The following is a 57671-nucleotide window of genomic DNA, read 5'->3' as shown; positions in this document are numbered from 1 at the left end:
TGGATGAGACTCCTGTTGAGGTGAGGGGATCCGGCAGGACGGACGCCGGTGTCCACGCCCTGGCACAGGTTGCTGATTTCCGGCTGAACCGGGAAATGGCGCCCAGGGATGTGATGGAATATCTGAACCGGTATCTTCCCGAGGATATCGGGGTATGGAAAATAGAAAAAGCTCCAGAGCGGTTCCACAGCCGTCTGAACGCGGTGAGAAAGACCTACCGGTATCAGATTGAGATGGGGCCGAAAAAGGATGTGTTCCAGAGGGGATATTATTATGGACTGGGCCTGGAACTGGATGTGAAGGCCATGGAGCAGGCAGCTGACCTTCTCACAGGAACCCGGGATTTTAAAAGTTTTTGCGGCAATAAGAAAATGAAAAAATCCACGGTGCGCACATTGGAGTCTGTTCAATTTGAGCGCATTGGAGATACAAAGCTTCATATATCATTTACCGGAAATGGTTTTCTCCAGCAGATGGTGAGGATCCTGACCGGCACATTGATCGAAGTGGGGCTTGGAAAGCGGCAGCCCGGTGATATGAGCCGGATTCTGGAGGCAAAGGACCGGCAGGAGGCCGGATTCACGGCACCCTCCCAGGGGCTGTTTCTTGAAAAGGTAGAATACGGAGAATTGAGATGACAGATTTTTTAGTAAAACATTTTGTGAAAAATTATGACCAGGTGGACGAGATCCAGGTGCGGACACAGTACGGCACGCTGGCCAGCATGGTGGGAATCGGCTGTAATATGCTATTGTTTGCAGCCAAGCTGTTCATCGGAGTGCTGGTGAACAGTATCTCTGTTATGGCGGATGCATTTAACAACCTGTCTGATGCGGCTTCCTCCATCATTGGTTTTATTGGGGTGAAAATGGCGGAAAAGCCTGCAGATGACGATCACCCCTTCGGACACGGAAGGATTGAGTATATCGCGGCATTTATTGTGGCCTTCCTGGTTATCCAGGTGGGATTTTCGCTGTTTAAGACATCCATCGGCAAAGTATTCCATCCGGAGCTTATGTCCTTTAGATGGATATCCATCATTATCCTGCTTCTTTCTATCGGCGTAAAGCTGTGGCTTTCCCTGTTTAATAAAAGGCTGGGGAAGAGGATCAATTCCAAGGTCATGCTGGCAACTGCGGCGGACGCCATGGGGGATGTGGCAACCACTGCGTCCACCATATGTTCCATTGGCATCTATGGGGCCTTTGGCCTTAATGTGGATGGCATTGTGGGCCTGATTGTTTCCGTGGTGGTCATGGTCGCGGGAGTGAATATTGCAAAGGATACCCTTGCTCCTTTGATCGGGGAGGGAATCGACCCTGAGGTCTACGAGGAGATCAGCAATTTTGTGGAGGGATTTGACGGTATTGTGGGAACCCATGATCTGATCGTACATAATTATGGGCCCAGCAGAAGCATGGCTTCCATCCATGCAGAGGTCCCCAATGACTGTGATGTGGAATACAGTCATGAAATTATCGACCGGATCGAACGCGAGGCCATGCGGCGTTTCCATATGCTGCTGGTCATCCATATGGACCCTGTGGAGACACATGATGAGAGGGTCATGGAATTTAAGGATATGGTGGCGGAGGTTCTGGAAAATATTGACAGCCGCCTGGCGTTCCACGATTTCAGGATGGTAGACGGGCAGGAGAGGATCAACCTGATCTTTGATTTAGTGGTTCCCTGGGAATATAAACAGGCTGTCCAGGGTAAACTGAAGGCAAGGATTAGCGATGAAGTAAAACAGCGGGACAGGCGGTGCGAGTGCGTCATTACCGTGGAAAACAGCTTTATGTCGGGTAACAGGGAGTAACGGTACCAGGCTAATCCCCGGAAGGGGGACGGGTAGATGTCACAGGAAGAAATGATAAAGGCCATGGGTGAAGGGGATCGGGAGGCTTTCAGGGAATTTTACCAGGAAACAGTGCGTCCGGTCTACAGCTTTATCCTATCACTGACCAAAAGCCCTTATGAGGCCGAGGACCTGGTGCAGGAAACCTATTTGAGCGTATGGACCAAGGCGGACTCCTATGTTCCCCAGGGAAAGCCTTTAGCCTGGGTATTTACCATTGCCAGGAATCTGTGCTATATGAGATTTAGGCAGCAGAAAATGATGTCGGACATGGCCCTTGATGACCTGGAGGGAAAGGAAGAGGGAGTATACTGCGAACCCCTTGAACAGGCGGCTGACCGAAAGGTGCTTCTGGACGCCCTGGGAAGGATCAGCAGGGAGGAACGTCAGATCGTGCTTCTCCACGCAGCGGCCGGCATGAAGCACCGGGAGGTGGCGGAAGCGCTGGAGCTGCCGCTGGCAACCGTGCTGTCCAAATACAACCGGTCCATGAAAAAACTTCAGCATATCCTGAAATATCCCAGCTGACATCCTGCTGACATTCCGGCTGTATGATGTCCGAGATATATTGTCCGAACTATATTTTGGATAAATTTTCAAAATATACTTGACGAAATCAAATCTGTAGTATATAATAACTTTCGTTGTGTTGATGGGCTATCGCCAAATGGTAAGGCAACGGACTCTGACTCCGTCATTTCAAGGTTCGAATCCTTGTAGCCCAGCTCGCGTTTATCATCCCGTAAGAGAACCTTCTTGCGGGATTTTTTGCTATATTCCCGGTATTGTCCGGGGTGACCGGGAAAAGGGGAAGCCTATGTCCAAGAGAAAGAAGAATATGATCAATGGGGCATTTTTGCTGATCGTATTTCTGCTGACCATTTACAGCGTGTTTAAAGGGGAAGATTTAAGCGATATCGCAGAAACCATTACCGAGGCCAAGACGTTTTATTTGATAATGGGAGTTGCATGTGTGGTATTTTTTATATGGGCTGAATCCGCGATTCTTCACTATCTGTTCGGCACCCTGCATATAAAAACAAAGAGAAGGACCTGCTTTATGTATTCTTCAGTGGGGTTCTTTTTCAGCTGCATCACTCCTTCCGCAGGAGGAGGCCAGCCGGCCCAGGTGTATTACATGCGAAGGAACATGATCCCGGTGCCTGTGGCTACCGTGGTGCTGATGGTGGTCACCATTACATATAAATTAGTGCTGGTTATAACGGGATGTCTTCTGGTCCTGTTTGGCAGAGGATTGCTGAACCGCTATGTCTGCGAGGCCATGCCCGTATTCTATCTGGGACTCACATTGAATGTTGTATTCTGTCTGGCCATGCTGATCCTGGCCTTCCATACTTCCCTTGCCAAGAATATTGTGATGAAGCTGCTGGGATTTCTTGTCAGGCTGCACATTCTGAAGGATAAAACTTCAAGGACAGAGCGGCTGAACATGACCATGGATCATTACAATGATACGTCCGCCTATCTGCGGCAGCACAAGGAGGTTTTGATCCGTGTGATGTTTCTCACCTTTTGCCAAAGGACGGCCTTATTTTCTGTTACATATTTTGTGTATAAGGCATTTGGACTCACAGGAACACATATGGCTGCCCTGATCCTGCTTCAGTCAGCCATATCCATATCCGCAGATATGCTGCCCCTGCCCGGGGGCATGGGGATCAGCGAGCATTTATTCCTGACCATCTTCGATCCCATCTTTTATGGGGACCTGCTCCTTCCTGCCATGGTCCTGTCCAGGGGGATCGCCTATTATGTGCAGCTGGTTTTCAGTGCAGCCGTGACACTGATCGCCCATATCCTGATTGATAAAAGGCAGAGAAGAGCCTAAAAAATTTTTAGGTATCATGAAAATATTTGTGAATATTGCTGAAAATCAAGAGAGAAGTTGGTCAGTATGCCAATTGTGGAGGGGATTTGAACGTGCTATGATAAATATATAAATAATTTTTGGCCATGCCAAAAAAATTAGAGGTGCGGGCACGTGAAAAATTCAGATATGTTAAAACGTTATGGAATGTTTATCGCAGGAGTTATATTCAGTGCATTGGGAATTAGCCTTATTACAAAAGCAGGGCTTGGGACATCGCCGATTACCAGCCTTGCTTTTGTATTGACCTTTATTTTCCCCCACAGTCTGGGGGTGTTTACCATGATGGTAAATTCCGTCATGTTCATCATACAGGTGGTCCTTTTGGGAAAATCCTTCCAGAAGATCCAGCTGCTCCAGCTTCCGGCCGCTCTGCTTTTTTCCGTCTGTATTGATGGCTGGCTGCGTCTGCTTTCCTATTGGCAGACCGGCGGATATGTGGGAGAAATACTGATGCTGCTTCTGGGCTGTGTTTTTTTGGGACTGGGGATTGCCCTTGAGGTTATACCAAATGTCCTGATCCTTCCGGGAGAGGGCCTTGTGCGCGTGATCGCAGGTCTTACAGGCTGGAGATTCGGCCATGTAAAGACAGGTTTTGATATGAGTATTGTGGCCAGCGCAGTTGTGGTGTCAGTCCTGGTCAAGGGTCAGGTGCTGGGAATCCGTGAAGGCACCGTGATCGCCGCCCTGATTGTGGGAAATATTTCCCATTTCTTTATTGAAAAGGTTTCGGCTGCTTTGGCAGGCTGGATTCCGGATTATTCCGAGGCCACGGACGCAATGACCTCATAAGGATCCGATAAGGATCCGGGCTGTTGTAAAGGGAACAGAGGACAAAACAGGGATTATTGAAAAAGGATTGAAACAGGGTATTAAAAAAATATCAGAAAAATTAAAAAAGTGCTTGACTAAATGGCACAATATGGGTATAATAAATTCCGCAGCTGACAGTTAGGCGCCAGGCAGTAAGCTGGTCCCGGAGACTGGAAGGTGCGGGGAATTTATAATGGGCTATCGCCAAATGGTAAGGCAACGGACTCTGACTCCGTCATTTCAAGGTTCGAATCCTTGTAGCCCAGTTCAGGTAAAGTCTTTAAATATAAGGGAGGATCCTTGTATTTAAAGGCTTTTTTGATGATTGTTTTTGACACCATCCAGAAACTGGTATATAATTTTTTTAACCATACATTGTTTGTACAACCAGGGGGAAGGTGGGATTCACATGAAGATTCTTGTTATCAACAGCGGAAGTTCCTCACTGAAGTTTCAGGTCATTGATTCGGAGACTGAGAGGGTACTGGCAAAGGGGCTATGCGAGCGGATTGGTATTGACGGCCGGTTTACCTACAGGACGGATACCGGCATTTCCCTAAAGGAACAGACGGCCATGGAAAACCATACCCAGGCTGTGCACATCATACTGGACACCTTAACAGACCCTGAACAGGGAGTGATCAGTAAGTTCGGGGAGATCGATGTGGTTGGGCACCGCCTGGTCCATGGGGGGGAGAAGTTTACCGGTTCCGTGGTCATTACCCAGGAGGTCATCCAGGCCATGACAGAGTGCAATGACCTGGCGCCGCTGCACAATCCGGCCAATCTGGTGGGGGTGGAGGCCTGCCGCACTTTGATGCCGGATACCCTGATGGTAGGGGTGTTCGACACGGCATTTAACCAAACCATGGAACCCAAGGCGTTCCTGTACGGACTGCCTTACCAGTATTATGAGAAGCATAAGATACGCAGGTATGGATTCCACGGCATCAGCCACCGATATGTGTCCCGCAGGGCGGCCCAGTTCATGGGGCAGGATCCCGGCAGGGTAAAGACCATTGTCTGCCATCTGGGCAATGGAGCCAGCATCTGCGCTGTAAAGTACGGGCAGGTGGTGGACAATTCCATGGGCTTTACGCCCCTGGAGGGCCTGGTGATGGGAACGCGGTGCGGGGATGTGGACCCGGGTGCCCTGGAATTCCTCTCCAAGAAGGAAGGGCTGGATTTCCAGCAGATCATGACCATTCTCAATCAGGAGTCCGGCGTGCTGGGCATTTCCAAGAATTGTTCCAGCGATTTCAGGGAACTGAAGGACGCGGAGATCAAATACCATGAAAAGGCTGCCCTGGCAAGGGAGATATTTGCGTATAAGGTGGCCAAATATGTGGGCAGCTATGCGGCTGCCATGAACGGGGTAGACAACATTGTCTTCACAGCGGGGATCGGGGAAAATGACTCCGATATCCGTGAGGAGATCTGCAGCTATCTGGAGTATCTGGGCATTGCTATTGACGAGTTAAAGAACCGGGAGGAGGGGGAGGCTGTGAGGATCTCCGATGCCTCCTCAAAGGTGAATGTGCTTGTGATCAAGACCAATGAGGAACTGGAGATCGCCAGGGAAGCGGCAACCGTGGCAAAGGGACTGAAAAAAAGGCCTGAAAAGGTTGGAAAAGGTTCCTGAAACCCGCTTGTATTAAAGGCCATATGTATGATACAATGGCCAGAGGAATGATTCCGGTGTCAGACCGGTTTGGACAACGAGGTAACTATGTATACATTTAACAGCAGGGTCCGTTACAGTGAGACGGACGAATACGGACAGCTTTCCCTTGTGGGAATCATTAATTACATGCAGGACTGCAGTACCTTCCAGTCGGAGGACGCCCGGGTGGGGGTGGAGTATCTGGACAGCAACCACAAAGCGTGGCTTTTGTCTTCCTGGCAGATCATGATCGACCGTTATCCGCGGCTGGGAGAAAAACTGGTGGTGGGCACGTGGCACTGCTCCTTCAAAGGCATTTACGGGTACCGTAATTTTGTCCTTCTGGACGGGGAGGGCAGACATCTTGTGAGGGCCGGGTCTGTGTGGTTCCTTTATGACACAGAAAAGAATACGCCCATCCGGGTGCATCCCGAGGATACGGCCCCCTACGGAAAAGCGGAGGCGCCCCTGATTCTGAGCCCTGCGCCCAGGAAAATACCGGTGCCTGATCACTATGGTGAGGGAAAGCCCATTGTGGTGGCAAGGCACCATATCGATACAAACCACCATGTAAACAATGCCCAGTATGTGGACATGGCCAGGGAATCCATACCGGAAGGGCTTAGAATCAGGGAAATACGGGCAGACTATAAGAAAGCGGCAGTTTTGGGGAATGTGATCATCCCCCGTGTAAGCCAGGGGAGCGCTCATGAGTGGACGGTATCCCTGGACGACAGTGCAACACAGGATACTTATGCAGTCGTATGGCTGCAGACGGAGCCGCAGATGCAGGAAAAACTGCGTTAGACGAAAGACCAGAGGGAGAAAAAGATGATTGAATTAGGCAAAGTACAGGAGTTGGAGATACTCAGGACAAAGGATTTTGGCGTATATGTGGGAGAGCAGGCTGAGGACGAGCCCGCAGTGCTTCTTCCAAAGAAGCAGGTGCCGGAGGGCGCTAAGATCGGGGACAAGGTGAAGGTGTTCATCTATAAGGATTCCTCAGACCGCCTTATTGCCACCACGGGCATGCCCAAGCTGCAGGTGGGAGAGACCGCCATGCTGGAGGTGAAGGACGTGGCAAAGATGGGGGCGTTCCTGGACATGGGACTGGAGAAGGATCTGCTGCTTCCCTTTAAGGAGCAGACACACCCCGTGCGCAAGGGGGAGCGCTGTCTCGTGACCCTCTATGTGGACAAGAGCAAGCGTCTGGCAGCCACCATGCGGGTGTATTCCCACATGAGCAACCAGTCTCCTTACAAGGAGGAGGACTGGGTTACCGGTACAATCTATGAGATCAATGATACTATTGGGGCTTTTGTGGCAGTGGATAACAAATATTACGGCCTGATCCCAAAAAAAGAACTTTTTGGAAAATTCAGGGAAGGGGATACGGTGCAGGCCAGGGTGACCAAGGTCCGGGAGGACGGCAAACTGGATCTGTGTGCCCGCGAGAGGGCGTACGTGCAGATGGGAACGGATGCGGAAGCCGTACTTAAGGTTATGGATGAGTTTGACGGGGTCCTGCCTTTTAACGACAGGGCAAACCCGGATGTCATCATGCGGGAGTTCCACATGAGCAAGAACGCGTTTAAGCGCGCGGTGGGGCGTCTGCTAAAAGAGGGAAAAATACGGATCACGGAAAAGACCATTGAGCGTATATAGAAAAGCGCGTATATAGAAGATATCCGGCAGTCCCCTTTTTATGGTGGCTGCCTTATGTTTGACTGAAATGGAAAGGAAGTTGGGGTTATGAACAGGAGAAGTGTGGCTGGGGATTATGGCCTGATCGTGGTGGGGACGTTTCTTATTGGATTTGCTATTAAAAGTATTTATGATCCGGTCAGTATGGTAACAGGAGGTGTGTCCGGCCTGGCCATCATTGCCAAGGAACTGTGGTCCGTACCGCTATGGCTGACCAATACCCTTCTCAATATCCCGCTGTTTGCAGCGGGGCTGTATGTCATGGGCTGGAAGTTCATCAAACGCACCCTGTTTTCAACCGTGATGCTGTCCGTATCCCTTTATGTGCTGCCTGAGGCTTCCTATATGGGCAATGACATCCTTTTGTCAGCCCTCTTTGGCGGTATCATAAGCGGCGTGGGGACAGGCATGGTATTTCTGGCCAGTTGTACCACCGGGGGCACGGATATGCTGGCAGCATTGATGCAGAAGCGGATGAAGCATTATACACTGGCGCAGATCATGCAGGTGCTGGACGGGATCATTGTGCTGGCGGGTGCAACGGTGTTTGGCATTCCCACAGCTCTCTATGCCCTGATCGCCATTTTCTGTGTGTCCAAGGTGACGGACGGCCTGATCGAAGGCCTTAAGTTCTCCAAACAGGCATATATCATCTCCGACAGCTACAGGGAAATCGCGGACGCGATCCTGGAGCGGATGGGGAGAGGGGTTACAAGCCTGGAGGCAAGGGGGATGTACTCCAATGAGGAGAAAAAGATGCTGTTCTGCGTGGTTTCCAAGAAGGAGATCGTAAAAATAAGAGAGATCGTGTCTGAATTTGACGCAAGAGCATTTGTCATTGTGAGTGATGCAAGGGAGGTTTTTGGAGAAGGTTTTATTGAATATTGACACTGATTAACATAATAAACAAATTTTTAACGGGAATTATTGGAATACTTTGTGATTTACAGCACTTTTTTTTTTTCGTATACAAATTAGCTAAATCCCAAAATTGTATTTTGTTGATTTACAATATGGATTCCTCAGAGGGTTTCATGTATGATATTAACAGTTACAAATGATGCTTCTGCACCGGGAAAACCCAGCGGAAACAGGCATTTTACCACGTTTTTTTACATGCAAGCAAAGCGAATTTTAGGAGGAAAGAACAGAATGGCTAGTTTATTGCTGAAGAATGTAACCAAGAAATATCCCAACGGTTTTGTTGCAGTTAAGGATTTTAACCTGACGATCGAAGACAAGGAATTTATCATTTTCGTTGGCCCTTCAGGATGTGGTAAGTCCACCACCCTGCGTATGATCGCTGGTCTGGAGGACATCTCTTCCGGTGAACTGTATATCGATGATAAGTTGGTAAATGATGTTGAGCCAAAGGACAGAGACATTGCAATGGTATTCCAGAACTACGCCCTGTATCCACATATGTCCGTATACGATAACATGGCGTTTGGACTGAAACTGAGAAAGACACCAAAGGCTGAGATCGATGAAAAGGTACACAACGCAGCCAGGATCCTTGATCTGGAGCATCTGTTAGACCGTAAGCCGAAGGCTCTTTCCGGCGGCCAGAGACAGCGTGTGGCCATGGGACGTGCCATTGTCCGCAGCCCCAAAGTATTCCTGATGGACGAGCCGCTGTCCAACCTGGACGCAAAGCTGAGAGGCCAGATGCGCGTAGAGATTTCCAAACTGCACCAGAGACTGGAAACCACCATTATTTACGTAACACATGACCAGACAGAGGCCATGACACTGGGAACACGGATCGTTGTTATGAAGGACGGTGTTGTTCAGCAGGTAGACAGCCCACAGAACCTGTATGATAAGCCATGCAACAAGTTCGTGGCAGGATTTATCGGAGCTCCTCAGATGAATATGATCGAGGCAGTGGTTGGAAAGTCCGGTTCCGATATTACATTGACATTTGGAGCGCACACCGTGGCACTTCCGGAAGGAAAGGCAAAGAAGCTGGAGGGAGCGGGATATGTAGGAAAGACAGTTGTCCTGGGAATCCGTCCTGAGGATCTTCATGATGAGGAATCCTTCCTGGCCATGTCACCAAAGAGCGTGTTTGACGCAACCGTACGTGTATACGAGATGTTAGGCTCCGAGGTACTGCTGTATTTTGATATTGAAGATGCTGACTTTACTGCAAAAGTAAATCCGCGTACCACCGCAAGACCTGGGGATACAATCCAGCTGGCCATGGATTTAGAGAAGATCCATGTGTTTGACAAAGATACTGAACTCGTGATTCTTAACTAGTTTTTATAAAACGTAAATGAAAATTAAGGTAAAAAGGGGCAGGAGAGTGTACAACTCTCTTGCTTTTTTTGTAATTTTGCATTAAAATATGAAAATAGGGATATTAGTTACTCCGAATACGTTTGAAAAGGAGAGTATAGAATGATTTCAAATCAGATACTTCAGACCACATTAGATGGATTAAAAGCAATTACAAGAATTGATTTGGGTATATGCGATACAGAGGGAAAGGTGCTTGCATCCACATTTACGGATGCGGAAGATTCCGAGAGCTCCATCCTGGTATTTGTGGACTCCCCAGCAGACAGCCAGGTAATTCAGGGATACCAGTTTTTTAAGGTGTTTGACGAGCACCAGCTGGAATACATCCTCCTTGCCAAGGGCGCAAGTGATGATGTGTATATGGTAGGGAAGCTGGCCGCATTCCAGATCCAGAACCTTTTGGTTGCATACAAGGAGCGTTTTGATAAGGACAACTTTATCAAGAACCTGCTGCTTGACAACCTGCTTTTAGTGGACATCTACAACAGGGCCAAGAAGCTGCACATTGACACGGATGTTAAGCGTGTGGTATTCATTATTGAGACCCACAACGAGAAGGATGTAAATGCACTGGAGACAGTGAGAAGCCTGTTTGCATCCAAGACAAAGGATTTCATCACCGCCGTGGATGAGAAGAACATCATCCTTGTAAAGGAAGTGCGCCAGGGAGAGTCCTACGGCGAACTGGATAAAACAGCCAATACCATTCTGGACATGCTGAACACAGAGGCCATGACCAAGGTGCGTGTTGCTTATGGAACCACGATCAATGATATAAAGGAAGTTTCACGTTCCTATAAGGAGGCCAAGATGGCTCTGGACGTAGGAAAGATTTTCTATGCCAGCAAGAACGTGATCGCTTATAATAATCTGGGGATCGGCCGTCTGATCTACCAGCTACCCATTCCGCTGTGTAAGATGTTCATCCGCGAAGTGTTTGACGGCAAGTCGCCGGATGACTTTGACGAGGAGACACTTGCAACCATTAACAAATTCTTCGAGAACAGCCTGAACGTGTCTGAGACTTCCAGACAGCTGTATATCCACCGCAACACCCTGGTATACCGTCTGGACAAGCTTCAGAAGAGCACCGGGCTGGATCTGCGTATCTTTGAAGATGCCATAACATTCAAGATTGCACTTATGGTTGCAAAGTATATGAAGTATATGGAGAGCCTGGATTATTAAACCGGAGTGACAGATGATAGAGTTAAGTCGCGTAAGCAAGACCTACGAGACCGGCAGCAAGGCGGTGAAGGACATTTCGCTGACCATTGAGGACGGGGAATTTGTTTTTATCGTGGGCAGAAGCGGTTCCGGCAAGAGCACTCTTATGAAGCTGCTCCTTAAGGAACTGGAACCTACAAAGGGACGTATCGTGGTCAACGATATGGACCTGGGAAAGATGCCGAGAAGGTATATTCCCAAATACCGCAGAAGATTAGGCGTGGTCTTTCAGGATTTCAGACTCCTGAAGGACCGCACTGTGTTTGAGAATGTGGCATTTGCCCAGAGGGTAATCGGAGTGCCCACCCGGGTGATCAAAGAGACCGTGCCTGAGATGCTCAGGCTGGTGGGGCTGTCTTCCAAGTACAAGGCATATCCCAGACAGCTTTCCGGCGGGGAGCAGCAGAGGGTGGCCATTGCCAGGGCACTGATCAACAACCCGGAGGTACTCCTGGCAGATGAGCCCACAGGCAATCTGGACAGCTTTAATACCCACGGGATTATGAAGCTTCTGGAGGAGATCAACCAGAGGGGGACAACGGTGATCGTGGTCACCCACAGTCAGGAGATGGTGGATGAGATGAATAAGCGTGTCATTACCATGGAACGGGGGGCGGTTATCAGTGATGAGGGCGGATATTACAGCGAGTATTAGGGCCTGCTTGAAACAGGTCCTGGTCTGCTGGTGCCGGGGCAGGTAAGCCTGTACCGCAGAGCGCGGATCCGCCGGAAAGGCAAATGAACAGGAATGAGAATCAGTACATTTTGGTATTGCCTGAAACAGGGCATCATAAATATATGCAGAAATATTTTGTTTTCGCTGGCTTCCATAGCGACTATTTCTGCGTGTATTTTTTTATTCTGCCTTTTTTTTGCCCTGGTGGCAAATGTGCAGAATGTGGCAAAGACTGCCCAGACAACGGTGGGGATCACCGTGTTTTTTGATGAGCAGATGCCGGAGGAGCAGATCCTGGCAGCGGGGGACACCATACGCAGCTGGGGCGAGGTGCGGGAGGTAAATTACGTATCCGCTGCCCAGGCATGGGAAAATTTTAAAACGCAGTATTTTGAGGGCATGGAGGAGTTGGCGGAAGGGTTTGCAGATGACAATCCTTTGTCCGGTTCCGCGTCTTATGAGATATTTTTAAATGAACTGGATGATCAGGATGAGGTTGTAAAAAGGCTGGATGCCATGGACGGTGTGCGCAAGGTGCGCTATTCCAGCGCGGCGGTTGCCGGTTTTACAAGCGTGGGCAGGATCATCGGCGCCCTTTCGGTTGTGATCATCGGAGTGCTGCTGGCAGTTGCCGTTTTCCTGATCAGCAACACCATTTCCGTGGCAGCCTCCTTTAGAAGGCGTGAGAATGAGATCATGCGTTATATCGGGGCTACCAACTATATGATACGCGCCCCCTTTGTGGTGGAAGGGGTGCTGTTAGGCGCATTGGGCGCGGCAGTGCCTTTGGCCGGTATGTATTTCCTGTATCAGAGGGCGGTGGTTTATGTGAATGAGCGGTACCAGATGATCACCGGACTTTTTCAGCCCATTGCCCTGGAAGAGATTTTTCCTTATATGGCAGGCGCGGCCGGAGTGCTGGGGATCGGGATCGGTTTTTTTGTCAGCTTTATTACCATCCACAGGCATTTAAAGGTTTAATATTACACACCGGAAAGGGAGAGGACCATGAAAGGAAATGGTTTCATAAAACCGGCGGCAGTTGCCATTGGCCTGGCGCTTGGCGGAATGGCTGCATTTTCCTCCTACGCTACCAGTGTGGAGATCGACAATGCGAAAAAGCAGGTTTCCGCCCTGGAAGAAGAGAAGAAAAAGGTGGAGAGCGCCCTGAATCAGCTGGAGGCCCTGAAGGCCGATACGGCAGCCTATGTAAAGCAGCTGGATAACAATTTGGCCACATTGACAGATGAACTTTCCCAACTGGAAGACCGGATCGGCGACAAGGAGGCTGAGATCGAAACCGCCAGGGCAGAGCTGGAGGAAGCAAAGGATGTGGAGGAGCACCAGTACAGCACCATGAAGCTGCGTATCAAGTATATGTATGAGAACGGAGAGAGCAGTTTTGTGGATATGGTCATGGAATCAGGCAGCATATCGGAATTGCTGAACCGGTCGGAATACGTGAGCCAGATAGCGGAGTATGACAGGAAGATGCTGCGGCAGTACGCCGAGGCCAAGGATGACGTGGCTGCCAGGGAGAAAAACCTGGAGCAGGAGCGGCAGGGTCTGGTGGAACTCCAGGAGACCACCCAGGCAAAGCAGTCTTCCGTGCAGAAGCTGATGGATTCAAAAAAAGCGGAACTGGACTCCTATAATGCCAAGATCGCATCGGCCCAGACAGAGATAGACCAGTACAATGCGGATATCAAGGCCCAGGAAGACCAGATGAAGCGCATTGAGGCGGAGATGAAGCGCCGGGAAGAAGAAGCCAGGAAAAAAGCAGAGGCGGCCGGCAAAACGTATACAGTACAGAATTTGGGGAATATTAGTTTTAAGTGGCCCTGTCCGTCCAGCAGCCGGATTACATCGAACTTTGGAGACAGGGAGTCGCCTACAGAGGGCGCTTCCAGCAACCATAAAGGGATAGATATCGGCGCGTCTACCGGCGCGGATATCATTGCGGCAGCGGACGGCGAGGTGGTGATCTCTACATACAGCTATTCAGCTGGCAATTATATCATGCTTGACCATGGAGGGGGAGTGAGTACGGTTTACATGCACTGCTCCAAGCTGCTGGTAGGAGTGGGGGAAAAAGTAAAACAGGGCCAGGTGATCGCCAAAGTGGGGTCCACCGGGTATTCCACCGGTTCCCATCTGCACTTTGGGATCCGCTCAGGCGGAACGTATGTGAATCCCCGAAGTTATGTCAGCCCATGATGTATCATAAGTATAGAATAAGACGTGTTTTAAATTCATAGAGCCCGGTACACTGTGCTGGAACGGACAGATAGGAGATTTTAAATTGGATAATCGTGAGTTTGATCAACAGAAAAACATGAATGACCCGGACCGTCAGATGCAGGGGCCGGCTGGTGGAAACAGCGGCTGGCAGCCGGATAACGCAGGTCCGGACTGGCAGTCGGAGGGACCGGATAACAGCCGCCAGGGAAATGGGAAGAACCGTTTCTGGACCGGTGTGCTGGCCGGAGCGCTGGTCACTGCATTTGTGGGATTGATCGTGGTGGGAATGTCTGCGGGCATTTACATTTTCGGAAAAAAGGTGATGAGCCGTCAGCCCGGAACACAGACCGAAGGGCGGGCGCCTGCTATCTCTGACAGCAGCAAGGATAAGGAAGGCGTGGATTTTTCTAAGGTCACGGCTAAGATGGATCTGATCCAGCAGATCATAGGGGAATATTTCCTCTATGAGGAGGATGCACAGAACGTGGAAGATTTTATCTACCGCGGTATGCTGGCCGGTTTGGATGACCCGTATTCCGTGTATTATACGGAGTCTGATTACAAATCCCTGCAGGACAGCACCAAGGGGACTTATTCCGGTATCGGAGCCATGATCAGCCAGAACAGGACCACGGGGCTGTGTACCATTGTTAGGGTGTTTGAGGGTTCGCCGGCCCTGGAGGCAGGAATGCAGCCGGGGGACATCATCTATAAGGTGGAGGATACTCTGGTTGCCTCAGAGAGCCTGGATGTGCTTGTGAATAACTACATCAAGGGCGAGGAGGGCACACCTGTCAATATTACGGTTTACCGTGCGGATAAAGATGAATATGCGGAGCTTACCATGAAACGGCGCAAGATCGAGGTGCCTACGGTGGAGCACCGGATGATGGAGGACAACATTGGATACATTGCGGTCACGGAGTTTGATGTGATAACAGTGGAGCAGTTTAAGGCAGCTGTGGATGAACTTGAAAAGGATGGAATGAAGGGGCTGATCATTGACCTGAGGAGCAATCCGGGCGGTATTCTGGACGGAGCTGTGAAGATGGCCGATTATCTGCTGCCGGATGATATTTCCAGATATGATAAGGGAGATGGAAAAACCCTGATCGTGTACACGGCCGATAAGAATGAGAAGGGGGATGTGTTCACTGCATCCGACAAACATGAGGTGGATCTCCCGCTGGTGATTCTGGTGAACGGCGATTCAGCAAGTGCGTCTGAAGTCTTTACCGGAGCCATGAAGGACTATAACAGGGCCACCGTGGTTGGGACCACCAGCTACGGCAAGGGAATCGTGCAGAACCTGATTCCTCTGGGGGACGGCTCTGCCATTAAAATCACCACTGCACATTATTATACCCCAAGCGGCTTTGATCTTCACGGAAAAGGAATAGAGCCGGATGTGGAAGTGGAACTGGATGAGAAGCTGAAGACCCAGGCAGTGGTGAAGCCGGAGGAGGATAATCAGATCCAGAAGGCGGTCCAGGTGCTGAAGGATAAAATACAGTAATCATATATAGATAAAGACCATGACCGAAACAAAGGAGCAGACTCCCAAGGGCCTAAACAGCCCCCGGGAGTTTTGTTCGTTTTTTCCGTTTACGATTTTTAAATCCCCGCAAAACGAACAAATCAGGCCAAACCGTTGACTATGGAGGGGTCAGCCATTAGAATGTGGCTATAAACATTGAACAGGGCCCATGGAGTTTATAAGAGGAGAAGAAAAGGATTTTGTCTGAGGAGGTTTTACAATGATAAACACAGTTATAATTGCGGACGATCTGACCGGAGCCAATGACACAGGCGCCATTCTGTCGCAGAATGGATTTAAGGTAGCCACCATACTGAAGACAGGCCATATGGAACAGTTTGAGGATTATGATGTGCTGTGCATCAGTACCAACAGCAGGGGTATCAGCAGGGATGAGGCTTATGACAGGGTACAAAAAACAGCCGCCCTTTTCCCAAAAAGTGATTCCATTCTTTACAGCAAGCGGATTGATTCCACTTTAAGGGGAAATGTGGGAGCGGAGATCGACAGTATCCTGGATTATCTGGGGGAGGATTACAGGGCTGTGGTGGTGGCCTCCTTTCCCGGGTCAGGGCGGACCAGTATTGGTGATATCCTGCTGGTCAACGGAGTTCCTCTTCAGATGACCGAGGCGGCAAATGATCCCACTTCTCCGGTACATACATCCAGGATTACAGAGATCGTAAAGCAGCAGTCCCAATATCCGGTGGGATATATCGGACTGGAACAGGTGGTGGAGAGCTCCGGAAAGCTGCTGGAAGAATTGTTAAAGCAGGCGGAGGAACACAGGATCATTGTGGTGGATGCCCGGACTGCCCGGGATATTGATGCCATTGCAGCCTGCTGCGCGGCCAGCGGATTAAAGATCGCGGCCATTGATCCCGGCTCTTTCACAGCGGCCCTGGCCGGCAATTTGTTCAAACGCAAAAAAGAGGCAATTCAGAAAAAGCTGTTGTGCGGTATTGGCAGCGCCAGCGATCTGACCAGACAGCAGCTGCAGTATCTGAAGAAAAATGCCGACCCACTGGTGGTGAGAATACGGGCAACAGAGTTTTTTGACGAAGACAGGCGCAGGGCGGAAATGGAACGTGTGATGGAGGAAGTGCGGGCAGCAGAGGAATCGCACGGCATTGTGGTCATAACCACCACAGAATCAAAGGACGATGTGGTGGATCTGTCCAAGATAGATGGAGCAAAACATAGTTCCATGAAAGAATGTGCCGGTGTGATCACAGACACCATTGCCCAGGTCCTCTATGACCTGATTGGGGAGATGGACGGCAGGATCGGCGGCGTTTATGCTTCAGGAGGGGATGTGGCAGCGGCATTTTGTGAGAAGCTGGGAATTTCCGGATTCCATGTGAAAGGGGAAGTGATCCCCTTGGCCATTTACTCCAATACCATTGGCGGCAGCCACCAGGGACTGCCCATGATCACAAAAGGCGGTCTGGTGGGAAGGGAGGATACTTTGATGCAGTGTATGGAATATTTTGAGACAGTGGTCTGAGGTTGTGGTAGAATGAAAGTTAATTATGGCAAGCTGTCCTGAACAGCTGCGAATATAGTATATAAAACAGATGGAGGATAAAAGATGAAACCAATCATTGCAATACCAATGGGAGACCCGGCAGGCATCGGTCCGGAGATAGTGGCAAAGGCATTGGCAAGGGAAGAAACATTTCAGTGCGCCAGGTGCGTGGTAGTGGGTGACAAAAAGGTGATGGAACAGGCAATCAGGATCGTGGACCTTCCCATGGCCATCCATGTGGTCAAGGAACCGAAGGAGGGAAGATTTGAGGAACATGTGATCAATCTCATGGACCTTGACAATGTGGATATGGGGCGGCTTAAGCTGGGGGAGATCAGCAGCATGTGCGGTCAGGCCGCGTATGAATATATTGCGGAAAGCATTTCCCTGGCAAATGAGGGAAAGGTGGCGGCCGTGTCCACCACGCCAATCAACAAGGAGTCCCTTAGGGCTGCGGGAGTGCCCTTTATCGGTCATACGGAAATATTCGGGGCGCTTACGGACACGCCGGATCCTCTGACCATGTTTGAGGTGAGGAATATGAGGGTATTTTTCCTCACAAGGCATGTGTCCCTGAGAAAGGCATGCGACATGATCACAAAAGAGCGGGTCATGGACTATGTAAAGCGCTGCACCCAGGCACTGCGCCAGCTGGGAGTGGAGGATGGAACCATGGCGATCGCGGGGCTGAATCCCCACAGCGGGGAGCACGGCCTGTTCGGAGATGAGGAGATGGACGCCATCTATCCGGCGGTTGAAGCCTTGCAGGCAGAGGGATATAAGGTGGTGGGACCTGTGGGAGCTGATTCCGTGTTCCATCTGGCGCTTCAGGGAAAGTTCAACAGCGTGCTGTCCCTGTATCACGATCAGGGGCATATTGCCACCAAGACGCTGGACTTTGAACGGACCATTGCCGTGACAGCGGGAATGCCCATATTGCGGACCTCTGTGGACCATGGAACAGCCATGGACATTGCGGGAACAGGGATTGCAAGCGATGTGAGCATGGTGGAGGCAATCAGGCTGGCTGCCAAGTATTCGCCTGCGTTTCTCAGAAAAGATGGAGATTAAGGGAAAGATTTCAACATGACAAATGCCGGACGCGGAATATGCGGCCGGCATTCTGCGTGTGGTATTGACAGCAGCATGGAGAGATAGTACCATTGGTTTAAACAGGTGGAGAAAGGCGGGGACAACATGAGCGCAGCAGAGGAGCGGCAGAACCGGATCGTGGAACTGGTCAGTGAAAAGGGCAATATACAGGTGGAGCGTCTGGCCGAGATCCTGGATGTGAGCCGGATGACGATCCGGAGGGATCTGGACAAGCTGAAGCAGGAGGGGATCATCGAGCGCCGCCACGGTGCGGCGGTTATCAAGCATGAGGCAACCTATACGGAAAAGATGGTCACCATGATGGAGGAAAAGCAGCAGCTGGCGTCAGCCTGTGCGGCCATGGTAAAGCCCGGGGACACGGTGTTCCTGGATTCCGGTACCACGATCTGCGAGATCGCAAAGCGGATCATGAGCATACCGGACCTGACTGTCATTACAAATGATATTGAGGTGGGATTTCTTCTCCACAGAAGCAATGTGGAGCTGATGATCTGCGGTGGTACGGTACAGAAGGAGACAGGAAGCATATTCGGGACATTTTCCAATCAGATGATGTCCTATATTCATGTGGGGATCGCATTTATGGGGGCAATGTCTATTGATTCCAATTTTAATGTACTCACCCCCACCATGGACAAGGCATCCCTAAAGCGCATGGTTACAAAAAATGCAAACAGAAGTTACCTGGTGGTGGACCATTCCAAATTTAACCGACAGGCCCTGATGAAGATCAACAACCTCCAGGATTATACAGGCGTGGTGACCACAAAGGTGTTTGATGAAAAGGAGCTGGAGCGGATCCAGGAGCGGGATATCCATCTGATCATGGTGGGGGATGGGACGGAATAGAAGGCCGCCTGGTTATGAATATAATGTTCGTAATGGGTAAAATCTGAGTATATTGCATATGCTATCAATTAAGGATTCCTGAAATGAAGAAAACTTAAATCAGATTGTAGAATCAGTGGAACAGCTATATAAATAAGGCAATATTGTTATGTGTGCAGCAGGAGGATATTCAAATGTATGATATGATTATTATTGGAGCCGGACCAGCCGGTATCAGTGCAGCTATTTATGGAAAAAGCAGAGGAAAAAAGATTCTGATGTTGGAAAAGGGTCAGGTTGGCGGTTTGATTGGAACTGTCTCGACAGTTACGCACTATACGGCAATCATGAAAGAAGAATCTGGTAAGACATTTGCTGAACGTATGAAAGAGCAAGTACTTAGTGCCGGTGTAGAGATTCGCTATGAGAACGTGACAGAAACAAAGTTAATAGGTAAAATTAAGAAAGTCGTTACGGATCAAGAAAGTTATGAATGTAAAACCGTGGTTCTCGCCAATGGTGGTTCTGGCCGTATGTTAGGAATTCCAGGTGAAGGTCTGAAAGGTGTCCGATTAAACGCACCAAAAGATGGTCCTGATTATAAGGGTAAAAATATCTATATCATTGGTGGAGCAGATGGCGCAGTAAAGGAAGCCATTTACCTGGCTGGAATTGCTGGAAAAGTAACAATCGTATGCGTGGAAGATGAACTTGTATGTATACAGGAATTTAAAGATAAGGTTGCCGCACACCATAACATTGAAATCATGCCACATTCAAGTCTCACAGCAGTATATGGCAACGAAATAGTTGAGGAACTTGAATTTACCGACAACAAAACAGGAAATAAACAGATTGTAAAAGATGGAGAGTGCGGAGTATTTGTTTATGCAGGAATTGTTCCGAACACTCAGATCTACACGGAATTGAAGTTAGAACACGGATATATTCCAGTGGATGAATTGATGCAGACAGAAATTCCGGGAGTATTTGCTGCTGGAGATATCTGTGTAAAGAAAGTAAGACAGGTAGCTACAGCAGTTGCTGACGGTGCAATTGCAGGAATACAGGCGGCATCAATGTGTTAATAAAAACAAACGGAGATGCATCCCAGTCGGCGATGGTTAGTGTTTTCAATTCCGAAGAAACTCAATATACCATCTGCCGAACCGGCATCAGGGCAATCTCTTTCAAAAGATACCATATGTGTCAAAAAATGAACTGGTGGCTATGGCTGAAGATATGATTGATTAGCTATATCCATTATAGCTAGTACAATTAAGAGGAAAAATAAGAATAGGGAATGGGAATTCCTTACTCTTATTTTTTGGTGCCACGGTAAAAATAAACCGCCTGCTCTGCAGGTGGAGGGAATATCTTCAGATAAAAGCAACTCCTGTGCTAAACTAGATGTAGGTCTGCAAACCACAAATAAAAAGCACAGGAGGTCCAAAATGGACAATAATAGTTTAGCTCATAGTGGATTGCAAGTACCATCTGTCATAACCGCGCCTGTGGAACACATGATGTGGGCTTAATGAGTAATATCATTAAGGAACTGTATGAGTTGGGGCGTTCTGACGCATGGATTTCCAAACACCTGGGGATGGATCGGGATAAGATTTTGAGGTTCAAGCAGATTACCGGTCTGGCTGCCCTGTTCCGCGGTGTGAAGTTTGGACAGGCATGGCGGCCTGGTGAGGATGTGGTTTTGGCCGAAGAGTCCTCTGATAGCGGGAAAACGCATATTATCTGCACCTTAGGAAATGATTAATAAATTCTTTAGCATTAAATAATACAATCATTCCACAGACCCAGTATAATGTTAGAGGAAATAAGTCTGTTGGGACAAGTATAAATTCACTTCAGCTGAATCGGATGCGTGTAAAGGACTTAAGGAGGTATCATGAAAGGATTTAAACGACAGAATCAATTTTTTTCCCTCTGTGGATTAAATTGTGGGCTTTGTCCCATGTTTTTGAATAAAACTGTCCTGGCTGCGGCTGCGATGAAGGAAACCAGGCATGCAAAATTGCAAGATGCAGCATGGAGCACGGCGATAGCTGGGGTCAACGGGTGATTCGGTTTTACGATTTGGACGGTCATATCGTAGAGGTTGGGGAGGATATGAAAATGGTGCTAAAGCGTTTTCTTGCTTCCGGTATGACAATGGAAGAAATCTCTGTGAAAATGGACGCTTCTGTGGAGGACTTAACAAAACTTATGAACAGCTAAATTCCAGAAAGAAAAAATGGGTTATATATTTATGGAATTTAATAAAAAACCACAGCAATTTAAAAAAGGGAAAATAATTGTCCAAATGCCATGTCCTGAACTTTGCTGTTTAGGGCTTAATAGAGGAAATAATAATGGAGCAGATGTTCCGGTCGTCATTGAAAATACCCGCATTCGTAAGGAAATGCAAAAAGGTGAAGTTCACAAATCGTTAATGGCCCAAGTTGATTATGTGATAAAATATGATAGGCATCAAAAGTACTGATAATATTCTTAATCAAGTAAAGTCTATTTGCGGTATAATGTATATGATCTAAACTGAAAGGAGTGTCATGCTTTGCTTGAAAAGATACTTGTTGTTGATGATGAGAAAGAAATTGCGGATCTGATTGAAGTATATCTTCAAAATGAAAATATGGATGTATATAAGTTTTATTCAGGAGAGGAAGCACTTGTCTGTATCGGGAGTACAGACTTTGATTTGGCTATACTGGATATCATGCTTCCGGATATCAGCGGACTTTCGATATGTCAGTCCATACGAAGTAAGGAGTACACATATCCGGTAATTATGCTTACGGCAAAGGATGGAGAGACGGATAAAATTACCGGACTTACGCTTGGTGCAGATGATTATATTACAAAACCGTTTCTGCCTCTTGAGCTGGTAGCAAGGGTAAAGGCCCAGCTTCGCCGTTATAAGAAATATAATGTAGGCTCAGCGGTTCCGGCAGCGGATGAAATCTTTAAATATGCCGGATTAACGATGAACATTAAGACATATGAATGCCGGCTTAATGGAGAGACGCTGTCACTGACTCCTACGGAATTTTCCATACTAAGGATTCTTTTAGAGCACAAGTGCAGTGTCGTCAGTGCCGAAGAATTATTCCATGAAGTCTGGCAGGAAGAATATTATACCAAGAGTAACAATACGATTACCGTACACATCCGACATCTTCGCGAGAAGATGAAGGATACCGGGGAAAACCCCAGATATATAAAAACGGTATGGGGGGTTGGATATAAAATTGGGGAAATTTAAAAATACAAAATACAACTATTCAAAGCTCGGCCATATTACATTTATCAGAGGATTATGGATTACAGTGGGAGCAGTTGCTGCAGTCTTTGCACTGCGGATGCTGACGCGTGGACATTTGGCAGATGCGATTGTTGGGTGGTTTGCACGCAGTCTTTCAATCAGTGAGAAGGAAGCTGATTTGATATATTTCAAGATAGTGACTGTCAATATGCAGTTTATTCTTGCGTTGGTCATTATCATATTTGTTTTTTTGTTGTTCCACATGCTGTTGGACACATATAAAAGATATTTTGATGAAGTAGTAACAGGGATTGACAAGCTTATGGAGGAAAGGGCGGCGATTTCACTGTCTCCGGAACTGGAGAGTGTGGAGCATAAACTGGCTGACGTAAAGCGGACACTTGCAGAACGGGCGGATAAGGCTAAGAGGGCAGAGCAGCAGAAGAATGATCTTGTGGTATATCTGGCTCATGATATCAAGACCCCACTGACTTCTGTAATCGGATATCTTAGTCTTTTGGATGAAACACCGGATATGCCTGATGAGGAGAAAGCAAAATATATCCACACCGCATGGGAAAAAGCCAATCGGCTCAGAAACCTGGTGAATGAATTTTTTGAGATCACCCGCAGCCACTCTGAAGCCCTTCCGCTTCAAAAGACAAAGGTTGATCTTTACTATATGATTGCACAGATTTCAGATGAATTGTATCCGCAGTTGAATGCATGTGGAAAGATCATAGAGAATCATGTAGATGAGGACATATCTGTATATGGAGATTCTGATAAGCTGGCCAGAGTATTTAATAATATCCTTAAAAATGCCATTTCTTATAGTACGGACAATAGTGTTATCAAAGTATCGGCCAAAGAACTTTCAGAATGGACTGTGATTCAATTTGAAAATGACGGGGAAATTCCGGAGGAAAAGCTCAATGTGATTTTTGATAAATTCTGCCGTTTAAGCAATGCGAGATTAAGCGAAACAGGGGGCTCCGGCCTGGGGCTTGCTATTGCAAAAAATATTATTGTACTGCATGGCGGACAGATAAAGGCTGAAAGCAGTAATGGACGCACTGCTTTCATCATTGAAATCCCATTAGATTCATCCAAAATCCCTGTCACAAAACCTTAGAGATTTGCAACTGAATGAACTAAAACAGTTTGGCTTAGTCGAGAAAAAATCCTACGCCGGTTATCCTCTCAAAGAAGAATATTTTTACAGCATTGCAAGAAAAATCAACCTCATTGTCAATAAAAAAATTGGTAATGAGGTAAAATTTTTGTCAGACAGACGAATGCTGATCATTGCCATATCGCCTTAGGAATTTCTTAATCATTCATTTACCATTCCATAGAAAATCAATTATCTCAAATTAAAAAACTGCCTGCTCATCAATGGTATGCTTAAACTGCCTGATAGAGCAGGCAATATTTATATGAAAGGAGGTAATTTTAGAAAATGGAGGTGGCTATGAGAAAGAAGATAAAACGGATCTTTACAATTCTGGGAATAACAGCAATGATTTTTACCGTAACAGCCTGCGGGAACCGCATGGATACCATGCAGCCTGCTGCTTCCTATGTTGCAGACTTTTTTGATATTCCGGACACCGTGACAGGAATTGAAAGACTTCTGCTCAAAGATGATATGGCCTATCTGTGCTGCCTGGAGGAAGATGGCACGTCCTATTTGGCAGCAATGGATATTGATGACGGCAAGTTTTTGAAACAGAATCTGGATCTGGATGCTTCTGTCTCACTTCTGGATTTTGGCTTTGCCCCGGATAACAGCATCTGGGCGGTTTGCCTGGAACAGGCAGGCGGTTATAGTTTAAGGAAATTTGACAACAGTGGTTCACAGGTCCAATCGGTTGACCTGGCAGGTGTGATGGACAGCCCGGTCATATCGGCAGTTGGAAGAGATTTGTTCCTTAGCATTGATATGGAGGGAAATATCTGTGTGGCTGCAAAAGGCGGAAATACGCTGGTCTATCTGTTCGACAACAACGGCAGTTTCTTATTTTCTCTCGATTATGAGGGAAATCTTATGACAATGACAACGACTGCCAAGGGACAGATAGGTATTTGTGCGACTTCCTCGGACCGTATGAACTATGACCTGCTTACAGTGGACATGGAGAGCCGGGATTGGAGGAAAGATAAAATCTGTCTGGGAGCAACAGCAGGACTGTATGGAGGAGTGAACAAAGATTTCTATCGGTTTGATTCTTCCGTTTTGTATGGGTATGCTGCGGGAGCACAGGAGGGCATCCCTGTCTTTAACTGGTCGGATATGGGACTTGGCACATCAGAAGTTCATCTTGGAGAATGCACGGATGGGCGTTTTGTGGTCCTGGCGGCCTCATCCAATCAGACTGGGGTATTATCGTATGAAATGGCGGTTCTGGCCAAGGGGGAGGATGAGAGGGAGATTTTGAGTATGGTGAGCCTGACTGCGACTCCTGGCATTGTCCAGGCCGTATCCGATTTTAACAAAACAAACGACAGGTATAAGGTTGAGCTGACAGAGTATTTTCCGTATGCACAAAATGTTTCCAACGAGGAATGGGATAATGCCATTTTGAATCTTAATACACGGATCATCTCCGGCGATATGCCGGATATCCTGGATATGAGTAATTTGTCTGTACAGATTTATCTAGGTAAAGGGCTTTTGGAAGATCTCTATCCATATATGGAACATGATCCGGAAATCCGGACAGAGGATTACTTTGAAAATGTCTTTGAAGCTATCAGCCTGGATGGAAAGTTACCTTATCTTACAGACGGAGCAGCCATATCCACTATGCTGGCCGGCGCGGATGTTGTGGATGGAAGCAATGGCTGGACCGTTCAGGATCTGGAAAAGGTCCTTGATACTTACGGAGCCAATTCCATAGACAATCTGTCCGGAGCTTCCTTTTTGAGAGACATGCTTCAGACAGACGGCAGTTTTATTGACTGGAGCCTGGGTAAATGCTCATTTGATTAGCCTGAATTTGTAAAAATGCTGGAATTTGCCGGTAAAATACAGGAAAGCAGCCAGAATGGCTTTGGAGGAATGGAGATAAGTGATACCTATGCAGCAGCCTATGAGACTGTGCTGAGCGTTTACCACATCACCCGGTACAGAAATTACTACAACGGAAACCTGAGATTTCTTGGACTTCCCGGAGGCGGCGGTGAGTACCATGTAATCAAACCGGAAGTGAAGGTTGGAATCTCCTCGTCCAGCACCCGGAAGGAAGGGGCATGGGAATTTGTCAGAACACTATTGACAGAGGAGCATCAGATGTCCTGTATGATGCTTCCGATTCATAAGAGGGCGTTTGATAAGGTCACGCAGGCGGCGGTGGATGGAAAATCTGTCTGGACGTGGATTTACGAAGACGGCAAGGCAACAAAAGAAGATGCGGAGCTGACAAAGCAGCTTTTAAGCAGCGCAGCCTATGTGGAGAATGACAATCAGACACTGGAATCACTGATATTGGAGGAGGCCCGGGAATATTTTTCAGGGGTCAGGAGCGCCCTGGAAGCGGCTGAAAGAATTCAGAGCCGGGCCAGTCTTTATATCAATGAACAAATGTAAAAATTTTATATGCAAAGGAAAGAATTCAAAACGATGAAAAGACAGCTTATGAAAAGAGGAATGATGGGGATATATGCAGCTATCTGCGCGGGGATGCTTTTGGTTACCGGCTGTGCAGGTACGGAGACAAATGCAAAAACGGAAACAGAAAGAATGGAAGCGACAGAGCGACAGGAAAGCAATCCTGTAAATACTGCCGGTAAGGCGGAGAAGGAGGAAGTCCCTGAAAAGCAGGAGGAAGCGGTCCAAAATGATTCACCTCTGCAAAGTCCGGATGATGCCGGGAACGGGGATTCAGATACAATGGATACCTTTGCAGATGCGAATGACATGATGAAGTCTGCTGATTTGAGCGGCACAGCCGGCAAATGCTCGAATACCGGGTGCGTGATTAATACATCACCCTTTGCGGACGGCACTTCATCTTCAGGAGATGGGGGCAGCATGACGGTTACTTATACAGAAGACACAGTATTTCAAAAGGGAACCGTGAAATCGGATGGCAGCAGCTACTCTTTGGAGGACAGTGAAAAAGACAGGATAGGGGACAGTGATTTTGTACTGTGTTTCGGGAAACAGCAGGCGGACGGTTCTTACCTGGCAGACAAAATCATTATGATTGTGTTCAATTAACCTGACAGGAGATGATACAGCTATGCGTTTACATATTGGGGAAAAAATCAGACAGCAAAAGGCCATGCTTATTTCCGGAAAGAAATACAGGCCCCTTATAGAAGAACGTGTACAGCGCATGGCTGTATATCTTATGATTGGATTTTTCGCATTTATGTTTGTATGCACAATCATTTCCCGTGCATCCCATTCTTTTACAACTGCCCATGTTGCAGTGTCTTCCATGACAAGCAAAACGTTAATGAACAGGGCTGAAATGGAAGGGATTATCCATGCGGCAGCAGAGAAGGGGATTAGCCTTCCGGATGGCCTTAAGGTCGTGTCCGTCAATGCAGGGGAGGGCAAACCGGTAGACAGAGGTGAAATACTGATAGAATTTGATAAACCTTCCGCAGAAGAACAGATTAAGAAGCTGGAAGAAGAAATCCATATCCTTAACCTGAGAATCGATCTTTCAGCAGACAATGGCGGCAATGATGTGATTGAGGCACAGCGTACGCTGGAGGATGCCCAAAAGGCGTATGAGCGCATTGCTGCAAAGTATGCCAGGGCAGAGATGCGGCTGAAAGAAGATTATACAAAGCTTGAAGAAACACTGGCAGATGCGGAAAAGAATCTTATTAATAAGGCAGAAGCGCTTGTGAAGGAAGCGAGGGAAAACCTGCAAAACGTAAGGGAGGACGCGGAGGACGCCATCCGTGCCGCAGAACAGGCGCTGGATGAGGAATCAGAAAATCTTGATGATTCAGAGGATGGTTATCAGCAGGCATTAGAAACGTATGAGCAGGCGAAAGATGAACTTAATATGGCAAATCAGAGAGTCAGCGAAATAAAGGAAGCGATTGCAGGGAAGCAGCCGGATGATGCCGCGGATTATACGGAGGAGCTGAAGGAGGCGGAGGAAGAACTTTCCATTGCGCAAAAGGCATTTAACCAGGCAAAAAAGGAACTTTCAAAAGCAGACTATACCTCATCGTCCTATGACAGGGCAGACGATAACCTGGATTCCATCAAGAGACGCTGGAGACGTAACATTGATAAAGCCAAAGATGCTCTTTATAAAGCAGAAACAGTGCTGGAAGCAGTCAGGGAAGGCAACGATTTTTCAACTGAGTCTGTAGTCAGTGAGGCCCAGTCTGCCATTGATGCTGCAAGAGAAGCGTTAAACCGTGCCCGGCGTGAGTCAGAGGATAACCAATATTCTGAGGAGGAAGAACTCTATGCTGCGGGAAGGGCAGTTGAGACCGCCCAGGCAGCATTGGAAGATGCCCGGAGACAGGCTGATGTATTGCAGAAGGAAGGTGAGATTGACAGAATCACCTGTGAATCTGAGCGGTCAGATAAGGAGAAATCGCGTGCTGCATTACAGGAAATTTTGGATAATGGGGGATGCCTTTTGGCTCCGGCCCCTGGTACGGTGGTGAGGACGCTGGAACGCGGGGATAAAACAAAGGAGGGGGACGATGCAGTCATACTTTCCTCTGCTGACAGAGGATTTGTTTTTGAAGGAAAACTGGATAAAGATTCAGCACGCCGCTTTTCAGCCGGGGACAAAGGAGAGCTTCATTACAAATTGGACGGAAGCACACAAAAAGCAGATGTGGAGATTCATTCCATCAGCACGCCGGACGAGTCGGACCAGGTTTTAGTAACTGCGGTTCTGTCGGAGGGAGGTTATACTTCCGGTATGCCGGCACAGCTTTTTCTGAGCAGGAAAAGCGAGACGTATCAAAATTGTCTGCCTCTTACCGCACTCAGAAGTGATTCCGCCGGAGATCACGTATTCGTACTCCGCAGACAAAGCTCCGTACTGGGAACAGAATGGGTCATTGCAAGGGTAGATATAACCGTTAAGGAAAGGGACAGTCAGACCATGTATGTTGATGGCGCGCTTACGTATTCGGATCAGGTAGTTATAAGCTCAAATAAGATCATATCGGAAGGAGACAGGGTCCGTATTGAAAAATAACAGGTTTGCCCATTACCGGGCGTTGACAATTTCAGCAATACTGGCAGCGGTTCTTTGGTGTACCGCTTGTTCTTTCTATAGTACGGCCATCAGTCACTGTACAAGTGTGAGCATTAAATGGGAAAAGAACGGTGTCAGCCCCTCAGAGCTTATCAGGCAGCAGACGTATGCAAGGCAGGATGGAGCAGGAAACCAGCCGGAGGTCACTTTATGGCAGATATACCCGGAACAGGAGATAATGGCTTCAGATAAAAAGAAGATGAAGGCGGATGTTGTTGACGTCTTTGGAGACTGTGGGGATATATCATCCTCCATGCTGGCGGACGGCGCTTATCCGGCCAGATCGGATGCCTCTGGCTGTGCCGTCAGTACCGGTCTGGCATTCTCTCTGTGGGGAAGTACCAATGTGATTGGGGTGCCGGTAAAGGCGGAAGGAAAGCAGTTCTATGTCCGAGGCATATTTGAGGAGGAAGAACCAAGGTTATTCTTACAGGCGCAGGCGGAATCGGAAGAACCCTTATCCAATATGCAGCTGACGTTTACAGATCCGGGAGCAGGGGAGAGGGCCGGTCAGTATCTCTCATCGGCAGGTTTTCCGGTGGGAGGGATCCTTGACCTGACATTATTTGCATGGGTACTTGGCATGATACTCCGGTTCCCTGCGATCATTCTGGCATTTGGAATCCTTGGGCGCGTGATCAGGCATGGAAAAAGGCTTTACCGTTATCCCCTGCTACTGGCTATTTATCTTTTAATGGCTTTCGGTATATTGGCCGTATTATGGTTTTGTATGGACCTGCCAGAGTTTCCTTCCGAGTTTATCCCTGCAATGTGGTCTGATTTTGAGTTTTGGGAAAATTTGTTTAAGGAACAGGGAAAAAATATGGTCTACTGGATGGCCGCGGGGCCTTCCTTCCGGGATATAGAGCTTTGGACCTCGTCATTTATGGCAGTGCTGCTTTCTGTTTGCGCCTCTGCCTTTACGGCAGCCGCAGCAATGCTGGTATCCATACGCTCTTACAAAAGAATGATTTTCTATTGTGCGGCATATACACTGACTCTTGGCCTGATTTCATTCAAGATAGCCTCTGCTCACAATATGACTTTTTGCAAAGCAATGTATTTTCTGCCATTCCTGTGGATATGTGTGGATTTTCTGTTTTACTGTCTGAAAGAAACACTTGCCGCCGATGTTCGTGAAGGGAGGATTTTGGATGAGGAAAAAATGTGAATACAGTGTTCCGGTCCGGGAAGAAATGGTACCATGGCTGTTTTTGCTGCCGAGCCTGCTGTTCGTGAGCATTATGGTGCTGATTCCTATGCTGGATGCTCTGCGCTGTTCCTTTTTCCTGGCTGCCGGTGACCGCTTTGTGGGATTTCAAAATTATCTGGCAGTCTTGAGAAACCATGCGTTTAAGATGGCGGCAGCTAATACAGCAAAATTTATCTTAGTCTGCATACCGCTTCTGTTACTCTTTTCCCTGGCTGTTTCCCTGATGCTGGCCTCCTTCAGGGAAAAACGCGGCATTTTTAAGACCTCGTTTCTTGTGCCCATGGCGGTTCCCGTTGCTTCGATTGTGCTTTTGTGGCGGGTGTTCTTTCACAAAAATGGACTTCTCAACGCGTTCTTTGCGCTTTGGGGTATGGATCCGGTTGACTGGATTGGAAGTAAGGCAGCCTTTGGCGTGTTGGTGTTTGCTTATCTGTGGAAGAATTTCGGGTATAATATGGTGCTGTGGCTGTCAGGACTCAGCGCCATAAATCCGGCATTATATGAGGCGGCTCAGATAGACGGCGCCGGAAGCCTTCAGCGGTTTGTGAGGATTACACTCCCCAATCTTATGCCCACATTATTTACCATTACAGTACTGTCGCTGCTCAATTCCTTTAAGGTGTTCAGGGAGGCTTATCTGATTGCGGGAGGTTATTCGGATGACAGTATTTACATGCTTCAGCATTTATTTAATAACTGGTACGGCAATCTGGATGTGGATAAAATGTGTGCCGGAGCTGTGATGATGGCAATTCTGGTATTTATTTTAATACTACTGCTGCAAAAAATCATGGACAGAGGAGATAGGATATGAGAGAGGATATGAAAAAATGGCTTCTTGGCGTACCCCTTGTTTTGATTGCGGTCTTTATATGGATGCCTCTTTGGATGCTGATATCCGGGAGCTTTATGGGAGGGGCAGAGTTGTCTGAAAACCTTGCGCCTGTCCTGGAAGGAAGGGGAGGAACGGCTGTATGGCCCGTAATTGCTCGTTATCCGACACTGGCGGCATATGTGGAACTATTATTGGATACGCCCCAGTTCTTTACGGTATTCTGGAATTCCTGCAGGCAGGTTTTCCCAATCATACTCGGTCATGTCCTTTTGGGCGCTCCTGCGGCATGGGCGTTTGCAAAGTTTCACTTTCGCGGAAAAAAGATACTCTATACTTTGTATATTGTCCTGATGCTCATGCCATTTCAGGTAACCATGGTTTCCAGCTATCTTATCCTGAATAAGATGGGCCTGATTGATACCGTATGGGCGGTCATACTGCCCGGTGCGGCATCAACGCTTCCGGTATTCATCATGACACGTTTTTTCATGGACATACCGGCGGCGGTCATGGAGGCGGCGGCCGTGGACGGGGCTTCCTCATTTCAGACATTTTTGCGGTTTGGGCTTCCGCTGGGCGCACCGGGCATTCTGTCGGCTGTGGTATTAGGGTTTTTGGAATACTGGAACGCAATAGAGGCGTCTCAGGCATTCTTAAAAAACCAGGCGCTCTGGCCGCTGTCATTGTATATGCCAAACATCACAGCGGATAACGCCGGGGTATCATTAATCGCGTCACTGATTACGCTGATGCCTCCTCTTCTGATATTCCTGTCCGGTCAGAAATATCTGGAGCAGGGCATTATATCTTCCGGAATGAAAGATTAACACAGAGGATTAATTTATGGAAAACAGGAATTTTGCAGGCGATCTGCAGATAAGCAAAGTGAATAAATGGTATCCTGGTGATGTTCATGCTGTTAAGGATATGGACATGGAAATAAAGAAAGGGGAATTTATAGTATTTGTAGGCCCTTCCGGCTGCGGAAAGACAACACTGCTGCGTATGATTGCAGGACTTGAGAGTATAAGCAGCGGTGAGGTCGTTATGGATGGCAGGATTGTGAACCAGGTTCCGCCAAAGAACCGCGATATTGCCATGGTATTCCAAAATTACGCCCTTTATCCCAATATGAAGGTAAAAGATAATATCGCATTTCCCCTTAAAATGCAGCACATCGGAAAACAGGAAATAGAGGGAAGGGTAGCAGAAACAGCCCAAAAGCTGGAGCTGGATGCTCTGCTTGAAAGGAAGCCGGGGGCCTTGTCCGGCGGTCAGCGCCAGCGTGTTGCCCTTGCGCGGGCCATGATAAGAAAACCCGGACTTTTTCTCATGGATGAACCGTTAGCCAATCTGGATGCGAAGCTCCGCACAGAAATGCGCCGGGAGATTATAACGCTCCAACGGGAGCTGGGGGTAACCACCATATATGTTACCCATGATCAGACGGAGGCAATGACGATGGGGACGCGCATTGCCGTGATGAAAGGCGGTGTTCTGCAGCAGTTCGGAACACCGCAGGAAATATACAGAAATCCGGCAAACCTGTTTGTTGCAGGATTCATAGGCTCCCCCAATATGAATGTGTGGGACACAGAGCTTATTTCAAATAACGGACAACATTATCTGACCCTGGGAAATGCCCGTATTCCAATGGATAAAGGCGGTCTGACCACAAGAGGACTGCAGGGGCCTGTTAAGGCCGGTATCCGTCCGGAACACATTGTGCCGGCTGCACCGGACGAGCCTCATGCGGTGCGGATGAAAATCAGCATTTTAGAAAATACCGGGCGTGAAGTGGCGGTTTTCCTCACCGGGGCTGACATACCGGATATTACAATGGTAACAGGCGCGGATTACTCAGGCCAGGTCGGGCAGGAGGCATATATTCGGTTAAAGCCGGAAAAGATACATCTATTTAGTACAGAGACAGGATATGCATATGGAGATGTTTATGTATAGAATATATTCAACAGGGATAGAAACTGCGGCTGCATCAATGATACTGATACCGATTCTTTTTTTATATCAAATATTTATTTTCCACAACATAAAAAAGACGGCTGCCTATATTATTTTAATTTTATATTTGACTGCAATGTGCTTTTTGGTGGGGTTTCCCAGTGTGACAGGGATTAAAATCGGTTGGTCTTATAATTTTATTCCTTTTTATGGTATGCTGAACGATATAACCAACAGCTATCTGAATGTTTTACTTTTTATCCCATTAGGTATATTTGTTCCATGCTTATGGCCCGAATACAGAAGCATGATGAAAACAGTGGGCTTGGGCCTGATGACATCACTGGGTATTGAAATACTGCAGATATTTACCTTTCGCGCAACCGATATAAATGATGTGATAACGAATGTGGCAGGTACAATGATAGGATATTTAATAGGCAGATTGATTATTAAACGGTTTCCACAATTAAACTGGCTTGGCTGCAAGGAACGTGAGTTATATCTTTTATATGCAACGGTTGTCGTAGTAATGTTTTTTTCCCAGCCGTTTATTCAGTCTGTATTAGGTAATTTCTCTTTATAGGGAATTGCCTGGCAGTACAGGAGATGTTACAATGATAAAAAACAAGGAAAGAGGGAAACACAGGTGTGTAAACCGTTTAGGGAGGCAGCATGAAAGGATTCCATCGACAAGGCGGTGGGTTGGACGAGTCTGTAATTCAGGAGCTTCAGGAGAAGGGGCATCAAATCAGACGGATATACGATGCCGGTCGTATGCTATTATGTAAAATCGCAGGATATTTATCTGATTGTGGACGGTTTCCACCGGTATCAGGTGATGATGGATCATCTGGATATCTACGAGAGAGAACAAGGATTGCTGCCGGTTTCTGTCATTGAGAAACCGATTGATAAACGTATGGCCAGCACCGTTCGCCATAACAGGGTACGAGGCACTCACGATGTGGATCTGATGAGCAACATCGTAAAGGAACTTCATGAGTTTGGGCGATCAGACGCTTGGATCTCAAAGCATTTGGGAATGGATAGAGATGAAATTTTGCGTCTCAAGCAAATTACAGGTCTTGCCGATCTATTCAGGGATATAAAATTTGGAGAGGCGTGGTGCCCTGTAGAGGAAGAGACGAAAAAAGAGTAAATAATATTAATGAGTGAAAGTAATAAACGCCCTTTGGCAGAAAAATAAGTGATGTTCTGCAAAGGGAATCAGATATTAATTATGGAGGTATGCTTGCAAATGGATAAATGGTTCACGATTGATCAGATTGATGAAGATACATATATTATCAGCGAATACCGGCATTGGGAGGAGACGCATTGCTATCTGTTAAATGGCTCCAGCCGCAGCTTATTGATTGATACGGGTCTGGGAATCTGCAATATTTATGATGAAGTAATGAAGCTGACAAATAAGCCTGTTACGGCTGTTGCCACCCATATTCATTGGGATCATATTGGCGGCCATAAGTATTTTCCGGACTTTTATGCCCATGCGGAAGAATTGAGCTGGCTGAACGGTGAGTTTCCTCTGACAATAGAAACAATCAGAGAGATGGTGGCAGACCGCTGCGATTTACCAGACGGTTACGATACAGGCACTTATGAGTTTTTCCAGGGGACGCCAACAAAGGTACTGGAGGATGGAGAGAACATTGAATTAGGCGGACGGAATATACAGGTATTGCATACACCGGGCCATGCTCCGGGGCATATGTGTTTCTGGGAATCAGACAGAGGTTATCTGTTTACCGGAGACCTGGTTTACAAGGACACTTTATTTGCCTATTATCCGTCAACAGACCCGGACGCATACCTTGCTTCTCTTGAAAAGATTTCGGAGCTTCCGGTCAAAAAGGTTTTTCCTGCGCATCATAGTTTGGATATTCAGCCGGAGATTTTAATCAGAATGAGAAATGCGTTTAGGCAGTTACGGGAAGATGGTAAATTACAGCACGGCAGCGGTACATTTGACTATGGAGATTGGTCAGTATGGCTATAAAAAGAAGGAAGCAGTATAATTTCATTTAGTTGTGTGCTATACAAAAGGATTTATCAGAAATAAAGAACAGCTATAGATTGAGGAGCGTTTATATGAAGTATGTATGTACAGTTATATCGGTAGCGGACATCAGCGCCGCAAGAAAGTTTTATGAGGAACTGTTCGGGTTAGAGGTCTACCAGGATTACGGAAGGAATATCGCTTTTACCTGCGGTCTGGCATTACAGCAGGATTTTGACTGGCTGGTAAGTATACCAAAAGAAAAGGTATTGAAGAAATCCAACAACGCGGAGATCGTCTTTGAGGAACAGGATTTTGACGGTTTCCTGAATAAGCTGAAAGCATACTCGGACATTGAATATTTGGGAGAAGTCATTGAGCATAGCTGGGGACAACGTGTAATCCGGTTCTACGATCTGGACGAGCATCTCATAGAGGTTGGCGAGGATATGAAAATGGTGCTCAGGTGTTTTCTGGCGTCAGGTATGACTATGGAAGAAGTCTCTGTGAAGATGGATGCTTCTATTGAGGATTTGACCAAACTTCTGAATACCTAATACGTGGTGAAGGAATAAACTAGTGGAAAGTTGAGAGGTAGGACAATGGATTCAGTGGAGAAAATAAAATATTTCTATGAAACTATCATATCTGAAGATCAAATTGGAAAAGTAGCAGAGTTTGTCCATGAAAAATGTTGTGTGAAAATGGGAGAAAGACTGATTCCAGTTGGCGTTGAAGGTATGAAAGAACACATACAAGCAACAAAGCAGACATATCCCGATTATAAGATGAAGATTATTAAGCAATTTTGTGATGGTGATTATGTCATCTCTGAATTTGTAATGGAGGGTACACATAAAGGTGAATGGCTAGGAATGAAGCCAACCAACAAACGATTGGTATTTACTGGCATTAATGTTGATAAGGTAGTTGATGGGAGGATTGTGGAGCATGGAGGTGCAGTAAATACATTTGAAACTTTATTTGAAGCAGGTATGATAGGAGCAATATAATTTTGAAACGTGAAATCGAAAAATAAGAATAGGGGATAATTTCCCCACTCTTATATATTACGAAATTTGTAAGAGGTCAATTTATGAATATCGAGTATAAGAAAACAAAAGTTTTTACTGCGGCAGAGTTGCAAGGATTGTTTTTGTCTGTCAAATGGGAATCTGGAAATTATCCAGAAAAACTTGTTCGTGCAATGCAAAATTCCTCTCATGTAATTTCGGCATGGGATGGAAAGAAAATAAGAAGTTGTGTGGCTTGAAAATTGTAAGTTGCTTTTATGCGTTCTTGGCATAAAAAGGTGTATTTTAAATTGAAAGGATGGGCGGGTGCTAATGAAAGAAATCATCAACTTCATTGAAGCGAATGTGGATGGCAAAACGCTGTTTACAAAGGAATTAGTTTACGAACTTGAAAATGGTGCGTTACAGGGCGTTTACTCAGATCAAATATCTTTCTCTAATCTAAAATATTCTCAGAGCGGATTTCAGTTGGATATGTTTATTGTATCTAATGAGAAGATATGGCTCATGGGAAAGGATGGAGAACGTGAAAAATTGCGAAAAGATTTCAGCAGTGTATCCCTGTTCCGATTTGAACTAGCGGAGCGAAAAAGCACCAATAGTTTGACTGGCTGTTTTCGTTTCATTTCAGCATCAGGGAAAAATGTGGCAGCAGAGGCTATCGTAAGTGGGATTTATGATGTGCATCTTGAAAATGATGTGCTGAAGTTATCGGAAGATCAGGTCTTGTATCGGGATCAGCCGATACAAGAAGGGCATTTTAAGCCTGTTGCATTTCAATCGGAACATTGTTTTTATGTTAAAGCTAATAAGCTACACTATGAATACAACGGCAAGTGTTTTGATGTGGACTCAAAAACTATGCGGCGTAACGATAGCTCCGATACCTTTCCTCCGTTTATTTCAATCGAAAAGTAAGAAATGACGAATCAGTTTGACAGGAGCGCAGAGATGGATGTTAAGAAATTTTGGAATGCAGTTTTAGGGCAAGGTGCAGATAAGATCCGGCCTTATTTCAAGTAAACAACCTATATAAATTGGCATTGCATCATTGAGCATTTTTCCGTTGAAAAGTTGAACCCAGAATTCCCCATGAAATAGTCGAAGCGGTTGCGATTCTGACGCATTTGGCTTATAACAATTTAACAAATCGGGATTTTCAGAGGTGAATGGAATGATTCATTTGGAAAAGATAAATGGCGAAAATGTCTGGGATATTCTAAAGTTAAAAGTCTCAGATAGTCAGAAATCTTTTGTTGCTGGCAATGATATCAGCATTATTGAAGCGTATGCCACTATTACATCCAACGGGTATGCTTTTCCGTTTGGCTATCATATGAGCCAGAGAACACGGTTGCCAAATCGCTGTATGTCTCTTTTGGATTTATAGAAACCGGAGAAAAAGATGGAGAAGAACAGGTTGCCGTATTAAAGCTCTAAGACAACTTCAGGCTTGTCGGTGAGTAACACAACAGAGATCTGGATGGGCATCTTATAGAGGTTGGAGAGAATATGAAAGTGGTGGTCAAGCGTTTTCTTGATTCCGCCCTGACGATGGAGGAAGTCTCTATGAAAATGGATGCTTTTATTGAGAATGTGACAAAACTTCCGAATAACTAATATGTGGTGGGGGAATAAACAAGTCGATATTTGAAAGGACAAAAGTAAAAATGATTTCTTCAATTTATAACAGACGAAGCACACGGAAATTCATTGATAAACCTATATCTCAAAAAGATATTATAGATATTATCCAAAGTGGAATAAAAGCCCCTTCTTCTAAAAATAGACAACCATGGAAGTTCATTGTGATACAAGGAAATGCTAAGGAAGACATGATAAATGTTTTCCGGCTAGGAATCGGGAGAGAAGAAAACGATAGCGCATTGTTACCGCAAAGCAGACAACACATAGCTTCTGCAAAATACACTATTGATATAATGGCAGAAGCACCAATCATAGTCTTTGTTGTTAATTCACTGGGGAAAAGTATTATGGAAGAATTAACAACAGAAGAACGTGTTTATGAAATCTGTAATATTCAATCTATAAGTGCTGCTATACAAAATATGCTTCTCGCCGCGACTGAGAAGGGAATAGGTAGTCTTTGGATATGTGATATTTATTTTGCATATCCAGAACTGTGTAAGTGGTTGGATAGTGACGGACAACTTATTGCGGCTATTGCATTTGGTTATCCAAATGAATTTCCTAAAGAAAGGCCACGCAAGAAGATTGATGATGTAGTGGAGTGGAGAAGGTAATTTGTCAGAATAACAACTTCCAGTTTGCAGAACTGGAAAATTTGAATTGATTTATCTGCAATGAATATGAAAGCAAAAGGACAGAAACCATATGAAAATAACACAAAACTTAATGCGGGTGAAGGAACTTTTGCTTACCCCACCCACGTTTTCAGTTAATCAGGCCCGACTCTAAAACCTAGCTTTACACGCTCATTTTACGTGCAACACAAACAGGATGCCTGTCTTAATCGGCAGACAACTTAATGAGTCAGTGCTTTGGAGAATAGGAAAGCCGCCCAAAGGCGGCTCTCTGTTCTCAGCATTTTACAAAATAATAGAACTCTATGTCATCTATCGTAATCCACACATATGGATTACCCAATATGTCCCTTACACCGTTTACAACCTGTGTAAAAGCTTCATGGAACTCTTTATAACTTCCAACCTCCACTGGATTCCATATGATTATAAAGTTCGCGGTCAGCCCGTCCAGATCGGGTCCCCGTTTATCTCCACAGAGGAAATAAGATTCGCTTAACCATGCGTTTACATATATGCCTGTACTCGCGTATACTTTTTGGGCAGCTTTTCCCCAAATCTTAACCAGAATGTTCTGAGTGACGATTTCCGGTATAAGTCCCGCAATGACAACGGTATATCGTTTTGTACGCATATGAATACCCTTTTTTATTAGTATATTCAGCATACAAAGAAAAAGTTATTGGCTATGGTTTCGCAGCCAGTTTATGGCATTTGATGCGTAAAGTGCACTGCCTAGGGAAAGAATCTCCTCATTAAATACAACGTGGTCATTATGCATCGGTTTGCCGAATAGAGGATTTTCCTCTGGGGTTCCGGCGCCTATTAACATATAGCAGCATGGCCTCTCATAAGTATAAGAGGCGAAATCCTCTGATCCCATACCGCCTTGTGTAAACAATACTATTTTATAAGGCTCATAGCATTCCTTCATGTAGCTGGCAAGCTCCTTGACCATTTCACTGTCGTTTTGCAGCGGTGGTGCGGAAGCAATTTCTTTCACACAAGCTTGTCCGCGAAAGAGAGAAGCTGTCTGAATGGAGATTTCTTCAATTCTGTCAAAGATATATTTGGATATCTTGCAATCCATTGCACGGATGGTTCCCTCCAGAATCACATCTTCAGGGATGATATTTGGAGCTTCGCCGGCAGAAAACCTGCCAATGGTAAGTGCGGCAGGCTGGGTGGGGGCAATTTCTCTTGCGATGATTTCCTGAAGAGACAGATAAATATGGGCCGCAATATTGATGGGGTCAACTCCGGTTTCCGGCATTGCGCCATGGCAGCCGGTACCTTTTATATGAATCTGAAATAAAGTACATCCTGCCATGCAGGTGCCTGAACCACACATAACCGTTCCGGATGGAATGCCGGAAACAATATGGAAAGCAATGCCTGCATCTACATGGGGGTTTTCCAAAACACCGGCTTTTAGCATCGCCTTTGCACCTGTGAATCCCTCTTCGTCAGGCTGAAATACCAGTTTTACGGTTCCCACCAGATCCTGCTGGTATTGTCTTAATAATTTAGCTGCTCCCAAAAGCATGGCTGTGTGCATATCGTGTCCACATGCATGCATAGAGCCATTTTTGGAGGCAAAAGGAACAGGAGCCGCTTCCTGAATGGGCAGAGCGTCCATGTCTGCTCGAAGAAGGATGGTTTTGCCCGGTTGTTTTCCTGATATCGTGGCAACGACAGCACTTTTGCATAGTTTCTGAGGGAAATACCCATACTCTTTTAATTTGTTAAATATGTTTCTCGCGTTTGTTTGAACGTTCCACAGTAGTTCTTCTGCCATACTCCTTATCCCGCCCTTTGCTGCCTCTTGGCGGTATGTTAAATATGCGGGGATTATCCTTAAGCTGAATATATACGTTCGACCGTATTTAATTGCTGAGCAGGGAGCAGTAAGTGAATGTGAAAAAAATTGCTTGTTTGCTTTATGCTGCCAATCAGTGAAAGGTTTCTGAAATTCAGCATATACTGTTATCAATACCCTATATGAGGTACCTCATGGCGGACTGCCCTATTAATTCAGCCTCAGAGACCATTGCTGACTTTATCTACCGTTACGGAAGCCGGCAGCAACTTCCTGGTAATTCGGAAGATACTCTCTGTATGGACTTTGTAAGCACTGATTTCAGTATTATATATACCCCGCTAGATGCCGTAGAACCCATATCACTAAGAGAGTTTACCTATTACAGTATCCCTGGACTGTACACACTGTTGGATAGTTCCAGTATGGACGCTTCCGGCATTTTAGCAACCCACGCATCACCTGCCCTGAGCAATCAAGGGAGAGGTGTTATAATCGGCATTATAGACACAGGAATTGATTATACCAATCCCCTTTTTCGCAATCAGGATGGAACTACCAGAATCATAAGTATTTGGGATCAGAGCCTTCCGGAAGATAAAAGTATCCTTCCTACCGGTGTACCCAACCGCTATAATGCCAGCGGGGCAACCTACGGCACAGAATATACGCGGGAGCAGATTAACGAGGCACTGGAATCTGATAATCCTCTTACCGTGGTGCCGTCTACCGATACCAACGGACATGGAACCTTTTTGGCGGGTATTGCTGCTGGAGGAATCCTGCCTAATCAGGATTTTACAGGAGCCGCCCCGGAATGCGAACTTGTAATCGTTAAATTAAAACCAGCCAAACAATATCTGCGTGATTTCTATCTTGTTAGCAGTGATGCTGATGCTTATCAGGAGAATGATATTATGATGGGCATTAAGTACCTGCGCGTGGAGGCATACAGCCAAAGAAAGCCTCTGGTCATTCTACTGGGAATCGGCTCCAATCTGGGCAGCCATGAAGGGACATCTCCACTTAATGTGATGCTTCAAGATATCAGCCGAAATCTGGGAATGGCCACAGTAATTGCTGCAGGCAATGAAACTGGTCGGGGGCATCATTACATGGGCTCTGTACCGATAGGGGAAGAGTCCGTTGAGGTGGAAATTCGAGTCGGGAACGCGGAATCCCAGCGCGGATTTGTAGTAGAACTATGGGCTGCCGCCGCTGATACATATTCCGTTGGATTCGTCTCTCCCAGTGGTGAATCCATAGGCCGCATTCCTATTATAGGCAGAAACGAAACCTCTATTGGGTTCCTCTTAGAACCCACAGTCATTACTGTTAATTACCAGCTGATTGAGACAGGCGCAGGCAAACAGCTTGTTTTTATACGTTTTAATGCCCCTGCAAATGGAATTTGGAGAATACGCGTGTATAATACTCAGTATCTCACTGGGCAATTTAATATGTGGCTTCCGGCCCATAACCTGATTTCCGATGAAACCGTGTTTTTGGCTCCCAGTCCATATACTACCATAACCCTCCCGGGAGATTCTCCCTCTCCAATCACAGTAGGCGCCTACAATCATTTAAATAACAGCATCTACATTCATTCCGGCCGTGGGTACACAATAGGTGGATTGATTAAACCGGATCTGGCAGCTCCAGGGGTTAATGTAAGCGGTCCATCGATAGGGCGCAGGAACCAAGACTTCATTCCCATGACTACCCGAACAGGAACCTCGGTTGCTGCCGCCCATGTTGCTGGTGCAGTCGCTAATCTTTTAAGCTGGGGCATTATAGAAGGACATAACACAGCAATGAGTGAAGCCGCCATCAAAGCTTTTTTAATAAGGGGAGCAAAACGAAATCCAGCACTATCATATCCCAACAGGGAGTGGGGATATGGGGCTCTGGATATATATGAAACTTTTTTACGGTTAAGAGAAATAAGATGAATGAATTATCAAAAGCAGCAGGCCCTCATAATAATAAGAGTATACTAAAAAACAAATAACATGGTAAAGATAAAAGATGGATTGGCACAAGCCCCACAATGGCAAAAGCTTTTTGCTATCGTGGGGCTTGGTTTGTTTATAGTTACTCAGTAGTTCAGTCTATTGCTTATTCTAGATGTTTATCGTGTCTATTTTATAAAAGATATCTTCATTATTTTTCTGTTTTCATTTAGGATAACTACCAATGACTGGGGAATTATATTTGTAAAGACTATATTGATGTAAGGAGCAGGATTTGATGAAAGAAGAAAGTAGATTATTAAGAAGAACAATTACAGAAGAATCCGTTAACAGATATTGCGAATGGCTTTATGGATGCGAAAGGAGTAGAGGGACTATCAGGCAATACAGGCATTATATGAGATTGTTCATGCAGTATATGAATGGGAAGAGCGTGGAGAAAAGGGACGTAATTATGTGGAAGGGAATACTGAGAGAGAGAATGGCTCCGGTAACGGTCAACAGTGCGCTGGCAGCAGTCAATGGCTTTTTTGCATATAACGCATGGCAGGATTGCCGGACCAAATTTTTGAAGGTAAGCCGCAGTGTTTTTTGCCCGGAAAACAGGGAAATAGGTAAAGATGAATATAAGCGTTTGGTGAAATCCGCTTACGAAAAGGGAGATGAAAGAATGGGTATGCTCCTTCAGACTATATGCGCCACAGGAATACGAGTTTCCGAAGTTCCTTTTATTACCATAGAGGCAGCAAAACAGGGAAGAGCAGAAGTTGAATGTAAAGGGAGAATAAGAACCGTTTTTCTGACTCCTCGTTTGTGTTCTATGCTGTTGGACTACGCAAAGAAAAAGCATATTGATAGCGGAATGATCTTTGTGACTAAAAATGGGAAAGCCCTCGACAGAAGCAATATATGGAGAAATATGAAAAAACTGTGTGAAGGAGCTGATGTATTATGGGATAAAGTATTTCCACATAATTTTCGCCATCTTTTTGCCAGGCTGTATTATGAGCAGGAGAAAAACCTGGTCGGGCTTGCGGATATATTAGGGCACAGTAATATTAATACAACAAGGATTTATACAATGGAGAGCGGCCGCAGCCATATGAGACAATTAGAAAAACTTGAAGTATTGTTTGGTTTTTACAACAAATTATCTCTTTTGTTGTAAAGATGTCCGTGCAATAATAATAATTTTACTACATATTTAGAAAGAAGTCTACAGATATTCTTAATAAATATCATAAATATATGTTTTTCGACATAATAAAATGGCCAACTGATTTTTTAAAGGTTGGCCTATTTGCAATGCCTGAATCTGTGGTATTTAAGTTTCTCGAAAATTCTGCCAGTTAGGTTTTCACCTTCTTTCTATTAAAATCTGAAGTGGTTTTACAACAAAAGAGATATTTCGTTGTATATACACGTAATGAGGGGAACATGGCGAGAAGATATCATAGATTTTTTATTACAGCCATGACCGTGTTATTGGCAGGAACATATCCTACACTGAGTTTGATATCAGAGACAGATATGTTGGACGACCGTTTACATATTAAAAGAGGTGCATGATGAGAAAAAGGGAACGCTTAGATTTATTTCCGTCTGCTAACAATGGAAAACGGGGTGAAGTTTGGTAAAGCTAAGGTTTTCCCGCTGGGATGAGATATTCCGGTGGTTTATCATAGATATCAATGATGAAAGGAATATTTGGAATGAGAAGAAGAATAACGGCAATCGCAACTCTTATGCTGTCAATAGGATTTACCGCGATTTTGTTTTTGGTAACAGCACAAGCGGCAGAAGGCTGGAACATGTCGGGGGGAGAATGGAGCTATTATGACCAGAACAACCGGACAGTAACCCTGACCTGGAAAAAGTCAAAGGATTACTGGTATTATCTGTCGGAGGACGGAACCATATTGAAGCATTGTGTGTTCAGGGATAAGGATTCTGTTTACTATGTGGATGAAGAAGGGAGAATGGTACAGGATACATGGATATATGCGGATGCAGGAAAGACTGCCAAAGATGGGTTTGAAGAAGGATGGTACTATTTCGGCGCAGATGGGAAAGGTTACCGGCGTAAGAACAGCAGCTTTAAAAGAAATATAGGGGGCAATACCTACATATTTGACGAAAATGGGAAGATGATGTCGGGATGGTTTGACGAGGATGGCAATCCCATTGAGGATTCAGACACCCCATTTGTTGAAGGGGTTTATTATGCAAAAGAGGATGGAAGGCTCCTGACCGGAGAATGGCTGGATTATGGAGATATTGATGAAGGAATCAGGGGGGCCGACCTGGACAGTGAGGTTGCAGGGAGAAACTACATGGATTATGACAGGATGTGGATTTTTTTTGACAGCCATTCAAAGAAGGTTAAAAGCAATGGAGACCGTCTGAGACAAAAAACCATCAATGGCGCCAAGTACGGTTTTGATGAAAATGGCATCATGATTCCCTGGTGGAGTAAGGTAGCCAGTATCAGCAATGCAGATAAGAGTAATCCCAGCAGCGATGTTTCAGCCCGATATTATTCCGGCTATGACGGTGGCGTGCTTCTGAAAGATAGTTGGTTTTGGATGTATCCATCGGAGAATCTGGATACGGAAGATTATTATGACCAGGAATGCAGCTGGTGGCATACGGATGAAAGGGGCGGGGTATATAGGAACCGTATCCGAAAAATCAATGGGCGTTCCTATGCTTTTGACGGGATTGGCAGGATGCAGACAGGTTTTGTCCTCTTCGATGGAAAGTCTGAGTTTGTAGCCCGGTATGAAGTGGATGACTGGAGCTCAGAGGATTTTATTGAGGGAGCTATATATGGTATTGAAAAGTCGGATTTGTACCTGTTTTCTCCGGATGAACTTAACGATGGCTCTATGCAGATCGGGAAGGATATCGCAGTGGAACTGGAGGATGGGGTGTTTCATTTTGGGTTTGCCTCCAATGGAAAAGCGTTCGGCAACCGGAACCAACTTAAAAAAAAGGATGACATGTACTATATCAATGGACTCCGCCTGGAAGCGGATGAAGAATATGGATACGGGGTTGTAAAAGTGAAAGATGGAGCGGATACCTATTATCAGGTGGTGGATGCCCGGGGAAAAGTGGTTGAAGGAACAAAGAAGATTGTAAAGGATAAAGATGGCGGTTGGCTGCTCATCATCCGAAACCGTTTTGCGGCCTGGTGTGGAGATGAAGATAAGCCAAGGTGGAGAAGAGGAGCGGAAGGGACAGGATTCTACCATTATGATAAGGGAAATAAGGAAGACCACTTTGCCGAAGGGCTCATTGCAGCTGCCGATACAGAGCCTGATATTGACAGCCTGCCGGAGGAAGAACGGCTGAATTTTTAAAAGGAGATGAAAAATATACAAAGGAGATGAAACAAATGAACAGCGGCATACATAGATTCTATAAACGCCTGACCGCCATGTTGCTGGCCATATGCATGATAACAGGAATTGTTTTGGGACAGCCCAACATTCTGTCATATGCATCCACGGAGCTGCAGAATGAAAATCTGGGAGATGGGGCCAGCGAGGCAACTGCATATACATGGAAGAATGGTTCTGTGACTGGCCAGGGAGGGGGAGGTAATTCCTGGCGTTTCGACCTTAGGGGCCTGCAGGCAGGGCAGCATAATTATGCTCAGGCTGGTATTAAAACAACTTACAGTAACGGAGGGTATGCAACCTGGTTTCAGGTCGGGACTAATTCCAAACAGCTGATAGGAGGCAATACAAACGGCGGGGTACAGTCTTTGGATTCCTATGGCATAGAGGTGAAGATTGCAGTATCCCCGAGTCCGGATAATAAGTATGTGTTTGTTGATTACTACGTCTATGACAAAAATGGTCAGGGCGGATTAAATGGCAGGACCATAAGAATGGGAACCGGAACCGATGTTATGATTGGAGGCACCCAGGAAGATGACTATGCAACGGTATATAAAAATGACCGTGGCTTTCATATGGTAAACCAGCATGTCAAGACTACGTTTGACTGCATCACAAACGACAGCAGCCTTGGAGTAACGCCTCCTGATACCAGATGGATTGGAAACTATGGCGCTTGGGGAAGCAATGTGTTTAATGAAGGCGGAGGCAGTTCGGTAAGTGGTATTGACTCGGGGATGGCCTATTCGTGGGAGTTCCAGCTTCATCCATATGAGACGGTTCACAGGAGGGTTGCATTTGCCATCAGAGATACCTCCTATTATGTATCGGACCAGTACGGTCAGGATTCTTCCAACGCAGAAGGAACCTATAGCAGTCCTTTTAAAACCATTGAATATGCGCTTAATAAAATCGGAAATAATAAGGGATATATTTATGTAATGGATTATCCGGAGATTTCGTCCGCTATTGATGTGACGGGAAACAGCCAAAAGGATATTACCATTGCCAGTACGGATTATGACCATGAGGGGCATCCTATGAATGAGGATGGTGATTATATTAGAACCCTGACGCGTGCATCCGGGTATACGGGTCCGCTGTTTAACGTATCAGGCCCCACTTTAAAGTTTACTGACATTGTCCTGGACGGAAACCATGCGGAAAGTCAGGATCCCCTGATATCCGCTTCATCCGGAAAGCTGGAGATTAACAGCGGCGCTGTAATCACTAACTGCAGCGGCAGTGAGTCTGGCCAGGGAAGCGCGGTAAATGTAACGGGAAGCGCGGGACTGTCCATGAATTTTGGAACGGTTTCCGGAAATGTGTCCGCTGGAAAGGGAGCTGTTTATTACAATGGGTCAGGTGCATTTGAAATCAGAAACCGGAATCAGATATCGGACAACACAACTCTGTCCGGGAAGAAGGCAAACGTATATCTGGCTCAGGATAAATATATAACAGTTATGAGCGATTTGGACACGTCCCAGATAGGCGTTACAGCAGAGCAGCTTCCTCTGGCATCACCGGGAGGGATATCATCCCAGCCTAGTCAGGAAGTAAAGATAGCTGTGCCGTCAAGTAGTTATCCGGGGGCTGCAGGCTCCTGCCCCTTTGCGGATAATTTTAAAGCAGACCAGGAGGCGGGGAATTCCGGTGTGTATGTAAGCGCGGGAACGGAAATCCTTGGCAATGGGCGGAATGCAGTATTAAAGCGGAATGGATATACGGTGTCCTTTATATATCGGGATTCTGCCACAGGCGGAACTGTGAATGGTGCGCCGGCAAGCATCCCCCTGTCATATGCGGGAGGAGATGCGGTTGAGGTGAACGCGCCCGCCGCCATTACTGGATACGGCCTTACAGGCGTAACCATTGACCAGGGGACAGGCGGCACTCTGAGCGCCCAGGCAGATGCCGGTGTTGCAGATTTTGGCAAGGTAACGGGAACCATGCCGGGCCAGGATGTTGTTATCACATATGAATATACCAGAAACAGCGGTTCCATTGTATTTGAAGCCAATGGAGGGACGCCGGAGCCTCAGGCTCTGACCGGTTCTGTTGGAGGAAGCGTCAATGCGCTGCTGCCTAATATCAGCCGTTACGGCTACCAGTTTGTGGGGTGGAGTACGGTCAATGACAGGGTGAATCCAGATCTCATAAGCGGATTGCCATCAGAATTCCCGGAGGACCCGGTTACTTATTATGCAATTTTCTCACCGGACAGTAATGTGAAGTTTGATTATACGGTTGACTATGTCAATGCGGATGGTTCCATCGTATTCCAGTCGACCACGGCCGAGGATGCCTACAGCGTGGAGGCCGAGGTTCATTCGGGGAAGAAGAACATCCATGGCTATACCTGGAGTTTGGCAGATTCCTCCACGAATCCGGCCATCTACAATTACGGTGATGGGCACGGGCCCGTTCCGTTCGGAAACTTTAATGGAAATACCGGTGACTTCTCGGGGAAGATGCCGGGGCAGGATGCGGCCGTGAAATATGGTTATCAGGTAGACCGCAGCAATCCAAATGCGAAATCCGCATTTACGGTTAAATACATGACAGAAAATGGTACGGTTGTCCATGCGCCTGATGTGCAGGAGGTTTTTCCAGAGGATATAATTGCGGCGGCTCCGGCGGATGTTTATGGCTTCCGGTACCTGTCAGGCAGCATCACGGCGGGAACTGCTGCAGATGATACGGACGGGCATCTGGTAAGCTCTGTCCAGGGCGGTTTTGACAGCGATGGAAGGTTTACGGGAACCATGCCGAACCAGCCGGTTGAGATAACGTACCTGTATGAAGCCACGGAAGAGGGCTATGAGTATAAGATTCATTATTTGGATAATGGCACGCAGGATGAAAGGCTGAGAAACATTACAGGACCGGACATCCAAAATGTAACAGCGGATACGCCTGTGACCGCTGAATTTAAAAATATGTATGGTTATGTGTTTCAGGATGAACGCTCGGAACCTGCATCTGCAGGAACCTTTGACAGCAGCCATAATTTTACTGGAACTATGCCAAATGACCGTTTGGCTGTCACCTATCGTTATGACAGAGACCCATCAAAATGGGCGGATTTGATTTACCGGGCAGGAGAACATGGGAGCCTGAGCCGGGGAAGTAATACATCGCCTGATGTAACGGCCATGGTTGGAGGAACTTACAAAGCTTCCGTGCTGCTCAATGACGGAACAGATGAGGGTGCTGCAGGCAGCTATACATGGAATGACATACTGGAAAAGAGACTGGTTCCTGAAACGGCTGCAGACATCTATTACCGTTTTGAAGGCTGGTTTATCGACCAGAATGGAAACGGAATCAAGGATAGTAGTGAGGAGCTGCTTTCAGCCGACAGCAGGTTTACAGGTACAACTATCGTAACTGCATACTTTGGAGAAGATCCTGACCAATGGGTTGATATTCACTTTGCAGCAGGAGAGCATGGAACCATAGATGCGGGGGAAAACGTAAATCTCCATATCCAATATGACCGTACCTGGGCCGACATCACGGGAAATCTGCCCGCCTATACACCGGAGGTCAATTATCTGGTAGACGGTTGGTATGATGGCGGAGTGCCTGTGGAAGATGACAGCAGACTTGTGAATGGAAATACCTATACCATACGGTTCTATCCGGACCCGGCAGTCTTTGGTACAGATGTGGCGGCTCGGGATGCATCAGCAGGTATTGATACGCAGGGAAAAGGCAGGATTACAGTCTATGGGACAACCCAGGGATATCAGTATATCATCACGGACATGGAAGGCAATATAATAGATGTGGTACGCGGGAATATATCAGGACGGGTATATTTTGAAGACCTGTATCCTGGTACGCGGTATTTAATATATGAAGCAACAGGTACGACACAGGCACAGACCGGGCGGCCCGTAGACAGTGTGATCGGAATCGTAAGCAGTGCCACTGAGGTTCTGGTCCCGGTAGTGGAGACCAATTACCAGGTTCTTTACGATGAGGAACATGAGGGGAAGACTGTTTTCGTGATTAAGCCGGCGGATACGGATTCCGATTATGCTATTTTAGATAAAGACGGAAATGTGATCACAACTCCTGAGACGGGAGATGGGGGCTGGCAGTCGGCCGGCGGCGGCCAAACGGCAAGCCTGACCTTCTCCGGACTGGATTACAATGAGGAATATGTGGTAGTGGCAAGGCCTCATGGGTCATCCGGCATCACTGCGGAAAGCAAATTGGAAGACGGGACTCACATCAGCACAGATCCGGGCGGCGAACTGGATATTCCCAACTATGTAGTGGAGGCGATTAATGGCCAGATCCACTCTGTTGATGGAGTAGAATTAGATATCCCCAGATATGATGAGGTCCACAAAGGCGATGAAGTGGTGCTTCACGCGGAAGAAACCGATGGAAATGGACAGAATTTCCTGTACTGGAAGATAACAATCGGGGCAGTTCCGGGAATGACAGAAACCATACGCCGTCAGGATGTGGCATTTATTATGCCGGATTCCAACGTGGTCATGACAGCTTATTATGAGCGTGCGGCAGCGACACCCAGCAATGCAACGGTGACGGATGAAGTACGGGGAGGTAATAAGCATGAGATGGCTCTGGACCCCAATGAAATTGAAAACCTGGAGGAGGAGCTTACCACAGACGCGGACCGGACTCTTATGGATGTGAACCATGCAGATGTGACCTATAAAGTAGTATATAAAAAGAATGTGGCAAAGGCGACTGAATCCAATGCAATTAAACGTTCGTCTTATTATGACAGTGACCATGAAGAAGCGTACCATGGAGCCTGGGGATTGAATGTAGATATTGAACGGTATGTGAACGGGCGGAAAGTAGGGGTAGCTTCGCCATCAGAAGCAACATTTAATACATATGTGCAACTGGATAAAGAAGATGTAGACATGATGGACTATCAGCTGTTTGCTATTTCCGAGGATCCGGATGATGGGGAGCTGATCATTGAACCGGTTGATATGTCTGATAATCCGGAAGAGACCGGCGGTTTGTTTACATTTACGGCTCAGGCCGGAATGAGATATGTGCTTATCTATTCCAGGGCATACAGGATTTATTTTATCAATAATAAAGAAGAACCAAAATACCGCTATTATTTTAAAGTGCGCCGGGGTGAGACACCGGGCAGTGGAGACTATTCCCTTGAATACAGCCAAGTGGAGACGCCAATCGATTCATTTGTTGATAATGAGGGAGTTGAATTTAATTATATTGGCTGGAGTTACCGGGAAGACCGGCTGAAGGAATTTGACCCGGACAAGGAAATCAAGAGGAAGACGTATGTATATGCGTTTTACGATGACAACAGCGGTGAAGTGAATGATGCCAGGAAACAGCTGGAGGATGCAATCAAAGCTGCAATCGAAAAATCAGACGATTATTTCCTGACGCTGAAGGAGACGGAAAAGATAAAGGAAGCCATAGAGGAAGCCTTGGATGTATTCGACAGAACGGGCCCCCGGGCAACTCTTGATGAACTTTTGGATGCCCTGGACCGTTTGGAGGAAGCCTGCGAACCTTTCGATAAGATTCTGGAAGACCGGTATGATCATTATGACAAAATCCAGAATGGAGGAAACAGCGGAGGTACATCCGGCGGAGACGGCTGGGGAAGCGGAAGCCATGGCGGTTCAGGAAGCGGTTCGGGAGGAAGCAAAGGCGGATCGAAAGGAGGAGGTGGCAGCGCTAGGTCTGTCAGCACAGGCGGACCTGTCATAACTCCGGCGCCTTATGTTGCGGAAACCAGTAAAAGTTATGTAGTTGGAACCAATGGGAACTGGGAATTGGTTGATGCGTCCAATGATAAATGGGCCTTTGTGCTTAACGGGGGTATACGCCTGACCAGCATATGGGCAAAGCTTGATTATGCCAATGGTGATGTGAATAAGAATGGCTGGTATCATTTTAATGCGAATGGTCTTATGGATTATGGTTGGTTCAGGGACGAGCATATGAACTGGTATTACTGTAATGCGAAAAAAGACGGCTGGCTGGGAAAGATGAAGACAGGATGGCATTATGATGAGGTGGATAAGCATTGGTATTTCCTGGATTTGGTTACAGGCCAGATGGTAATGGGATGGAAGGAAATTGAAGGAAAATGGTATTTCTTTACACCTCAGAATACGGCACAGACATATTCATATGACCGCAGCACCGGGAAATGGGTGTTTATGCAGAATCAGGAAAGGCCGCTTGGCTCCATGTACAGCAATGAGAAGACACCGGACGGTTATCAGGTAGGCGCTGATGGAGCTTTACAATAGCAGGAGGTTTTATGAAAAGGACAAATAAGATTAAGGCATATCTGGCCCGTGTCTTGGCCGTGGCCATGGTGATAACCATGGCCGCGCCTCCGGCGCCGGCGTATGCGTTGAGTTACGGGGATCCGGCAGTCATTCGGTTTGATCCCAAGGAGGGGCCGGATTTATCACATTCAAATTACATAAATGTTCCCAGAGATGGAGACCGGATTACGTATGCTGCCGGACAGGCTGGCCATCCACTGGCTGAAGCAAGTGATTTCAATGGAATTGCCGTGGAAAATCTGGGTTCTGGTGACAGGCCGGTACTGCCAATATTTGACGCGGGTTTGAGCTGGCCGGGATATACCTTTGACGGCTGGTATAATGCAGATGGCAATAAGATACTGTATCTGCCCTTTGCGTTTCCTTACAATTCAGCCACGGTGTATGAGGCACGCTGGAATGGTGATGCGTCCAGTCAGTTTGATTTTACAGTCATGCATTACCGGGACCTGGATGAGGACAGAAATGGCAGCATGAATGGAGAAGACCCGAATGCATGGCCCGAAGCCGGTGACGGCCAGATATATAAGTTTTTTGATGATGGAAGCTGGACAACCCGGGTGACGGCCAATACAGCAGTATCTGCCACCTACAAACGGGATATACCGGGATACAAGGTATCTTCTGTACTTATTAAGAACAACAAAACCCGCCGTTTTGATGACGCCTCAGGCCATGGGACGCTGGGGGAGGCCGCGACCATTAATGAGTCTACCCGGTCTGTTCGCGGAAATATGCCCAATGATGACTTGACTGTGGCATACAGATATGAGCCTGACAGTTCAAAGAAATTTGCCCTTCGTGTAGAATATGCAGATGGGAGTGGCCGTGCGATCCGTACTCCGGAAAGCTATCTCTATTCCGCGGAGTCGCAGGTTTCTGCTGCACCGGCACAGATTACGGCTTATACCCTTACCGGCGCTCAGATAAAAACAGGCAGCGGGGATATAGATGATTTGTCGGGAAGAGGGATATATTCGGCGCAGACAGCAGGATGCACATTTGATGCCCAAAAGAACTTTACCGGAAAGATGCCCAATCAGCCGGTAACCGTGGTATATACTTACGAGATTGACCCTTCTTATGTAACCCATGTAACCATTAACCGGATAGACAACCATAACAATGTGCTGGCTGAGCCGGAAACAAGGGAGGTGTCTCCTAATGAAACAGTGACGGTAAATGTAGAGCGAAAAGCCGGGTATACGTATCCGCCTAACATTGGATGGAATGGAACATTTACCGATATCAGTATGGACCAGACAGCAGCCACGCTGAGTTTTAAAACAGACTTTACAGGCGGCACTGTTACGGTTACCTATAATGAAGATCTGAATGATACAGCACATTGGGCCAGGATAAACTATTACAACAGCGAACATGGAAGTTTGTCAGGAGACAGCAGCCCGCGTTCCTTACGGCTTGGCACCCACTCCATTGATACAATCACAGAAGGGATCACGCCATCTCCTGAACAGCACTATATGTTTAACGGTTGGTATAAAGCCAATGCTTCCGGTACAGGTAAAGTAGGAACCGTGTTGACCGGAGATATTGAACTGACCGGAGACCTCAAACTTTACGCGGATTTTGTGGAAGACCCGGGACAATGGTGTGATATAAGATTTGAAAGCGGAAGCCACGGCTCTATTTCAGGAACCAATTCCATGCATGTGCCGAAAGGGACTCTGTGGTCTCAGATTTCCCTGCCCCAGACTACACCGGACAGTAGCTATATGTTTGCTGGCTGGTTTGATGAAAACGGGAATCAGGTTACGGACTCTAATATGCCGATACTGGCGGATCAGACTTACAGGGCTCGCTTTACACCTGTGGGAGGCGATGATGGAATCCTGTGTATCCCGGACGGAACAGGTAGCATCGGAAGTGGCGGGATGGGTAAGATTGAGATAAGCGGAGCAAATGAGGCGCGTAAATATGCCCTGACGGACAGTAACGGACGGCTTTTGGCAGTGATGACAGGGGAACAGCTTGGCAGCGGCTGCTTTGAACAACTGCCGCCCTGTGACAGCTACTACGTGTATGAGATGGCGGAAAGCGCAGTTCCTGTTATTGGAGACATACTGACAGATTCAGTGGATCCATCCTTAATAAGTCAGCCAGCCCGTGTCATGGTACCTGCTATTGGAGGGAATTATTCCACCGCGGATGATACGACAGAGGGACGAAAAAAGATTGTTATCCATCCGGCAGGAGAAAATACTGTGTATGCGGTTCTTGATATGGATGGAAATGTGGTCAGTCAGGATGGGAACGAAGACGGATGGGTAAGCCCGTCCGGCAGTCCGCGGACAGTAGAACTTGCAGGACTTGAACCAAATGTATCCTATATCATCGTGGCCAAACAAGCAGATAACGGCGATGCGCCTTCAGACCGTATGATAAACGGGAGCCAGGTAATGGTAACAGGCACTTCGCAGCAGGATCGTGTGTATACCTTCCGTTTGGTGAACGGAGGTTATGTGGAATCAGTGACAAGAAACGGGGAAGCGCTGGATGTGGAAGAACATACAGATGAAGTCCTGGTAAAGGCAGGGGACCAGATCAGGATATCTGCGGAGGATATGAATCCTTCTGGGCAGTCATTTAAACAATGGGAAGTACAGATTGGTAATTTGCATATCTCATACCTGACCAGAAGAAATCAGACCGTGGAAATGACAGCGGGAGATGTAATCCTCCAGGCCATGTATGAAACGCCTCCTGTAGCGACTGCCTCCAATGCAACGGTGGATTATTCACCCAAAAACGGGATATTTGCCCTGGACAAATCAGATGAAGCACTTCAGGAATTAAAGGAAGAACTGGTTGATAACGATGAGGATAGCACAGCGCTTTCAAACGGGCAGCGGATAGCTTATACAGTTAAGTTCGACCGACACGCACCGGTGGCATCTGCTTCGGAAGCTGTGAGGCAGGAAGTGGATGACGGGGAGAGCGTTAAGACACCATGGAGTTTGGAGATCGGACTTACACGAAAGGTGGATGGAACCAATAAACCACTGGTGGAGGATGCAAATCTGACTCCAGCAATTAAAGCGTTTGGAAAATTAGACACCAGTCTTTTGGAAAATCTGGAATACAGGTTATGGAAAATTAATTTTGGAGAGGATGAGAGTGATACATCCTGCGATGAAGTTCTGATAACACCTGACCCGAATGAGGATGAGAATTTTACTGGAAGCTTTGCCTTTGAAGCTAATATCGGTGATACTCTGGTATTTAGTTATTATAAAGCGTATGAAGTGACCATCATGGATACCGGAAGGGGGCAGGTTCACACATTTAAGGTAAGGGATGGCAGGTCCTTGGATGATACGGAAGACTATATGGATTTAGATATTCACGAAGGCTATACGGATTCCGTTACAGGCATAGCGTATGAGTTCACAGGCCTGTCGAAACGCCAGTCTGGAGGAGGGATGTATGATACTTCAGATCCAGTGACAAGAGATTTGAAACTGTATGCTGTCTATGAGCCCGAAGACGATACCCAGTGGCAGGAAGCAAAAGAAAGGCTGCAGGAGGAGATTAATATCGCCAATGCCCTGAAGAATAATGGGTCTGTAAGCGCAGAAGACAGAGATGCCATTACTGAGGCTGTGGAGGAGGCTGTCGAAGTGCTGAACCGTGTTCCAAGATCTTCGGTTGATGAATTGGAAATTGCTTTTGATACACTGAAAACATTAGTAGACCGCATCAGCAGTGGTGGTTCAGATGACCCCAATGGTCCAGATGACCCAGATGACCCCAATGGTCCAGATGACCCAAAAGGTTCAAATGGCTCAAGCAGTTCAAAAGGTTCCTCTGGTGGAGGACGTGGAACGGTAGGAGGTGGACCAGGTAATAATGGCGTAGGAAATAGTTACCGTACTTATCTGGAAGGAACCGATGGTAGATGGGATAATTTTGACCTGATTAACCATAAATGGGCATTTGTATTAAATAACGGAACCAGTATAAAAGACAGCTGGGCCAATATTCGATATACCTATGATGGAAGCAACCAGATTGCCACCTATCATTTTGACAGTGAGGGAGTTATGGATAGCGGCTGGTTTTTGGACCAGGATACGGACAAGTGGTATTTCTTGTCAGATATATATGATGGGTGGTTTGGCCGAATGACAAGGGGATGGCACTATGATGATACCGATGGCAGATGGTATTACCTGAGCCCATTCACCGGAGTTATGTTGCTGGGATGGCAGAAGATTGATGGAATATGGTATTATCTAACAGCTGATAACCAGCAGAAGACTTGGACGTTTAACGGGGTATCGAAGCGATGGGAATATACGAACCGGAATGGCCGCCCATTGGGGTCCCTGTATATAAATGAAATGACACCAGATGGATACCAAGTCGATGAAAACGGAGCTTGGATTCGGGAAACACCTTAAGTGGGGTTTGATTCTGCCCTATAGTGCCTAATGGCATTATGGGGCAGAGTTATAATATGCGGCAAGGCGGATAAAGCCATTATCAATGAAGGAAATATGAGAGATAAGGTGACATATATGGAAGAAAGTGATTTTTATACACTGGAAAACACGGACCGTGTGGGTATATTTCTCATTTGTATTAAAAATAAACAGGGAGAATTAAGTGGGGACATTGTAAATTTTTATTTAAAGGAACCCGTGGCATTTACCGGCATACTGGATTTGGGACTGAAAATAGATACATTATGCGCGAAATTTCAACGGCCTATGGCGACAACAGAACCAAGGTTTTTGACCGCTTATATGAAAAGAGCATATGAGAAGCGGGAACTGGACAAAGAGCATATTCCACTGAAATACTGTACAAAGATTCAAAATATGGATCGATTTATGGCTTTAGGTATAAGCACAAGTGAAACATTGGTGATTGAAATCCACCAACGTCAGTTTTCTAGTATGCAGGGGCGTATAAAAGGCAAATGCAGTGAAGGAAACTATATTTCATTCCGTAGTGCCCTGGAGTTGATGAGAATGCTGCGTGAGTATGAATACGCACGAAATGCACAGGCTGGGAAGAGAAAACGTGGGAGAACCGCCGGAAAATGAAACAGAATAAGGTGGTATTAAACCATTACGATTATATGGTATCAAAGACAGAAGAAATAAAGGGCTCTATATGCCAACGGTTAAAAAATATACGAAAATACTTTGGATTTAATCAGGCAGAGTTTGCAGAATATCTGGGTATTACGCAGGCAGCATACTCTATGATAGAAAATGGCTACCGCCCATTATCAGATAAATATATTCGAGTTATTTGTATCATTTTTAGTGTGTCTGAACAATATCTTTTGTCAGGAGAAGGGGAGATGTTTGTGACGTCTCCCCATGAAAAAGAACTCCTATTGTTTTATGGAAAACTTGTACCGGAAAACCAGAAGTACCTTCTTATGATAGCAAGAGAACTTTTTAAAACTCAAAAAAAACTTTTGCAGTGAAATTAATATAGAAAAATTATTACAAAGGTGAAGATTAAAATAATTTACAGTATAATCAAGCGGGGATATAAATTGAAAGAATAAGGTTAAGGAAAATAAATATAATTCCCCTTTTTATTAAAAGCCAGCGACTCCTATAGGAATCGTTGGCTTTTTAGCTGTGTCACAGTAAAAATAAACCACCTGCTCTGCAGGTGGAGGGAATATCTTCAGATAAAAGCAACTCCTGTGCTAAACTAGATGTAGGTCTGCAAACCACAAATAAAAAGCACAGGAGGTCCAAAATGGACAATAATAGTTTAGCTCATAGTGTGTCCTGAATGCTAGAGGATACTGAAAAGACAGTAACCGAAAAGCAGTGCTTTTCGTGAGATGGAAGCAGGCCTTCCGCAATCGGTATG

45 protein-coding genes, 2 tRNA genes and 6 pseudogenes (1 of these 53 running past the window's edge) are annotated in these 57671 nt (G+C 46.4%); 51 read left to right on the top strand and 2 right to left on the bottom strand.

Annotated elements, in window-relative coordinates; translation table 11 throughout:
- The 44 genes and pseudogenes from truA to HMPREF9469_RS29630 form a co-directional block, all read left to right on the top strand.
- Positions 1 to 638: the 3' portion of a tRNA pseudouridine(38-40) synthase TruA gene (gene truA / locus HMPREF9469_RS29830; RefSeq protein ID WP_007871471.1), read on the top strand. 112 nt of this gene lie to the left of the window's left edge; the window shows 638 of its 750 coding nt (coding positions 113–750); its start codon lies beyond the left edge, outside the window; its stop codon occupies positions 636 to 638.
- Entirely contained in the window at positions 635 to 1819 is a 1185-nt protein-coding gene (locus HMPREF9469_RS29825; protein WP_007871470.1) for a cation diffusion facilitator family transporter, read from the top strand. Before truA ends, HMPREF9469_RS29825 begins: the two co-directional genes overlap by 4 nt.
- 36 nt (positions 1820 to 1855) lie before the next feature.
- Positions 1856 to 2386: an RNA polymerase sigma factor gene (locus tag HMPREF9469_RS29820; protein WP_007871468.1), complete on the top strand. Its 531-nt coding sequence runs from the start codon at positions 1856 to 1858 to the stop codon at positions 2384 to 2386.
- A 125-nt stretch (positions 2387 to 2511) separates the two neighbouring features.
- A tRNA-Gln gene (locus HMPREF9469_RS29815) sits at positions 2512 to 2583 on the top strand.
- Positions 2584 to 2675: 92 nt separating this feature from the next.
- Positions 2676 to 3707 (top strand): lysylphosphatidylglycerol synthase transmembrane domain-containing protein, encoded by a 1032-nt coding sequence (locus tag HMPREF9469_RS29810; RefSeq protein ID WP_007871467.1) that lies wholly within the window; start codon positions 2676 to 2678, stop codon positions 3705 to 3707.
- Positions 3708 to 3860: 153 nt separating this feature from the next.
- Positions 3861 to 4538: a YczE/YyaS/YitT family protein gene (locus HMPREF9469_RS29805; RefSeq protein WP_007871465.1), complete on the top strand. Its 678-nt coding sequence runs from the start codon at positions 3861 to 3863 to the stop codon at positions 4536 to 4538.
- A gap of 215 nt (positions 4539 to 4753) precedes the next feature.
- A tRNA-Gln gene (locus HMPREF9469_RS29800) sits at positions 4754 to 4825 on the top strand.
- Between the two features lie 143 nt (positions 4826 to 4968).
- Entirely contained in the window at positions 4969 to 6201 is a 1233-nt protein-coding gene (locus HMPREF9469_RS29795) for an acetate/propionate family kinase (RefSeq protein ID WP_007871463.1), read from the top strand.
- Between the two features lie 87 nt (positions 6202 to 6288).
- Positions 6289 to 7029, top strand: coding sequence for an acyl-[acyl-carrier-protein] thioesterase (locus HMPREF9469_RS29790; protein ID WP_007871456.1), 741 nt, complete (start codon positions 6289 to 6291; stop codon positions 7027 to 7029).
- A gap of 24 nt (positions 7030 to 7053) precedes the next feature.
- Positions 7054 to 7887 (top strand): CvfB family protein, encoded by an 834-nt coding sequence (locus HMPREF9469_RS29785; RefSeq protein WP_007871445.1) that lies wholly within the window; start codon positions 7054 to 7056, stop codon positions 7885 to 7887.
- Between the two features lie 87 nt (positions 7888 to 7974).
- On the top strand, positions 7975 to 8814 hold the full coding sequence (locus HMPREF9469_RS29780) for a YitT family protein (RefSeq protein ID WP_007871437.1): 840 nt from the start codon (positions 7975 to 7977) through the stop codon (positions 8812 to 8814).
- Positions 8815 to 9078: 264 nt separating this feature from the next.
- Complete coding sequence (locus tag HMPREF9469_RS29775) at positions 9079 to 10191, top strand: ABC transporter ATP-binding protein (protein WP_007871435.1); 1113 nt, start codon at positions 9079 to 9081, stop codon at positions 10189 to 10191.
- A gap of 141 nt (positions 10192 to 10332) precedes the next feature.
- Positions 10333 to 11421, top strand: a complete 1089-nt coding sequence (locus HMPREF9469_RS29770) for a PucR family transcriptional regulator (RefSeq protein WP_007871433.1) — start codon at positions 10333 to 10335, stop codon at positions 11419 to 11421.
- 13 nt (positions 11422 to 11434) lie between these two features.
- Positions 11435 to 12115 carry a cell division ATP-binding protein FtsE gene (gene ftsE / locus HMPREF9469_RS29765; protein WP_007871431.1) on the top strand — a complete coding sequence of 227 codons (681 nt, stop codon included), beginning with the start codon at positions 11435 to 11437 and terminating at the stop codon, positions 12113 to 12115.
- Between the two features lie 93 nt (positions 12116 to 12208).
- Complete coding sequence (ftsX, locus tag HMPREF9469_RS29760) at positions 12209 to 13117, top strand: permease-like cell division protein FtsX (protein ID WP_007871428.1); 909 nt, start codon at positions 12209 to 12211, stop codon at positions 13115 to 13117.
- A gap of 27 nt (positions 13118 to 13144) precedes the next feature.
- A complete protein-coding gene (locus HMPREF9469_RS29755; protein WP_007871425.1) occupies positions 13145 to 14353 on the top strand; it encodes a murein hydrolase activator EnvC family protein in 1209 nt (402 codons plus the stop codon).
- Between the two features lie 85 nt (positions 14354 to 14438).
- On the top strand, positions 14439 to 15893 hold the full coding sequence (locus tag HMPREF9469_RS29750) for a S41 family peptidase (RefSeq protein WP_007871424.1): 1455 nt from the start codon (positions 14439 to 14441) through the stop codon (positions 15891 to 15893).
- 241 nt (positions 15894 to 16134) lie between these two features.
- Positions 16135 to 17421, top strand: a complete 1287-nt coding sequence (locus HMPREF9469_RS29745) for a four-carbon acid sugar kinase family protein (protein WP_007871422.1) — start codon at positions 16135 to 16137, stop codon at positions 17419 to 17421.
- An 84-nt stretch (positions 17422 to 17505) separates the two neighbouring features.
- A complete protein-coding gene (gene pdxA, locus HMPREF9469_RS29740) occupies positions 17506 to 18513 on the top strand; it encodes a 4-hydroxythreonine-4-phosphate dehydrogenase PdxA (protein ID WP_007871421.1) in 1008 nt (335 codons plus the stop codon).
- Positions 18514 to 18639: 126 nt separating this feature from the next.
- The gene (locus HMPREF9469_RS29735) at positions 18640 to 19404 is read left to right on the top strand and encodes a DeoR/GlpR family DNA-binding transcription regulator (protein ID WP_007871419.1); all 765 of its coding nucleotides are present in this window, start codon (positions 18640 to 18642) and stop codon (positions 19402 to 19404) included.
- Positions 19405 to 19577: 173 nt separating this feature from the next.
- Positions 19578 to 20471: an NAD(P)/FAD-dependent oxidoreductase gene (locus HMPREF9469_RS29730; RefSeq protein ID WP_007871413.1), complete on the top strand. Its 894-nt coding sequence runs from the start codon at positions 19578 to 19580 to the stop codon at positions 20469 to 20471.
- Positions 20472 to 20866: 395 nt separating this feature from the next.
- Positions 20867 to 21157: pseudogene (locus HMPREF9469_RS29725) on the top strand (chromosome partitioning protein ParB); the annotation flags it as partial.
- Positions 21158 to 21289: 132 nt separating this feature from the next.
- Positions 21290 to 21438 (top strand): annotated as a pseudogene (locus HMPREF9469_RS32560) (DUF3795 domain-containing protein); the annotation flags it as partial.
- A pseudogene (locus HMPREF9469_RS33960) lies at positions 21430 to 21618 on the top strand (VOC family protein); the annotation flags it as partial. The pseudogenes HMPREF9469_RS32560 and HMPREF9469_RS33960, both read left to right, overlap by 9 nt.
- A 16-nt stretch (positions 21619 to 21634) precedes the next feature.
- Positions 21635 to 21883, top strand: a complete 249-nt coding sequence (locus HMPREF9469_RS29715) for a hypothetical protein (RefSeq protein WP_040417811.1) — start codon at positions 21635 to 21637, stop codon at positions 21881 to 21883.
- A gap of 72 nt (positions 21884 to 21955) precedes the next feature.
- The gene (vanR, locus tag HMPREF9469_RS29710; protein ID WP_007871408.1) at positions 21956 to 22663 is read left to right on the top strand and encodes a VanR-ABDEGLN family response regulator transcription factor; all 708 of its coding nucleotides are present in this window, start codon (positions 21956 to 21958) and stop codon (positions 22661 to 22663) included.
- Positions 22650 to 23798: a sensor histidine kinase gene (locus HMPREF9469_RS29705; protein ID WP_007871406.1), complete on the top strand. Its 1149-nt coding sequence runs from the start codon at positions 22650 to 22652 to the stop codon at positions 23796 to 23798. The genes vanR and HMPREF9469_RS29705 overlap by 14 nt, the downstream gene beginning before the upstream one ends.
- Before the next feature lie 327 nt (positions 23799 to 24125).
- Positions 24126 to 26255: pseudogene (locus tag HMPREF9469_RS29700) on the top strand (ABC transporter substrate-binding protein).
- Positions 26256 to 26288: 33 nt separating this feature from the next.
- On the top strand, positions 26289 to 26888 hold the full coding sequence (locus tag HMPREF9469_RS29695; RefSeq protein ID WP_007871401.1) for a hypothetical protein: 600 nt from the start codon (positions 26289 to 26291) through the stop codon (positions 26886 to 26888).
- 22 nt (positions 26889 to 26910) lie between these two features.
- Positions 26911 to 28857 carry a hypothetical protein gene (locus HMPREF9469_RS29690; RefSeq protein WP_007871400.1) on the top strand — a complete coding sequence of 649 codons (1947 nt, stop codon included), beginning with the start codon at positions 26911 to 26913 and terminating at the stop codon, positions 28855 to 28857.
- A complete protein-coding gene (locus tag HMPREF9469_RS29685) occupies positions 28847 to 30088 on the top strand; it encodes a hypothetical protein (protein WP_007871396.1) in 1242 nt (413 codons plus the stop codon). The genes HMPREF9469_RS29690 and HMPREF9469_RS29685 overlap by 11 nt, the downstream gene beginning before the upstream one ends.
- A complete protein-coding gene (locus HMPREF9469_RS29680; RefSeq protein WP_007871394.1) occupies positions 30072 to 30944 on the top strand; it encodes a carbohydrate ABC transporter permease in 873 nt (290 codons plus the stop codon). Before HMPREF9469_RS29685 ends, HMPREF9469_RS29680 begins: the two co-directional genes overlap by 17 nt.
- Before the next feature lie 8 nt (positions 30945 to 30952).
- Positions 30953 to 31792: a carbohydrate ABC transporter permease gene (locus HMPREF9469_RS29675; RefSeq protein WP_040417831.1), complete on the top strand. Its 840-nt coding sequence runs from the start codon at positions 30953 to 30955 to the stop codon at positions 31790 to 31792.
- A 16-nt stretch (positions 31793 to 31808) separates the two neighbouring features.
- Entirely contained in the window at positions 31809 to 32927 is a 1119-nt protein-coding gene (locus HMPREF9469_RS29670; protein ID WP_007871390.1) for an ABC transporter ATP-binding protein, read from the top strand.
- Complete coding sequence (locus tag HMPREF9469_RS29665; RefSeq protein ID WP_007871388.1) at positions 32920 to 33513, top strand: VanZ family protein; 594 nt, start codon at positions 32920 to 32922, stop codon at positions 33511 to 33513. The genes HMPREF9469_RS29670 and HMPREF9469_RS29665 overlap by 8 nt, the downstream gene beginning before the upstream one ends.
- 159 nt (positions 33514 to 33672) lie before the next feature.
- Positions 33673 to 34089 (top strand): annotated as a pseudogene (locus tag HMPREF9469_RS29660) (ParB N-terminal domain-containing protein); the annotation flags it as partial.
- Between the two features lie 99 nt (positions 34090 to 34188).
- Entirely contained in the window at positions 34189 to 34950 is a 762-nt protein-coding gene (locus tag HMPREF9469_RS29655) for an MBL fold metallo-hydrolase (protein WP_007871384.1), read from the top strand.
- A 92-nt stretch (positions 34951 to 35042) separates the two neighbouring features.
- Positions 35043 to 35507, top strand: coding sequence for a VOC family protein (locus tag HMPREF9469_RS29650; protein WP_007871381.1), 465 nt, complete (start codon positions 35043 to 35045; stop codon positions 35505 to 35507).
- A gap of 45 nt (positions 35508 to 35552) precedes the next feature.
- Entirely contained in the window at positions 35553 to 35963 is a 411-nt protein-coding gene (locus HMPREF9469_RS29645; RefSeq protein ID WP_007871378.1) for an ester cyclase, read from the top strand.
- Positions 35964 to 36046: 83 nt separating this feature from the next.
- Positions 36047 to 36223 carry a hypothetical protein gene (locus HMPREF9469_RS31695; protein WP_227884806.1) on the top strand — a complete coding sequence of 59 codons (177 nt, stop codon included), beginning with the start codon at positions 36047 to 36049 and terminating at the stop codon, positions 36221 to 36223.
- Positions 36224 to 36296: 73 nt separating this feature from the next.
- Complete coding sequence (locus HMPREF9469_RS29640; protein WP_007871377.1) at positions 36297 to 36902, top strand: hypothetical protein; 606 nt, start codon at positions 36297 to 36299, stop codon at positions 36900 to 36902.
- 256 nt (positions 36903 to 37158) lie between these two features.
- The gene (locus HMPREF9469_RS29635) at positions 37159 to 37374 is read left to right on the top strand and encodes a hypothetical protein (protein ID WP_007871375.1); all 216 of its coding nucleotides are present in this window, start codon (positions 37159 to 37161) and stop codon (positions 37372 to 37374) included.
- 86 nt (positions 37375 to 37460) lie between these two features.
- A pseudogene (locus tag HMPREF9469_RS33955) lies at positions 37461 to 37604 on the top strand (VOC family protein); the annotation flags it as partial.
- Positions 37605 to 37654: 50 nt separating this feature from the next.
- Positions 37655 to 38248, top strand: a complete 594-nt coding sequence (locus HMPREF9469_RS29630) for a nitroreductase family protein (RefSeq protein ID WP_007871372.1) — start codon at positions 37655 to 37657, stop codon at positions 38246 to 38248.
- A 298-nt stretch (positions 38249 to 38546) separates the two neighbouring features.
- Here the strand turns inward: HMPREF9469_RS29630 and HMPREF9469_RS29625 are convergent, their stop codons facing one another.
- Together HMPREF9469_RS29625 and HMPREF9469_RS29620 are read right to left on the bottom strand one after the other, a co-directional pair.
- Complete coding sequence (locus HMPREF9469_RS29625) at positions 38547 to 38903, bottom strand: hypothetical protein (protein WP_007871364.1); 357 nt, start codon at positions 38901 to 38903, stop codon at positions 38547 to 38549.
- Between the two features lie 45 nt (positions 38904 to 38948).
- Complete coding sequence (locus HMPREF9469_RS29620; RefSeq protein WP_007871362.1) at positions 38949 to 40067, bottom strand: M20 metallopeptidase family protein; 1119 nt, start codon at positions 40065 to 40067, stop codon at positions 38949 to 38951.
- Between the two features lie 215 nt (positions 40068 to 40282).
- Between HMPREF9469_RS29620 and HMPREF9469_RS29615 the strand changes: the two genes are divergently transcribed.
- The 7 genes from HMPREF9469_RS29615 to HMPREF9469_RS29585 all read left to right on the top strand — a co-directional run bounded on the left by HMPREF9469_RS29615 (position 40283) and on the right by HMPREF9469_RS29585 (position 57270).
- Positions 40283 to 42040 carry a S8 family peptidase gene (locus tag HMPREF9469_RS29615; RefSeq protein WP_007871353.1) on the top strand — a complete coding sequence of 586 codons (1758 nt, stop codon included), beginning with the start codon at positions 40283 to 40285 and terminating at the stop codon, positions 42038 to 42040.
- Positions 42041 to 42338: 298 nt separating this feature from the next.
- Positions 42339 to 43229 carry a tyrosine-type recombinase/integrase gene (locus HMPREF9469_RS29610; protein WP_007871350.1) on the top strand — a complete coding sequence of 297 codons (891 nt, stop codon included), beginning with the start codon at positions 42339 to 42341 and terminating at the stop codon, positions 43227 to 43229.
- A 544-nt stretch (positions 43230 to 43773) separates the two neighbouring features.
- Positions 43774 to 45426: an N-acetylmuramoyl-L-alanine amidase family protein gene (locus HMPREF9469_RS29605; protein ID WP_007871347.1), complete on the top strand. Its 1653-nt coding sequence runs from the start codon at positions 43774 to 43776 to the stop codon at positions 45424 to 45426.
- Between the two features lie 35 nt (positions 45427 to 45461).
- Positions 45462 to 51764, top strand: a complete 6303-nt coding sequence (locus HMPREF9469_RS29600; RefSeq protein ID WP_007871343.1) for an InlB B-repeat-containing protein — start codon at positions 45462 to 45464, stop codon at positions 51762 to 51764.
- A gap of 11 nt (positions 51765 to 51775) precedes the next feature.
- Positions 51776 to 56230 (top strand): InlB B-repeat-containing protein, encoded by a 4455-nt coding sequence (locus HMPREF9469_RS29595; RefSeq protein WP_007871336.1) that lies wholly within the window; start codon positions 51776 to 51778, stop codon positions 56228 to 56230.
- Positions 56231 to 56347: 117 nt separating this feature from the next.
- A complete protein-coding gene (locus HMPREF9469_RS29590; RefSeq protein WP_007871334.1) occupies positions 56348 to 56878 on the top strand; it encodes a hypothetical protein in 531 nt (176 codons plus the stop codon).
- On the top strand, positions 56875 to 57270 hold the full coding sequence (locus tag HMPREF9469_RS29585; RefSeq protein ID WP_007871325.1) for a helix-turn-helix domain-containing protein: 396 nt from the start codon (positions 56875 to 56877) through the stop codon (positions 57268 to 57270). Before HMPREF9469_RS29590 ends, HMPREF9469_RS29585 begins: the two co-directional genes overlap by 4 nt.
- The last annotated feature ends 401 nt before the right edge of the window (positions 57271 to 57671 follow it).

The sequence above is a fragment of the [Clostridium] citroniae WAL-17108 genome (assembly GCF_000233455.1).
Classification (GTDB): domain Bacteria; phylum Bacillota; class Clostridia; order Lachnospirales; family Lachnospiraceae; genus Enterocloster; species Enterocloster citroniae.
The sequence above is the reverse complement of the archived record's forward strand: the minus strand, read 5'-3'. Positions and strand labels throughout refer to the sequence as shown.

Excerpts from the sequence above, each read along its gene's own strand:
- HMPREF9469_RS29675 (WP_040417831.1), top strand. The coding sequence starts at position 30,953 with ATGAAAAAATGGCTTCTTGGCGTACCCCTTGTTTTGATTGCGGTCTTT.
- HMPREF9469_RS29735 (WP_007871419.1), top strand. The coding sequence starts at position 18,640 with ATGAGCGCAGCAGAGGAGCGGCAGAACCGGATCGTGGAACTGGTCAGT.
- HMPREF9469_RS29770 (WP_007871433.1), top strand. The coding sequence starts at position 10,333 with ATGATTTCAAATCAGATACTTCAGACCACATTAGATGGATTAAAAGCA.
- HMPREF9469_RS29590 (WP_007871334.1), top strand. The coding sequence starts at position 56,348 with ATGGAAGAAAGTGATTTTTATACACTGGAAAACACGGACCGTGTGGGT.
- HMPREF9469_RS29615 (WP_007871353.1), top strand. The coding sequence starts at position 40,283 with ATGGCGGACTGCCCTATTAATTCAGCCTCAGAGACCATTGCTGACTTT.
- HMPREF9469_RS29665 (WP_007871388.1), top strand. The coding sequence starts at position 32,920 with ATGTATAGAATATATTCAACAGGGATAGAAACTGCGGCTGCATCAATG.
- ftsX (WP_007871428.1), top strand. The coding sequence starts at position 12,209 with ATGAGAATCAGTACATTTTGGTATTGCCTGAAACAGGGCATCATAAAT.
- HMPREF9469_RS29745 (WP_007871422.1), top strand. The coding sequence starts at position 16,135 with ATGATAAACACAGTTATAATTGCGGACGATCTGACCGGAGCCAATGAC.
- HMPREF9469_RS29635 (WP_007871375.1), top strand. The coding sequence starts at position 37,159 with ATGATTCATTTGGAAAAGATAAATGGCGAAAATGTCTGGGATATTCTA.
- HMPREF9469_RS29620 (WP_007871362.1), bottom strand. The coding sequence starts at position 40,067 with ATGGCAGAAGAACTACTGTGGAACGTTCAAACAAACGCGAGAAACATA.
- HMPREF9469_RS29755 (WP_007871425.1), top strand. The coding sequence starts at position 13,145 with ATGAAAGGAAATGGTTTCATAAAACCGGCGGCAGTTGCCATTGGCCTG.
- HMPREF9469_RS29670 (WP_007871390.1), top strand. The coding sequence starts at position 31,809 with ATGGAAAACAGGAATTTTGCAGGCGATCTGCAGATAAGCAAAGTGAAT.
- HMPREF9469_RS29785 (WP_007871445.1), top strand. The coding sequence starts at position 7,054 with ATGATTGAATTAGGCAAAGTACAGGAGTTGGAGATACTCAGGACAAAG.
- ftsE (WP_007871431.1), top strand. The coding sequence starts at position 11,435 with ATGATAGAGTTAAGTCGCGTAAGCAAGACCTACGAGACCGGCAGCAAG.
- HMPREF9469_RS29775 (WP_007871435.1), top strand. The coding sequence starts at position 9,079 with ATGGCTAGTTTATTGCTGAAGAATGTAACCAAGAAATATCCCAACGGT.
- HMPREF9469_RS29610 (WP_007871350.1), top strand. The coding sequence starts at position 42,339 with ATGAAAGAAGAAAGTAGATTATTAAGAAGAACAATTACAGAAGAATCC.
- HMPREF9469_RS29695 (WP_007871401.1), top strand. The coding sequence starts at position 26,289 with ATGAAAAGACAGCTTATGAAAAGAGGAATGATGGGGATATATGCAGCT.
- HMPREF9469_RS29605 (WP_007871347.1), top strand. The coding sequence starts at position 43,774 with ATGAGAAGAAGAATAACGGCAATCGCAACTCTTATGCTGTCAATAGGA.
- HMPREF9469_RS29645 (WP_007871378.1), top strand. The coding sequence starts at position 35,553 with ATGGATTCAGTGGAGAAAATAAAATATTTCTATGAAACTATCATATCT.
- HMPREF9469_RS29730 (WP_007871413.1), top strand. The coding sequence starts at position 19,578 with ATGTATGATATGATTATTATTGGAGCCGGACCAGCCGGTATCAGTGCA.
- HMPREF9469_RS29585 (WP_007871325.1), top strand. The coding sequence starts at position 56,875 with ATGAAACAGAATAAGGTGGTATTAAACCATTACGATTATATGGTATCA.
- HMPREF9469_RS29810 (WP_007871467.1), top strand. The coding sequence starts at position 2,676 with ATGTCCAAGAGAAAGAAGAATATGATCAATGGGGCATTTTTGCTGATC.
- HMPREF9469_RS29595 (WP_007871336.1), top strand. The coding sequence starts at position 51,776 with ATGAAAAGGACAAATAAGATTAAGGCATATCTGGCCCGTGTCTTGGCC.
- HMPREF9469_RS29825 (WP_007871470.1), top strand. The coding sequence starts at position 635 with ATGACAGATTTTTTAGTAAAACATTTTGTGAAAAATTATGACCAGGTG.
- HMPREF9469_RS29630 (WP_007871372.1), top strand. The coding sequence starts at position 37,655 with ATGATTTCTTCAATTTATAACAGACGAAGCACACGGAAATTCATTGAT.
- HMPREF9469_RS29690 (WP_007871400.1), top strand. The coding sequence starts at position 26,911 with ATGCGTTTACATATTGGGGAAAAAATCAGACAGCAAAAGGCCATGCTT.
- HMPREF9469_RS29780 (WP_007871437.1), top strand. The coding sequence starts at position 7,975 with ATGAACAGGAGAAGTGTGGCTGGGGATTATGGCCTGATCGTGGTGGGG.
- HMPREF9469_RS29790 (WP_007871456.1), top strand. The coding sequence starts at position 6,289 with ATGTATACATTTAACAGCAGGGTCCGTTACAGTGAGACGGACGAATAC.
- HMPREF9469_RS29715 (WP_040417811.1), top strand. The coding sequence starts at position 21,635 with ATGGGTTATATATTTATGGAATTTAATAAAAAACCACAGCAATTTAAA.
- HMPREF9469_RS29650 (WP_007871381.1), top strand. The coding sequence starts at position 35,043 with ATGAAGTATGTATGTACAGTTATATCGGTAGCGGACATCAGCGCCGCA.
- HMPREF9469_RS29820 (WP_007871468.1), top strand. The coding sequence starts at position 1,856 with ATGTCACAGGAAGAAATGATAAAGGCCATGGGTGAAGGGGATCGGGAG.
- HMPREF9469_RS29680 (WP_007871394.1), top strand. The coding sequence starts at position 30,072 with ATGAGGAAAAAATGTGAATACAGTGTTCCGGTCCGGGAAGAAATGGTA.
- HMPREF9469_RS31695 (WP_227884806.1), top strand. The coding sequence starts at position 36,047 with ATGAATATCGAGTATAAGAAAACAAAAGTTTTTACTGCGGCAGAGTTG.
- pdxA (WP_007871421.1), top strand. The coding sequence starts at position 17,506 with ATGAAACCAATCATTGCAATACCAATGGGAGACCCGGCAGGCATCGGT.
- HMPREF9469_RS29640 (WP_007871377.1), top strand. The coding sequence starts at position 36,297 with ATGAAAGAAATCATCAACTTCATTGAAGCGAATGTGGATGGCAAAACG.
- HMPREF9469_RS29795 (WP_007871463.1), top strand. The coding sequence starts at position 4,969 with ATGAAGATTCTTGTTATCAACAGCGGAAGTTCCTCACTGAAGTTTCAG.
- HMPREF9469_RS29655 (WP_007871384.1), top strand. The coding sequence starts at position 34,189 with ATGGATAAATGGTTCACGATTGATCAGATTGATGAAGATACATATATT.
- HMPREF9469_RS29625 (WP_007871364.1), bottom strand. The coding sequence starts at position 38,903 with ATGCGTACAAAACGATATACCGTTGTCATTGCGGGACTTATACCGGAA.
- HMPREF9469_RS29600 (WP_007871343.1), top strand. The coding sequence starts at position 45,462 with ATGAACAGCGGCATACATAGATTCTATAAACGCCTGACCGCCATGTTG.